The sequence below is a fragment of the Bradyrhizobium elkanii WSM2783 genome (genome assembly GCF_000472865.1).
In the GTDB taxonomy this organism is placed as follows: Bacteria; Pseudomonadota; Alphaproteobacteria; order Rhizobiales; family Xanthobacteraceae; genus Bradyrhizobium; species Bradyrhizobium elkanii_A.
Genome location: NZ_AXAP01000038.1, coordinates 1 through 55,575, shown reverse-complemented (window position 1 = coordinate 55,575; position 55,575 = coordinate 1). Strand labels below are relative to the sequence as shown.

54 protein-coding genes and 2 pseudogenes are annotated in these 55,575 nt (G+C 63.4%); 24 read left to right on the top strand and 32 right to left on the bottom strand.

Annotated elements, in window-relative coordinates:
• Positions 1 to 15: 15 nt before the first annotated feature.
• The 12 genes from YY7_RS0128430 to YY7_RS58585 all read right to left on the bottom strand — a co-directional run bounded on the left by YY7_RS0128430 (position 16) and on the right by YY7_RS58585 (position 10,156).
• On the bottom strand, positions 16 to 669 hold the full coding sequence (locus YY7_RS0128430; protein WP_028166181.1) for a pyroglutamyl-peptidase I: 654 nt from the start codon (positions 667 to 669) through the stop codon (positions 16 to 18).
• Positions 666 to 1,652 (bottom strand): methylmalonyl Co-A mutase-associated GTPase MeaB, encoded by a 987-nt coding sequence (gene meaB, locus YY7_RS0128425; RefSeq protein WP_028166180.1) that lies wholly within the window; start codon positions 1,650 to 1,652, stop codon positions 666 to 668. Before meaB ends, YY7_RS0128430 begins: the two co-directional genes overlap by 4 nt.
• Entirely contained in the window at positions 1,649 to 2,410 is a 762-nt protein-coding gene (locus YY7_RS0128420) for an RsiV family protein (RefSeq protein ID WP_028166179.1), read from the bottom strand. Before YY7_RS0128420 ends, meaB begins: the two co-directional genes overlap by 4 nt.
• Before the next feature lie 74 nt (positions 2,411 to 2,484).
• Positions 2,485 to 4,641: a methylmalonyl-CoA mutase gene (gene scpA / locus YY7_RS0128415; protein ID WP_028166178.1), complete on the bottom strand. Its 2,157-nt coding sequence runs from the start codon at positions 4,639 to 4,641 to the stop codon at positions 2,485 to 2,487.
• The gene (locus YY7_RS0128410; RefSeq protein WP_028166177.1) at positions 4,641 to 5,078 is read right to left on the bottom strand and encodes a hypothetical protein; all 438 of its coding nucleotides are present in this window, start codon (positions 5,076 to 5,078) and stop codon (positions 4,641 to 4,643) included. The genes scpA and YY7_RS0128410 overlap by 1 nt, the downstream gene beginning before the upstream one ends.
• Positions 5,071 to 5,535, bottom strand: coding sequence for a GFA family protein (locus YY7_RS0128405; protein WP_028166176.1), 465 nt, complete (start codon positions 5,533 to 5,535; stop codon positions 5,071 to 5,073). Before YY7_RS0128405 ends, YY7_RS0128410 begins: the two co-directional genes overlap by 8 nt.
• Positions 5,536 to 5,537: 2 nt before the next feature.
• The gene (locus YY7_RS0128400; protein ID WP_028166175.1) at positions 5,538 to 7,403 is read right to left on the bottom strand and encodes a methylmalonyl-CoA mutase subunit beta; all 1,866 of its coding nucleotides are present in this window, start codon (positions 7,401 to 7,403) and stop codon (positions 5,538 to 5,540) included.
• A gap of 179 nt (positions 7,404 to 7,582) precedes the next feature.
• On the bottom strand, positions 7,583 to 8,071 hold the full coding sequence (gene folK / locus YY7_RS0128395; RefSeq protein ID WP_028166174.1) for a 2-amino-4-hydroxy-6-hydroxymethyldihydropteridine diphosphokinase: 489 nt from the start codon (positions 8,069 to 8,071) through the stop codon (positions 7,583 to 7,585).
• Positions 8,064 to 8,444: a dihydroneopterin aldolase gene (gene folB, locus YY7_RS0128390; protein ID WP_028166173.1), complete on the bottom strand. Its 381-nt coding sequence runs from the start codon at positions 8,442 to 8,444 to the stop codon at positions 8,064 to 8,066. Before folB ends, folK begins: the two co-directional genes overlap by 8 nt.
• Complete coding sequence (gene folP, locus YY7_RS0128385) at positions 8,441 to 9,289, bottom strand: dihydropteroate synthase (RefSeq protein ID WP_028166172.1); 849 nt, start codon at positions 9,287 to 9,289, stop codon at positions 8,441 to 8,443. The genes folB and folP overlap by 4 nt, the downstream gene beginning before the upstream one ends.
• Before the next feature lie 56 nt (positions 9,290 to 9,345).
• Positions 9,346 to 9,753 carry a DUF4332 domain-containing protein gene (locus YY7_RS0128380; protein WP_028166171.1) on the bottom strand — a complete coding sequence of 136 codons (408 nt, stop codon included), beginning with the start codon at positions 9,751 to 9,753 and terminating at the stop codon, positions 9,346 to 9,348.
• A 37-nt stretch (positions 9,754 to 9,790) separates the two neighbouring features.
• Positions 9,791 to 10,156 carry a DUF2267 domain-containing protein gene (locus tag YY7_RS58585; RefSeq protein ID WP_080663888.1) on the bottom strand — a complete coding sequence of 122 codons (366 nt, stop codon included), beginning with the start codon at positions 10,154 to 10,156 and terminating at the stop codon, positions 9,791 to 9,793.
• Between the two features lie 345 nt (positions 10,157 to 10,501).
• Between YY7_RS58585 and YY7_RS0128370 the strand changes: the two genes are divergently transcribed.
• The 3 genes from YY7_RS0128370 (at position 10,502) to YY7_RS0128360 (ending at position 15,045) form a co-directional block, all read left to right on the top strand.
• Positions 10,502 to 12,124 (top strand): helicase HerA-like domain-containing protein, encoded by a 1,623-nt coding sequence (locus YY7_RS0128370; RefSeq protein ID WP_028166169.1) that lies wholly within the window; start codon positions 10,502 to 10,504, stop codon positions 12,122 to 12,124.
• 180 nt (positions 12,125 to 12,304) lie between these two features.
• Positions 12,305 to 13,630, top strand: a complete 1,326-nt coding sequence (locus YY7_RS0128365; protein ID WP_028166168.1) for a glycosyltransferase family 87 protein — start codon at positions 12,305 to 12,307, stop codon at positions 13,628 to 13,630.
• Between the two features lie 11 nt (positions 13,631 to 13,641).
• A complete protein-coding gene (locus YY7_RS0128360) occupies positions 13,642 to 15,045 on the top strand; it encodes a M20/M25/M40 family metallo-hydrolase (RefSeq protein ID WP_028166167.1) in 1,404 nt (467 codons plus the stop codon).
• 194 nt (positions 15,046 to 15,239) lie between these two features.
• Here YY7_RS0128360 and YY7_RS0128355 read toward each other — a convergent pair whose 3' ends face one another.
• Together YY7_RS0128355 and YY7_RS0128350 are read right to left on the bottom strand one after the other, a co-directional pair.
• Positions 15,240 to 16,019 (bottom strand): class II aldolase/adducin family protein, encoded by a 780-nt coding sequence (locus YY7_RS0128355; protein ID WP_028166166.1) that lies wholly within the window; start codon positions 16,017 to 16,019, stop codon positions 15,240 to 15,242.
• A 105-nt stretch (positions 16,020 to 16,124) separates the two neighbouring features.
• Entirely contained in the window at positions 16,125 to 17,774 is a 1,650-nt protein-coding gene (locus YY7_RS0128350) for a glycosyltransferase family 39 protein (protein WP_028166165.1), read from the bottom strand.
• Between the two features lie 334 nt (positions 17,775 to 18,108).
• Between YY7_RS0128350 and YY7_RS0128345 the strand changes: the two genes are divergently transcribed.
• Positions 18,109 to 19,032: a hypothetical protein gene (locus YY7_RS0128345; protein ID WP_028166164.1), complete on the top strand. Its 924-nt coding sequence runs from the start codon at positions 18,109 to 18,111 to the stop codon at positions 19,030 to 19,032.
• Between the two features lie 182 nt (positions 19,033 to 19,214).
• Positions 19,215 to 19,628: a MucR family transcriptional regulator gene (locus YY7_RS0128340; RefSeq protein ID WP_028166163.1), complete on the top strand. Its 414-nt coding sequence runs from the start codon at positions 19,215 to 19,217 to the stop codon at positions 19,626 to 19,628.
• 41 nt (positions 19,629 to 19,669) lie between these two features.
• Here YY7_RS0128340 and YY7_RS0128335 read toward each other — a convergent pair whose 3' ends face one another.
• Both YY7_RS0128335 and YY7_RS0128330 read right to left on the bottom strand, forming a co-directional pair.
• Positions 19,670 to 20,101, bottom strand: a complete 432-nt coding sequence (locus YY7_RS0128335) for a SufE family protein (protein WP_028166162.1) — start codon at positions 20,099 to 20,101, stop codon at positions 19,670 to 19,672.
• A gap of 91 nt (positions 20,102 to 20,192) precedes the next feature.
• The gene (locus tag YY7_RS0128330; RefSeq protein WP_028166161.1) at positions 20,193 to 20,579 is read right to left on the bottom strand and encodes a DUF5330 domain-containing protein; all 387 of its coding nucleotides are present in this window, start codon (positions 20,577 to 20,579) and stop codon (positions 20,193 to 20,195) included.
• A gap of 416 nt (positions 20,580 to 20,995) precedes the next feature.
• Here YY7_RS0128330 and YY7_RS0128325 point away from each other — a divergent pair, with 416 nt between their 5' ends.
• Both YY7_RS0128325 and YY7_RS0128320 read left to right on the top strand, forming a co-directional pair.
• Positions 20,996 to 22,813, top strand: coding sequence for a sensor histidine kinase (locus YY7_RS0128325; protein ID WP_028166160.1), 1,818 nt, complete (start codon positions 20,996 to 20,998; stop codon positions 22,811 to 22,813).
• Positions 22,806 to 23,564, top strand: coding sequence for a peptidoglycan-binding domain-containing protein (locus tag YY7_RS0128320; protein ID WP_028166159.1), 759 nt, complete (start codon positions 22,806 to 22,808; stop codon positions 23,562 to 23,564). Before YY7_RS0128325 ends, YY7_RS0128320 begins: the two co-directional genes overlap by 8 nt.
• Before the next feature lie 74 nt (positions 23,565 to 23,638).
• On the opposite strand, the gene YY7_RS0128315 is transcribed toward YY7_RS0128320, so the two are convergent.
• From YY7_RS0128315 to YY7_RS64495, 4 genes and pseudogenes are all read right to left on the bottom strand, one after another.
• Positions 23,639 to 24,946 carry an HlyD family type I secretion periplasmic adaptor subunit gene (locus YY7_RS0128315; RefSeq protein ID WP_028166158.1) on the bottom strand — a complete coding sequence of 436 codons (1,308 nt, stop codon included), beginning with the start codon at positions 24,944 to 24,946 and terminating at the stop codon, positions 23,639 to 23,641.
• Complete coding sequence (locus tag YY7_RS0128310) at positions 24,943 to 26,697, bottom strand: type I secretion system permease/ATPase (RefSeq protein WP_051396978.1); 1,755 nt, start codon at positions 26,695 to 26,697, stop codon at positions 24,943 to 24,945. Before YY7_RS0128310 ends, YY7_RS0128315 begins: the two co-directional genes overlap by 4 nt.
• 149 nt (positions 26,698 to 26,846) lie before the next feature.
• Positions 26,847 to 28,442, bottom strand: coding sequence for a hypothetical protein (locus YY7_RS62105; protein ID WP_196237350.1), 1,596 nt, complete (start codon positions 28,440 to 28,442; stop codon positions 26,847 to 26,849).
• 69 nt (positions 28,443 to 28,511) lie between these two features.
• A pseudogene (locus YY7_RS64495) lies at positions 28,512 to 28,754 on the bottom strand (calcium-binding protein); the annotation flags it as partial.
• Between the two features lie 317 nt (positions 28,755 to 29,071).
• Between YY7_RS64495 and YY7_RS0128295 the strand changes: the two are divergent.
• Positions 29,072 to 29,416, top strand: a complete 345-nt coding sequence (locus tag YY7_RS0128295; protein WP_028166156.1) for a DUF1491 family protein — start codon at positions 29,072 to 29,074, stop codon at positions 29,414 to 29,416.
• 123 nt (positions 29,417 to 29,539) lie between these two features.
• Here the strand turns inward: YY7_RS0128295 and YY7_RS0128290 are convergent, their stop codons facing one another.
• Positions 29,540 to 30,472 carry a DUF2336 domain-containing protein gene (locus YY7_RS0128290; RefSeq protein WP_080663887.1) on the bottom strand — a complete coding sequence of 311 codons (933 nt, stop codon included), beginning with the start codon at positions 30,470 to 30,472 and terminating at the stop codon, positions 29,540 to 29,542.
• Between the two features lie 306 nt (positions 30,473 to 30,778).
• Here YY7_RS0128290 and YY7_RS63540 point away from each other — a divergent pair, with 306 nt between their 5' ends.
• Both YY7_RS63540 and YY7_RS0128285 read left to right on the top strand, forming a co-directional pair.
• On the top strand, positions 30,779 to 30,979 hold the full coding sequence (locus YY7_RS63540; protein ID WP_080663886.1) for a hypothetical protein: 201 nt from the start codon (positions 30,779 to 30,781) through the stop codon (positions 30,977 to 30,979).
• A gap of 16 nt (positions 30,980 to 30,995) precedes the next feature.
• The gene (locus tag YY7_RS0128285; RefSeq protein ID WP_051396983.1) at positions 30,996 to 31,775 is read left to right on the top strand and encodes a hypothetical protein; all 780 of its coding nucleotides are present in this window, start codon (positions 30,996 to 30,998) and stop codon (positions 31,773 to 31,775) included.
• A gap of 126 nt (positions 31,776 to 31,901) precedes the next feature.
• Here the strand turns inward: YY7_RS0128285 and YY7_RS0128280 are convergent, their stop codons facing one another.
• The 3 genes from YY7_RS0128280 to YY7_RS0128270 are packed head-to-tail and all read right to left on the bottom strand — an operon-like array spanning position 31,902 to position 35,408.
• Positions 31,902 to 32,522 carry a DUF1254 domain-containing protein gene (locus YY7_RS0128280; protein ID WP_028166153.1) on the bottom strand — a complete coding sequence of 207 codons (621 nt, stop codon included), beginning with the start codon at positions 32,520 to 32,522 and terminating at the stop codon, positions 31,902 to 31,904.
• On the bottom strand, positions 32,519 to 33,097 hold the full coding sequence (locus YY7_RS0128275; RefSeq protein ID WP_028166152.1) for a DUF1214 domain-containing protein: 579 nt from the start codon (positions 33,095 to 33,097) through the stop codon (positions 32,519 to 32,521). Before YY7_RS0128275 ends, YY7_RS0128280 begins: the two co-directional genes overlap by 4 nt.
• Positions 33,098 to 33,137: 40 nt before the next feature.
• Entirely contained in the window at positions 33,138 to 35,408 is a 2,271-nt protein-coding gene (locus tag YY7_RS0128270; RefSeq protein ID WP_028166151.1) for a transglycosylase domain-containing protein, read from the bottom strand.
• Between the two features lie 295 nt (positions 35,409 to 35,703).
• Between YY7_RS0128270 and YY7_RS0128265 the strand changes: the two genes are divergently transcribed.
• From YY7_RS0128265 to YY7_RS64805, 3 genes are all read left to right on the top strand, one after another.
• Positions 35,704 to 36,219, top strand: coding sequence for a YcgN family cysteine cluster protein (locus YY7_RS0128265; RefSeq protein ID WP_028166150.1), 516 nt, complete (start codon positions 35,704 to 35,706; stop codon positions 36,217 to 36,219).
• Positions 36,220 to 36,378: 159 nt separating this feature from the next.
• A complete protein-coding gene (locus YY7_RS0128260; protein ID WP_028166149.1) occupies positions 36,379 to 37,959 on the top strand; it encodes an MDR family MFS transporter in 1,581 nt (526 codons plus the stop codon).
• An 805-nt stretch (positions 37,960 to 38,764) separates the two neighbouring features.
• Positions 38,765 to 39,385, top strand: coding sequence for a hypothetical protein (locus YY7_RS64805; protein ID WP_349642688.1), 621 nt, complete (start codon positions 38,765 to 38,767; stop codon positions 39,383 to 39,385).
• Positions 39,386 to 40,137: 752 nt separating this feature from the next.
• Here YY7_RS64805 and YY7_RS62100 read toward each other — a convergent pair.
• Positions 40,138 to 40,311: a hypothetical protein gene (locus tag YY7_RS62100; protein WP_196237349.1), complete on the bottom strand. Its 174-nt coding sequence runs from the start codon at positions 40,309 to 40,311 to the stop codon at positions 40,138 to 40,140.
• Between YY7_RS62100 and YY7_RS53125 the strand changes: the two genes are divergently transcribed.
• Genes YY7_RS53125 through YY7_RS0128230 form a run of 3 tightly spaced genes read left to right on the top strand, consistent with a single transcriptional unit; the run spans position 40,298 to position 43,499 of the window.
• The gene (locus YY7_RS53125) at positions 40,298 to 42,379 is read left to right on the top strand and encodes an FUSC family protein (RefSeq protein ID WP_080663885.1); all 2,082 of its coding nucleotides are present in this window, start codon (positions 40,298 to 40,300) and stop codon (positions 42,377 to 42,379) included. The two genes, YY7_RS62100 and YY7_RS53125, sit on opposite strands and share 14 nt — an antisense overlap.
• Positions 42,376 to 42,573 carry a DUF1656 domain-containing protein gene (locus tag YY7_RS0128235; protein WP_028166147.1) on the top strand — a complete coding sequence of 66 codons (198 nt, stop codon included), beginning with the start codon at positions 42,376 to 42,378 and terminating at the stop codon, positions 42,571 to 42,573. Before YY7_RS53125 ends, YY7_RS0128235 begins: the two co-directional genes overlap by 4 nt.
• Positions 42,574 to 42,593: 20 nt before the next feature.
• Positions 42,594 to 43,499 carry an efflux RND transporter periplasmic adaptor subunit gene (locus tag YY7_RS0128230; RefSeq protein ID WP_028166146.1) on the top strand — a complete coding sequence of 302 codons (906 nt, stop codon included), beginning with the start codon at positions 42,594 to 42,596 and terminating at the stop codon, positions 43,497 to 43,499.
• An 8-nt stretch (positions 43,500 to 43,507) separates the two neighbouring features.
• On the opposite strand, the gene YY7_RS0128225 is transcribed toward YY7_RS0128230, so the two are convergent.
• Complete coding sequence (locus YY7_RS0128225) at positions 43,508 to 44,425, bottom strand: PaaI family thioesterase (RefSeq protein WP_028166145.1); 918 nt, start codon at positions 44,423 to 44,425, stop codon at positions 43,508 to 43,510.
• Positions 44,426 to 44,662: 237 nt separating this feature from the next.
• A pseudogene (locus YY7_RS0128220) lies at positions 44,663 to 46,306 on the bottom strand (thiamine pyrophosphate-requiring protein); the annotation flags it as partial.
• 138 nt (positions 46,307 to 46,444) lie between these two features.
• Here YY7_RS0128220 and YY7_RS62095 point away from each other — a divergent pair.
• Positions 46,445 to 46,702: a hypothetical protein gene (locus YY7_RS62095; RefSeq protein ID WP_196237348.1), complete on the top strand. Its 258-nt coding sequence runs from the start codon at positions 46,445 to 46,447 to the stop codon at positions 46,700 to 46,702.
• On the top strand, positions 46,657 to 48,240 hold the full coding sequence (locus tag YY7_RS0128215; RefSeq protein WP_028166143.1) for a porin: 1,584 nt from the start codon (positions 46,657 to 46,659) through the stop codon (positions 48,238 to 48,240). The genes YY7_RS62095 and YY7_RS0128215 overlap by 46 nt, the downstream gene beginning before the upstream one ends.
• A 135-nt stretch (positions 48,241 to 48,375) precedes the next feature.
• On the opposite strand, the gene YY7_RS0128210 is transcribed toward YY7_RS0128215, so the two are convergent.
• Entirely contained in the window at positions 48,376 to 48,546 is a 171-nt protein-coding gene (locus YY7_RS0128210; protein ID WP_155255358.1) for a hypothetical protein, read from the bottom strand.
• 215 nt (positions 48,547 to 48,761) lie between these two features.
• Here YY7_RS0128210 and YY7_RS58575 point away from each other — a divergent pair, with 215 nt between their 5' ends.
• Entirely contained in the window at positions 48,762 to 48,929 is a 168-nt protein-coding gene (locus tag YY7_RS58575; protein ID WP_080663884.1) for a Flp family type IVb pilin, read from the top strand.
• A 24-nt stretch (positions 48,930 to 48,953) separates the two neighbouring features.
• On the opposite strand, the gene YY7_RS0128200 is transcribed toward YY7_RS58575, so the two are convergent.
• Positions 48,954 to 49,181 carry a hypothetical protein gene (locus tag YY7_RS0128200; RefSeq protein ID WP_028166141.1) on the bottom strand — a complete coding sequence of 76 codons (228 nt, stop codon included), beginning with the start codon at positions 49,179 to 49,181 and terminating at the stop codon, positions 48,954 to 48,956.
• A gap of 58 nt (positions 49,182 to 49,239) precedes the next feature.
• A complete protein-coding gene (locus YY7_RS0128195) occupies positions 49,240 to 50,199 on the bottom strand; it encodes a Ku protein (protein ID WP_028166140.1) in 960 nt (319 codons plus the stop codon).
• A gap of 283 nt (positions 50,200 to 50,482) precedes the next feature.
• Here YY7_RS0128195 and YY7_RS62090 point away from each other — a divergent pair, with 283 nt between their 5' ends.
• From YY7_RS62090 to YY7_RS0128170, 5 genes are all read left to right on the top strand, one after another.
• Entirely contained in the window at positions 50,483 to 50,638 is a 156-nt protein-coding gene (locus YY7_RS62090) for a hypothetical protein (RefSeq protein ID WP_165435535.1), read from the top strand.
• 197 nt (positions 50,639 to 50,835) lie between these two features.
• Positions 50,836 to 50,991 (top strand): hypothetical protein, encoded by a 156-nt coding sequence (locus YY7_RS62085; protein ID WP_165435534.1) that lies wholly within the window; start codon positions 50,836 to 50,838, stop codon positions 50,989 to 50,991.
• Positions 50,992 to 51,093: 102 nt separating this feature from the next.
• Positions 51,094 to 51,510 (top strand): hypothetical protein, encoded by a 417-nt coding sequence (locus tag YY7_RS0128180; RefSeq protein ID WP_028166139.1) that lies wholly within the window; start codon positions 51,094 to 51,096, stop codon positions 51,508 to 51,510.
• Between the two features lie 131 nt (positions 51,511 to 51,641).
• Positions 51,642 to 52,658, top strand: a complete 1,017-nt coding sequence (locus YY7_RS0128175) for an NAD-dependent epimerase (RefSeq protein WP_028166138.1) — start codon at positions 51,642 to 51,644, stop codon at positions 52,656 to 52,658.
• 211 nt (positions 52,659 to 52,869) lie between these two features.
• On the top strand, positions 52,870 to 53,079 hold the full coding sequence (locus YY7_RS0128170) for a hypothetical protein (RefSeq protein ID WP_028166137.1): 210 nt from the start codon (positions 52,870 to 52,872) through the stop codon (positions 53,077 to 53,079).
• A gap of 189 nt (positions 53,080 to 53,268) precedes the next feature.
• On the opposite strand, the gene YY7_RS0128165 is transcribed toward YY7_RS0128170, so the two are convergent.
• Both YY7_RS0128165 and YY7_RS0128160 read right to left on the bottom strand, forming a co-directional pair.
• Complete coding sequence (locus YY7_RS0128165) at positions 53,269 to 54,588, bottom strand: UDP-glucose dehydrogenase family protein (RefSeq protein WP_028166136.1); 1,320 nt, start codon at positions 54,586 to 54,588, stop codon at positions 53,269 to 53,271.
• A gap of 208 nt (positions 54,589 to 54,796) precedes the next feature.
• A partial coding sequence (locus YY7_RS0128160) for a dTDP-glucose 4,6-dehydratase (protein ID WP_028166135.1) occupies positions 54,797 to 55,575 on the bottom strand: 779 nt, incomplete at its 5' end.

The following is a 55,575-nucleotide window of genomic DNA, read 5'->3' as shown; positions in this document are numbered from 1 at the left end:
TTCGCTTTGCCCACCCTACGCAGCTATCGGCGGCCGCCGCGCCAGCTTCACCATTTCCGTCAGCAGCGCCTCGCCGGCATCGACAAGATCTTCCAGCGTGATGCGCTCGGTTCCCTTGCGCAGCGATGTGCCGTGGCGCGGGATCAGCGGCACATGCACGAATGCGGCGAGCCGCAGGCCGTCGGTCTTCTCCACGGCTTCGATCGCACGCCAGCTTAAGTAGTTGCAGAGATAGCTGCCGGCGTCGCGAGAGGCGCGGGCGTCGATGCCGGTCGCGAGCGCGGCGCGCAGCAGTCTTGCGGTGTGCGGTCCGAACATTGTCGCGTCGGCGCCGCCAACGATCGAGCTCTTGCGCGCACGGCGGCGGCCGGCATCGGCGACCAGCGTGGTGACGGCATTGCGGGCGCGGGTCTCGATCCGTAAGTGCGCGGTGCGGCTGGCAAGCCCGAACATCAGAAGCGCCCGCGGGCGGACTTGTGCGATCTGTTCCGGCAATTCGCGATCGACGGTGTCGTAGGTGACGTGGAAGATGTGGCTCGTCAGCCTGACATCATCGAAGGCGGGACGGCGTAGCTCCGTCAGCCGCTTCACCAGCGGCATGGTCGGATTGAACGGCGCCCCGGGAAACGGACCGAAGCCGGTGATAAGGACGGGGAGCTTTTCGCTCATCGCAACAGTTCCGCGATCTGCTCGGCCGCCACGGCCGGCGAGATGCGGCCGTCAGCAACCTCGGCCTCCGTCTTCTTCACCTTGGCGCGGATCGCGGGGTCGGAGCGCAGGCGCGCCATGATCCGCTGCTCCAGCATCGACCACATCCATTTCACCTGCTGCTCGCGCCGTCGCGCCGCGAACTCGCTGGAGGCGTTCATCGCGGTGCGATGCTCGACGATCTTCTGCCAGAGCTTGTCGATGCCCGCGCCGGTCAAGGCCGAATAGGTTTCGACCGGCGGGTGCCAGTGTTGCGAACGCGGTGCCAAGATATGCAGCGCGCTGCGATAGTCGGCTGCCGCGACATTGGCGCGCTTGAGATTGTCGCCGTCGGCCTTGTTGATCGCGATCATGTCGGCGAGCTCGACCAGGCCCTTCTTGATGCCCTGCAATTCGTCGCCGGCGCCGGGCAGCATCAGCGCAAGGAAGAAATCGGTCATGTCGGAGACCGCCGTCTCGGACTGGCCAATGCCGACGGTCTCCACCAGCACCACATCAAAACCGGCGGCTTCGCAGAGCAGCATCGCCTCGCGCGTCTTTGCCGCAACGCCGCCGAGCGTGCCGGAGGAAGGCGAGGGACGGATATAGGCCTGCTCGGACGCCGAGAGCCGTGCCATCCGCGTCTTGTCGCCAAGGATCGAGCCGCCGGTGCGCGCCGACGACGGATCGACCGCCAGCACCGCGACCTTGTGCCCGTGCTCGATCAGGTACATGCCGAGCGCATCGATCGTGGTCGACTTGCCGACCCCGGGCGAGCCGGTGATGCCGACACGGAAAGCCTTGCCGGTGTCTGCGAGCAGCGCCTGCACCAGATCGCGCGCCGCCGCCTGGTGGTCGGCGCGGCGGCTTTCGATCAGCGTGATCGCACGCGCCAGCGCCGCGCGGTTGCCGGCGCGCAGGTCATGGGCGAAGGCGTTGATGTCGAGCGCTTTGGTGCCGCTCATTGCTGATCGTCTTCATTCGCTTTGGGCCGCGATCCGCTAAAAACCTTTGCACCGTCCGGCGACAGATATGGCTTCAGCGTCTCCCACGGCACGAAGGCGACGTATTGGCCCTCGGCGTAGGGGCCGACGGCATAGGGCGGATAGTGGAAGGTCAGGCCGGAACTCTTGCCCGTCTCGGTCGAAGGCGCCATCGTCACCGCGCCGATCTTGAGCAGCGTCGGCTTCAGTTCTTTGTACCACTCGGCGGTCGCGGTCTCGTCGGCGCCGCGCTTCTTCTTCTCGGCGTTCAACGAGGCGATGACTGCCTCCAGCATCGCCTTCATGGTCGGTCCGTCGTCGGCGGTCTCCTTGAAGAAGGGGTGGATGCTGATGCGCTTCTTGTCGGCGGAATCCCACAGGATCGTGTTGACGTCCGAATTCGGATGCGCGCCTTGGGTATTGATGTAGTCGTTGCGAAGGACGCTGACGTAGCGGCCACTGACCACCGAGCGCACATTGTACTTGCGCTCGAAGGTCCAACCACCACGATCGAACAGTCGGGGATCCTGCTTCCGCGCCGATGCGGCCTCGGCCGCGCTCTTGTCGACCCACTTCCTGCCTTCGGCAAGGCAGTCCGCTGCCAGCGCGGGATCGGCCTTGATCTTGTCGTCCAGATAGACGGTGGCTTCGACACTTCTGTTCTTGACCAAAGCGTCTGGCTTGGGGTCGGCAGCGAGGGCCGGAGCGCTCGCGCAGGCGAGCGCGCCGATCAGGCCTATCCGGCGAACAAGCGTGACGAGTGCAGCAGCGCGCACGGGATTTCCTTCAGGGCAATGTGAGTTGAGGGGGCGGGCTACTCCGCCGCCTCGCTATGGCCGAGCCGGGCGTTGAGCTTGTGGATCAGCTCTTCGGCGGCGTCGGAGATCACGGTGCCCGGCGGGAAGATCGCTTCCGCGCCCGCCTGGTACAGCGCCTCGTAATCTTGTGGTGGCACCACGCCGCCGATGATGATCATGATGTCCTCGCGGCCGTATTTCTTCAGCGCGGCCTTCAGTTCCGGCACCGCCGTCAGATGCGCAGCGGCGAGCGAGGAGACGCCGAGGATGTGCACGTCGTTTTCCACTGCCTGCCGCGCCGCTTCGTCAGCGGTGGCAAACAGCGGCCCGATATCGACGTCGAAGCCGATATCGGCAAAGGCCGATGCGATCACCTTCTGGCCGCGATCGTGGCCGTCCTGGCCGATCTTCGCCACCAGGATGCGGGGCCGGCGGCCTTCGGCCTCCTCGAAGGCGTCGATCAGCGCCTGCACCTTCTCGACCCGGTTGGACATGGCGGCAGCCTCCCGCTTGTAGACGCCGGTGATGGACTTGATCTCGGCGCGATGGCGGCCGAACACCTTTTCCATGGCGTCCGAAATCTCGCCGACGGTCGCTTTCGCGCGCGCGGCGTCGATGGCGAGCGCCAGCAGATTGCCGTTGCCTTCGGAGGCCGAACGGCTCAGTGCCGCCAGCGCCTGCTCGACGTCCTTCTGATTGCGCTCCTGCCGCAGCCGCTTCAGCTTGTCGATCTGCAGCCGCCGTACGTTGGTATTGTCGACCTTCAAGACGTCGATCGGCGCCTCGTTCTCCGGCTTGTACTTGTTGACGCCGATCACCGCCTGCTTACCGGCGTCGATCCGCGCCTGCGTTTTCGCTGACGCTTCCTCGATGCGCAGCTTCGGCACGCCGGCTTCGATCGCCTTGGCCATGCCGCCGAGCTCTTCGACTTCCTGGATATGACCCCAGGCTTTTGCGGCGAGATCGCGGGTCAGCCGCTCGACATAGTAGGAGCCGCCCCAGGGATCGATGATCCGGTTGGTGCCGCTTTCCTGCTGCAGGAAGAGCTGGGTGTTGCGCGCAATGCGGGCGGAGAAGTCGGTCGGCAGCGCCAGCGCTTCATCGAGCGCATTGGTGTGCAGCGACTGGGTGTGTCCCTGCGTCGCCGCCATCGCCTCGATGGTCGTGCGCATCACGTTGTTGAAGACATCCTGCGCGGTCAGCGACCAGCCCGAGGTCTGGCAGTGCGTACGCAGCGAGAGCGAGCGCGGGTCCTTCGGGTTGAACGGCTTGAGCAGCTTGGCCCACAGCAGGCGCGCGGCGCGCATCTTGGCGACTTCCATGAAGAAGTTCATGCCGATCGCCCAGAAGAACGACAGCCGCGGCGCGAAGCGGTCGACATCGAGACCGGCGGCAAGGCCGGCGCGCAGATATTCGACGCCGTCGGCGAGCGTGTAGGCAAGCTCGAGATCCTGCGTCGCCCCGGCCTCCTGCATGTGATAGCCGGAGATCGAGATCGAGTTGAACTTCGGCATCCGCTGCGAGGTGAAAGCGAAGATGTCGGAGATGATCCGCATCGAGGGCGACGGCGGATAGATGTAGGTGTTGCGCACCATGAACTCTTTCAGAATATCGTTCTGAATGGTGCCTGACAGTTTCTCCGGCGGCACGCCCTGTTCCTCGGCGGCTACCACGAACAGCGCGAGGATCGGCAGCACCGCGCCGTTCATGGTCATCGACACGCTCATCTGGTCGAGCGGAATGCCTGCGAACAGCGTGCGCATGTCGTAGATCGAGTCGATCGCAACGCCGGCCATGCCGACGTCGCCGGAGACGCGCGGATGATCGGAGTCGTAGCCGCGGTGGGTGGCGAGATCGAACGCGACCGAAAGGCCCTTTTGTCCGGCGGCGAGGTTGCGGCGATAGAACGCGTTGGAGTCCTCGGCCGTGGAGAAGCCGGCATATTGCCTGATGGTCCAGGGCTGGTTGACATACATGGTCGGGTAGGGGCCGCGCAGATACGGTGCGACGCCCGGCCAGGTCTCGAGGAAGTCGATGCCGGCGAGATCTGCCTCGCTGTAGGCCGGCTTCACCGGGATGCCCTCGGGCGTCAGCCATGGTTCGACCGAGCCGGTGGGCGGTGCGCCGGCGGTAGGCGCAAACGCGACATCAGCGAAGTTCGGAATACGGCTCATCAATGGCGTTCCTTCAATTTCGTTATTTGTGCCTCACAGTCCAGGAGACGCTGACGAGCTTCGGGCGCTCCTGGAGTGGCAAGTTGCGGCGGAAACGTTCCGACGAACCCTAAGAGGTCTCCGACCCGCATAGAGGTACCGAACACGCTGAACTTCAAAGGCAAAATGTACGCCGCCAGAGCCAGCAACACTACCGAGAAAACAACAAACGAAAGGGAGATCTGACCTGCCAGCACTCCCGCGACGACCAAAGCCCCAATTCCGCCGGCGATCCCAACGAGGACGAAGCGAACCCAGAGCGGCGGTTGTGGAAAGGCGAAGACTGGACGCTCGACGACCGGACGCTCGTGGTAGGCGATCATGGATCGCAGTCGATCACGCTCCGCTTCGAGTTCGGCAAGTTCATCTCGGTAAGCCACCGACGTCACCTCAATCATGGTCCGGATGCTGGTGGCTGACGATGGTCGCCATCTTCTCCGGTCCGTAATTCTGTTGCGTGGTCTGGCTGGGAAGGTTCGCGATGCCGACCACCCAGCCGAGCCGGGATTCGGTGCCGTACTGCCGGGTCGGCACCACCATGTCGGGCCGGTCGAAGGCGCCGGTCATGATCTCGATCCGCGGCCCGTCGATGAGGTGGAAGCTCAAGGGCGTGCCGCAGGCGGGGCAGAAGTCGCGCTCGGCAATTGAAGAGGAACGGAACGACGCCGGCTTGCCGCGGGTCCAGGCAAAATCGGTCCGCTCGATGTCGGCGAAGGAGGCGAATGGCGCGCCGGAGGCCTTCTGGCACATCCGGCAATGGCAGATGCTGATCCGCGTCGGTGCCGCCGTCACCGCAAAACGGATGGCACCGCATTGGCAGCCGCCGGTCAGAACGGGTTTTTGGCTCGACGTCATGCTCACTCCATCCGCCGATAGGCTTCCTGCAGCGTCGCCGGCGCGTCGCAGCCGGCAAAGATGAAATCGGTTACGTCGGACGCGCGCAGCGCGGCTTCCAGCTCCCCCGGCCGTCCAGCCAGATAGATATGCCTTGCGCCGGCGGCTTGAAGGGCCTTGGCAGCCGCAGCGGCCTGTTCCGCGTAGACCTTGTCCGAGGAACACAGACAGGCGATCGCGGTCCCCGACGCCTTGAAGGTGGCCGCGAGCGCCGCGGGATCGGAAAATCCCTCGCTGTCGAGCGCCTCGATGCCGCCCGTCTCGAAAAAGCTCTTCGCAAAGGTAGCGCGCGCGGTGAAGTCGGCGGGCGTGCCGAGATTGGCGAGGAAGATTTTTGGACGGGCCCCGCTCGACTTCAACTTTGCGTCGGATTTGTCGCGCAGAGCCTCGAAGGGGTCAGCGAGCCGCATCGGTGACAGCGCGTCGAACTTGAACTTGGCCTCACCATAAGCTGGTAGCACAACCGGCTTTGCTTCCAGCACCATTGCATCGGCCTCGTGCAGGTTCGGAAACTCGCTGGCACCGGTCAGCACGTCGCGACGCTTGGCGATGTTGGCCTCGCGCGCCGCACGCGTCGCGGCGACCTTGCGCTGGATCAGGTTCTGCTGAAGCGCGGCAAAGATGCCGCCGGCTCTTTCGATCTCCTGGAACAACAACCAGGTCGCTTCGCAAAGCTCCTTCGTCAGCGTCTCGATGCCGCCGGAGCCCGCTGCCGGATCGGATACTTTTGCGAGATTGGACTCTTCCAAAAGAATGAGCTGCGTGTTGCGCGCAACGCGACGGGCAAAGTCGTCGGGCAGGCCGAGCGCCAGCGTGTGCGGCAGCACGGTGACGGCGTTGGCACCGCCAAGCCCCGCGGCGAACGTGGCCATGGTGGCGCGCAGCATGTTCACATAGGCATCGCGCTTCGTGAGCATCCGCCAGGCGCTGTCGGCGGCGATGAACAATGGCCGTGGCGTCAGTCCGCAGGCTTGCTCGATCCGAGCCCACAGGAGCCGCAGCGCGCGGAATTTCGCCAGCGTCAGGAACTGGTCGGCATCGGCGCTGAGCCGCGCATAGACCATGCCTTGGGCATCCTCGAGCGCGACACCGGCTTGTTCGAGGGCGCGCAGATAGGCGACCCCGCTTGCCAGCACGAAGGCGAGTTCCTGCACCTCCGATCCGCCGGCATCATGGATCACGCGCCCGTCGGCGGCGGCGAAAGGCCCCTTGAAGCCGAGCGCCACCAGGCCTTTGACGGCACCGGTCACCGCCGGCACGATCTCGCCCCAGTCATAGGGGCTAAAGCCCCACACCGCGCAGGCCGCCAGCGGATCGAGCCCGAAACGGATGTCGCAGTTGGCGGGATCGAATCCCCTGCGCTTCACATATTCCGCGACGTGGATCGCTGCCATCCGCGATTGCGGGCCAATCTGAAGATCAAGGGCGATGCCGGCGTCGAGGTAGATGCCGTCAAGCACCTTGTCGACGGCTTCCGCTGTCGGCTCGAGTCCGAAGCCATGGGCGCCGCTGCCGCCGGCGAAGACCAGCGCGAGGCCGGTGGCGCCATTCTCGAGATCATGCAGCGCCTGCGCATTGGCGCGGCGCGGGTCGGGATCATCGATCCGCTGCATGATCTGCCAGGGCGCAGCCTGGCCGCGGCCGGCGATCGGGCTGGCATTGGTGGCGCGGCGATAGATCGGCTCGATTTTGATCCCGTCATAGGTCTTGCCGACCAGCTTCTCGAACGGCGCGCCCTTCAGGACGCCGTCCACCAGCTTGCGCCAGTCCTCGTAAGTCGCCGGCGCGAAATCGGCCGCCAATCGCAGATCGTCAGTCGTGGTCGTCATCCGCCCTATCGTTCCTCAAGTCGTCCTCACCGTTTGGCCGGAAATTGCCACGCCGAAGCCGCCAAGCCAAACGCTGTTTTCAATACCGCAATCCCGTAGCCCCGGTGAAGCGCGGCGCAACCCGGGACCGCCCATAGATGCAGACGCACACCCGGGTTGCGTGTTCCACCCAACCGGGACTACGGCTCCGGGAGCCGTACAATACCGTCGGTCGAAACCGCCGCCAGCGCATCTTTGATCGTCCGTCCCGCAATGACACGGTCGGGCGCGATCTCCGCCAGCGGCACCAGCACGAAGGCGCGCTCGAACAGACGAGGGTGCGGCAGCGTCAACTCCGGCCGGTCTATCCTGACATCGTCATAGGCGATCAGGTCGAGATCGAGCGTGCGCGGGCCGAAGCGGCGTTCGGGAGAGCGGTCGCGGCCGAACTTGGTCTCGACCTTCTGCAGACAGAATAATAGCGCGTGGGGATCGAGGCTGGTTTCAATCTCGATGCAGGCATTGACGAAGTCTGGCTGTTGCTCGTCGCCCCAGGGGCGCGTGGCATAATCCGCCGAGCGGGCCACCAGCGCGGCCTGCGTCATGCCGCAGATTTGGGGAATAGCCTTGTTGAACGTCGTGCGGACGTCGCCGAGATTGCCGCCCAATGCGATCAGCGCGCTAGCCATGCGCGGCTGATTGCCGCGTGCGCGTCAGCACCACGCCGACATCCTCGAAGATCGCGGCGATCGGCGCGTGCGGCTTGTGCACGGTGACCTTGACCGCGCTGATGCGAGGGAACGTCGACAGCACCGCCTCCGCCACCGCGCCCGCGGCCCGCTCCAGGAGCTTGTAATTGGTGTCCCTGAATGCCTCGGTCGCGGTCGCCACCACATTGGAATAGGACACGGTGTCGGCAAGCTTGTCGGTGCGCGAGGATTCGGAGAGGTCCACGGAGAGTTCGAGATCGATGACGAAGCGTTGCCCGACTTCGCTCTCGTGCTCCATCACGCCGTGACGGGCATGGATGACGATGCCGGTGATGAAGATCGTATCGGTCATTGCTGCCCCCTGATCGCTGCCGCAACCCGTAACGCCTGCACCGTTTCCGCAACGTCGTGGGCGCGGATGATCTGCGCGCCGCCTTGCGCGGCGATGAGATGCGCCGCGATCGAGCCCCCGATGCGCCGGTCGGGCTCCGACGGCGTCACGGTGCTGATGAAGCGCTTGCGCGAGGCGCCGACGAGAAGCGGCAGGCCGAACGCGGAAAGCTCTGCAAGCCGCGCCAGCACCATCATGCTCTGCTGCGGCGTCTTGCCGAAGCCGATGCCGGGATCGAGCACGATCTGGTCCGTCGAAATGCCAGTCTTGGCGGCGATGTCGAGCGAACGGGCGAAGAAGGCCGAAACATCCTTCATGATGTCGATCGAGGGATCGGCGTTGTCGCGGTTATGCATGATGATGACGGGCACATGCCGCGCCGCGACCAGGGGCGCCATGCCGGCATCGCGCTGCAGGCCCCAGACATCGTTGGCGATGAGCGCGCCGTGATCGAGCGCCCAGGCCACGACGTCCGATTTCATGCTGTCGATCGATACGGGCACGCCGAGCGCGACGACATCCGCCAGTACGGGTTTAAGCCGCCGCAACTCGTCTTCGGCCGAGACCGGCTGGGAACCATAGGGGCGGGTGGATTCGGCGCCGATGTCGATGATATCAGCGCCATCGGCGACCATCTTGCGCGCCTGCGCCAGCGCCTGTTCGGGCGCGGCAAACCGGCCGCCGTCGGAAAAGGAATCCGGAGTGATGTTGAGCACGCCCATCACGGCCGGGTAGGGCCGGGATAGCAACGCCGGCAGCACCGCAGTCCCGCCGGAATGGGCGTCCCTTTGCGTCGCAGCAATCATGCCGGTCGATTTGCGCGTCCCGCACCGGCGAGTCAAGCCGGGAATAGCGAACAGGTTTAGTAAGTGATCTTGGGCGGCAATTTGCGCGCGCGCTCGATCAGGAGCTCGACCGATTTCTCCGAAGGCAGGACGCGGACGAGCTTACGCTTGGTGTTCACGTCCTTCATGTTCTGCGCCAGCCGCGCCGGATTGCGCAGCGCAAGTTCGCGAACGGTGGTGACGCCGGCGGCGCGGACCAACCCGACCTTTGCCTTGCCCATCCCGGGAATGCGCATGTAGTCGGAGACGTTGGCCCATTCGAGCAATTGTTGTTCGCTGATGCCGGTCTTGGCCGCGAGCATCTTGCGTCCCTTGACGGTGCGAGCGGCCTCAAGCAGCGCGTCCGTGGTGCGAATGCCCTGAGCCTTCAATTTCGAGGCGCAATAGGCGCTCAGACCGTCGATCTCGGAAAGTGGGTATGTCATGATGTCTGGTATTGAATGACTCAACCTGAGGCTGCGTTCAAGCAAATTGGCTGAGTCCTGGCGTCCCCGCGACGATCTCGCCCATCTGATCCGCTCCGAGTTTGTCGCGCCCGAACCGGAAAAGTTCACGCGCAATCTTCTGAACCTCATTCATGCTGAGGCCGAGCGCCATCAGCCTGGTGCCGACAGCCATCAATCCACCGCCCATCAATCGCACGAGACCTGCACTGCTGTCCGCGGCCGCGATCGCCGCTTCCGCGCCCGGAATCTGGTCGATCAGCGCTTCAACCTGGCTGGATGGCCCCTCCCGACGGAGGAAACCCAGAACGATGCCGACGGTCTTTTCGGCGACAGCGCTATCGATGCCGGCCTCGGCGGCCAGCCGTCCAACCAGTTCGTCCATCTTGCCCCGCCCTCAGCCGGCTTGCCGCCGGACCTTGCTTGGGAATTGATCTTGAGCGCCTGTGCCATGAATTACAAGCGACGAGCGCAGATGATCCCACTTTTCGTCCTCATCACAGGCGAAGTGTTGCAGTAATGCAAGAGTACATATGCTAATCGCGCTGTTCTATCGCGTTGCGTCATCGGTTTTTTACGGCTCGCAAGCGAAAGAGAAGATGAGAATGTCGCGTCCGGGTGGCAAAAAAAGCGCTGGCGGCGCTTGACAGTTTTAATCGACGGGCAAGATGCAATATGATGGTTGCGTTCGGGGAAGATACCTTCCCGATACGCGCGAAGAGGCGATGCGATGGCGATTTCCGACAACAAGATTGCCGATACGGACGAAAAGATTTTTATCGGTAAGGGCGAACAAGCGGCGTGGTTGACGCTGGCGCTCGCCAATCGCCACGGACTTGTTACCGGTGCAACGGGAACTGGCAAGACCGTCACACTGCAGGTGATGGCGGAAGGATTTGCGCGCGCCGGCGTTCCGGTCTTTGCCGCCGACATCAAGGGAGATCTGTCCGGGATCGCTGAAGTCGGCGAGGCCAAGGACTTCATCGTCAAACGCGCCAGCGAGATGGGGCTGAAATTCCAGCCGGACCAGTTCTCGACGGTGTTCTGGGACGTGTTCGGCGAGCAGGGGCATCCGGTGCGCGCGACCGTCACCGAGATGGGACCACTGTTGCTGTCACGAATGCTCGATCTGAACGACGTCCAGGAAGGCGTTCTCAACGTCGCGTTCCGCGTCGCCGACGAGAACGGACTTGCACTGATCGACATGAAGGATCTGCGCGCGCTTCTTGATGCGATCGTGCCATCTGGCGGCAAGAAGGCCGCCGATGATGAGGAAGATCCGCTGGAGCCGCTCCGCAAAGCGGCGCAGAGCTTCGGCAATGTCAGCAAGGCGACCGTCGGGACCATCCAGCGCCAGCTCCTGGTGCTGGAAAATCAGGGCGGCGCGAAATTCTTCGGCGAGCCGGCGTTGACGCTGAAGGATTTCATGAAGACCGACAGCGATGGCCGCGGCATCGTCAATATCCTCGCTGCCGACAAGTTGATGCAGAGCCCGCGGCTCTATGCAACCTTCCTGTTGTGGATGCTTTCAGAATTGTTCGAAGAACTGCCGGAGGCCGGCGACCTGCCGAAGCCGAAGCTGGTGTTCTTCTTCGACGAGGCGCATCTCTTGTTCAACGATGCGCCGAAAGCGCTGCTGGACAAGATCGAGCAGGTGGTGCGGCTGATCCGCTCGAAAGGCGTCGGCGTCTACTTCGTCACCCAGAATCCGATCGATGTGCCGGACAAGGTGCTCGCGCAATTGGGCAACCGCGTGCAGCACGCCTTGCGCGCCTTCACGCCGCGCGACCAGAAGGCGGTCGCCGCCGCCGCGCAGACGTTCCGGCCCAATCCGAAGCTCGATACCGCCCGCGTGATCATGGAACTCGGCAAGGGCGAGGCGCTGGTGTCCTTCCTCGAAGGAAGCGGTACGCCGTCGATGGTCGAGCGCGTGATGATCCGGCCGCCGTCAGCGCGGATCGGGCCGGTTACGCCGGAAGAGCGCAAGAAGATCATCGACGCAAGCCCATTCAAGGGCAAATACGATACCGCGATCGATTCCGAATCCGCTTACGAGATACTCCAAAAGCGGATCGAGGGCACGGCGGCGCCGGCGGACGGTTCGGAAGCCGGTGGAGGCGGTGGCATTCTCGGGCAGATCGGCGATATTGCCGCCACGATCTTTGGCACCAATGTCAGGCGCGGCAGGCTGTCGACCGGCCAGGTCATCGCGCGCAACGTCACCCGTTCGGTCACCAACAAGGTGATCGGCGGCATCGTGGCCGACGTCGGCAAATCGGTCGGCGGTCAGGTCGGCGGCTCGATCGGACGTGCACTGGTGCGCGGCGCACTCGGCGGGCTGTTGCGGCGGTAGGGTCTGGCTGCGACACCAGATTGTGACGAGGGACGGATTGCTTTGTCGCTCCGCTCCTCGCAATGACGAACGGGGACTGCTCTCCGCTCCAACCACCGTGATTGCAATCGAAGCGAAGCAATCCCTGCGTTATCACGAAATGAAAAGGATCAACGGCTTGCTGATGTCTGGAACGAGCTTGTGCTGAGATATCCGTCACTTCGGGCACCGCTCGACATCCTGTTCTTCCTCGGCTGCATCGCGCTGACCGCCGATGTGCTCGTTCCCGAGATTTTCGGACACGGCAAGACCAAGGATTATCCGTTGTGGTACTGGGCCGGGCAGCAGGTGCTGCAGGGAAAGGATCTCTATCCCGCCGATCCCCATACCTATTTTGATTTCATCTACCCGCCGCTGCCGGCGGTGCTGCTCGCAGCGCCCAGCTATTTCGGCAAGGTTGCGCTCTATCTCGCGCTCTCCCTGCTCAACATCATCGCCTGGTGGATGACGGCGCAGTTGTCGCACGCGATGGCGGGCTCGGGCCGCAAGCCGGGTTGGCTGTTGGAGGCGTTGCCCGGCCTCGTTACGCTCACATTTGTCTTCGATATGTTCGATCTCGGCCAGCCGAACCTGATCCTGCTGGCGATGATGCTGTATGGATTCTGGCTGTTGCGGCAGAAGCGGCCGTGGTTCGCGGGAAGCATGTTTGCGCTGGCGACCGCCATCAAGGTGTTTCCGGTAGCGGTATTGCCCTATCTGATCTGGCGCAGGCACTGGACGGCGGTTGCGAGTACGCTGGTGTTTCTTATCGTGTTCCTGTTCCTGCTGCCGGCGCCGTTCCGCGGCTTCCAGCACAACGTCACGGAATTGAAGACCTGGTATCAGGGCATGGTCGGCTCGAGCTCGGAAAAAGGCTTTGGTCAGCGCGACGAGCAGAACTGGTCCTGGGTCAACCAGTCGATCATCGCGATGACGCATCGGCTGACGCGTCCGGTGAACTACAACCAGGACGATCCATTCAAGGCGAAGCCAGCGCGGTACATGAACATCGTCGATCTCGACTTCAAGACCGCGAACCTGATCGTGCTTGCGGTCTCGCTCGCGCTTGGTCTCGGCTATATCGCGGTAATGCCGCCCGCATCGCGCCGGACCGAGAAATCCGATGCGGAGGAGATCGGCATCCTGTTCTGCCTGATGACGGTGGCCTCGCCGCTGGCGCGGCAATACTACTTCCTGTGGCTGTTCTTCCCGATGACGGTCCTGATGCATCGCTCCGCCTATGATCCGCGGCCGGCGGTCAGGACCGGGACATGGATCCTGCTCGGCGTTGCAGGCTGCCTGCTTCTGTTGTCGCTGCCGCTGTTTCCGATCGATGTGCAGGCCTATGGTAACAATCTCGTGGCGACCATCGTGCTCGCGGGGGGACTGGTCTGGCATATGCGGCATTCGCCTGCGGCCGATGCCGCCGACGCTTTGCCTGCGGCGGCAGGCGCGCTAAAACTCGGTGACAACAGCGCCCACAGCTAGGAAATTCAGCGATGTCCAATCCAAAGCTTCAGGCGGTCCTCGACCGCATCGACGCCGATTTCGACAACAGCCTGGAGCGGCTGTTCTCGCTCCTGCGGATCAAATCGATCTCGGCCGATCCGGCCTTCGCGGCTGACTGCAAGGCGGCGGCAGAGCACCTCGCCAAGGACATCGCCACGCTCGGCTTTGCGGCTGAGGTCAGGCCGACCGCGGGCCATCCCGCCATCGTCGCCAAGGCCAATGGCGGCACGGATGGCCGGCCGCACGTTCTGTTCTACGGCCATTACGACGTGCAGCCGGTCGATCCACTTGATCTGTGGCACCGTCCGCCGTTCGAGCCCGTGGTCACCGATCATGCCGATGGCCGCAAGATCATCGTTGCGCGCGGCGCGGAGGACGACAAGGGCCAGTTGATGACCTTCATCGAAGCCTGCCGCGCCTGGAAGCAGGTCGCGGGTTCGCTGCCGGTCGGCATCACCATCCTGATCGAGGGCGAGGAGGAGGTCGGCTCGAAGAACTTCGTGCCGTTCCTGGAAGCCAACAAGTCGGAGTTCAAGGCCGATTTCGCGCTGGTCTGCGATACCGGCATGTGGGATCCGAACACGCCGGCGATCACCACGTCGTTGCGCGGCCTCGTCTATGACGAGGTCAAGATCAAGGCCGCCAACCGCGACTTGCATTCCGGCGTGTTCGGCGGCGGGGCACAGAATCCGATCCGCGTGCTGACCCGCATTCTCGGCGGCTTGTTCGACGACAATGGTCGCATCACCATTCCCGGCTTTTACGACGGGGTGAAGGACCTGCCGGCGGATGTCCTGGAGCAGTGGAAGAAGCTCAACCTGACGCCCGAGACTTTCCTGAAGCCGATTGGGCTCTCCGTGCCGGCCGGCGAGAAGGATCGTCTTCTGATTGAGCAGATTTCCTCGCGCCCGACCTGCGATATCAATGGCATCGTGGGCGGCTATATCGGCGAAGGCTCGAAGACGGTGATCCCGTCGCTCGCCTCGGCCAAGGTTTCGTTCCGCCTGGTCGAAGGGCAGGATCCTGCCAAGATCCGAAAGGCGTTCCGCGATTACGTGACGGCGCGGATCCCGGCCGATTGTTCGGTTGAGTTCGGCGACCATTCCAGCGCGCCCGCTATTGCACTCGACTGGAACATGAAGCCGCTCGCCGCCGCCAAGCGCGCATTGACGGAAGAATGGGGCAAGGAAGCGGTTCTCATGGGTTCCGGCGCATCGATCCCGATCGTCGCCGATTTCAAGCGCACGCTCGGCCTCGATTCGCTTCTGGTCGGCTTCGGGCTCGACGACGACAACATCCATTCGCCGAACGAGAAGTACGACCTCAAGAGCTTCCACAAAGGCATCCGCTCCTGGGCAAGGATTCTGGCCGCGCTCGCGGAGCTGCCGAGATAGGCGCCTCGCACGTCATGCGCGGGCTTGACCCGCGCATCCATCGAAACGGACTGTTACGGGAGGTTGATGGATTACCGGGTCGAGCCCGGCAATGACAGACCCAGAAAGCTGAAACGCCGCCCGGGATTGGGCGGCGTTTTTATTCGATAGTGGAGAGGTTGTTGCATGCAACCTTACACCAAAATCCCGAAAATTCAATTGCGGAAGCTCGGGTCGATGCGGTCGAGCTTGCGCAAGAGCGGCGGCCAGACCAGCGTTGTGGAGCGCAGTTCGGCGCGGTCGGGATTGGAGAGCAGCGCGGTGTTCTTGTCGATCACGGACTGCTCGACCGGGTAGACGGTCGGGCCCAGCATGCGGGTGCGCACCTGCATGGTGCAGGCCCGCTCCAGATGGTACATGCGCTCGAAGGCGGAGGCGACGGAGCGGCCGACCGTCAGCGTGCCGTGATTGCGCAACAGCATATGGTTCTTGCTGCCGAGATCGCGCTGCAGCCGCGGGCGCTCGTCATGATCGAGCGCGATGCCCTCATAGTCGTGGTAGGCAAGATCGTGGGTGACGAGCTGGGCGGTCTGGTTCAGCGGCAGCAGCCCTTCCGGATCGCTCGAGACGGCGGTGCCGTCAGGCGTGTGCAGATGAAGCACGCAGCCGGCGTCCTCGCGCACCTCGTGGATGGCGGAATGGATGGTGAAGCCGGCGGGGTTGATGTTGTAGTCGGTCTTCGACAGCAGATTGCCGCCCAGATCGACCTTGACCAGGCTGGAGGCCGTGATCTCCTCGAACATCAGGCCATACGGATTGATCAGGAAATGATGCTCCGGCCCCGGCACGCGCGCGGAGATGTGAGTGTCGACCAGATCGTCCCAGCCATACAGCGCCACGAGGCGGTAGCAGGCGGCGAGGTTGACGCGCTGTTGCCACTCGGCATCCGTCATATCCGAGGACACTTCCTTCAGGCGAGCTTCCGCTGGCGACATGACCGGCTTCTCCCATGTGTTGATTTGTCAACGGGAAGCGTAGCCTTGCCGCCGGCCGGCAGCAAGGCAGGTTCGGCGTGACTGATATGCCCTTGTGCGCGGGCCCTACGGCGCAGGAATCGCGAGCAGGCTCGAAATGCTTCGGCCGCGGATATCGTAGACGCGGGCGAATACGACGTCATCGCGCTTGATCTCGACCAGCACGGGCGCGGTCAGGCCCTTGCAGTAGAACTCGCCGAGGGTCATGGCGAAATCGGCGGATTGGCTGTCCCAGCCGATGGTGAAGTCCGGGCCGAGCGCAACCTGCGCCGGGCGCTGCGGGCCGCAGACGGCGACCTTCCATTTGCCGTTAACCGGCGGAATTTCCTGTCGCTCGATCAGTTGCTCGCGCAGGCCATCGGAGGCCTGCTTCAGGGCTAGCCCCCAGTAGTCCAGCATGAACAGGTCGTCGGCACCGCGGACCGTGCCGGCGATATGGTTGAAGTGGGTATATTGATACGGATGGAGCCGGATCATCTCGCTGAGCGGCAGCAGCAGGCCGAAGGTGAAGACGGCGAGCGCCACCGGCTGCCAGCTCCGACGCTTTTCGCCGAGCCAGTCCATGGTGCGGGCGAAGGCAAAGCCCGCCAGCACCGCCATCGGCGGGATCACGAAGATGAAATGGCGGATGCCGTTGTAGAGCGCCGGCCGCTTCACCATCGCGATGACCAGGGGCAGCGTTGCCGCCATTGTCAGCATCAAGAGGATGGTCTTGCGCCGCGCGGTGACGTCGGCGCGCGACAGCGACATCAGGCTCATGACAACAGCTGCGACCAGGAAGCCCAGCAGCACCTCGGGAAGCTGCAGCGCGAACAGCGTCGGCAGATAGGACCACGGCATATCCGGCACCGAGACCAGCGCGCCGTCGAACATCTCCTTCCAGGGTTTCTCGAAGAAGTGCGAGAAATAGGTCACGGCCTCGAGCGGGTGGCCCGGTTCCATGATCGACCACGGCCAGATCAGGCCCATCACCAGATAGCCGAAGATCAACCCGGGCAGCAGCACGTAGACCACATGGACGAAGCGATGCGCCGCCTCGCGCGGGCCTTGCTTGCGGACTTCTTCAAGCAACAGCGGCACGAAACCCACCGCGGCGTAGATCAATGCCAGACCGCCGAGAACCCGGCAGCCGAGCGAAAGCCCGGCGCCAAACCCGACGATCAGGATGGTACGCGGCGAGGGCGCCGGATACTCCTCGGCAAGGCGCACAAGGCCCATCAGCAGGATCATCATCGCCACCGCGAATGGCGCGTCCTTCGGGTTCATGAACATGTGGCCGTAGAAGGTCGGGCACAGCGCGAGCAACAGCAGCGCGGCAAGGCCGGCAAGGGGACCGCCCACGCGGCGGCCGAGCCGCCAGGTGACCGCGAGCCCGATCACGCCGACGACGGCGCCGAGCAGCCGGCGGGTTTCGAACAGTTCGAGCGGGATGACCTTGTGCAGCAGCGCCGCCGCCATGTCGAAACCGCCGCCATACATGTACAGATTGGCGAATGACAGCGCGCCGGTGTCCTTGAAGCCGGAACCATACATGCGCAGCAGGAGGTCGGCGTATTCGGCGTGGGTGTAATCGTCCCAGCCCAGCCCATAATCACGGAACGTGAGGCCCGCGATCAGCGCGACCGCGCTCAGCACGATGATCGCAAGATCATCGCAAGTCTTTTCCACCGAGCGCCGCGTGGGCGTTTCGATGGCAGAAGTCGTAATGGATGACATGGCTATTGGTGACCCGGCGTCCCTCGGCCCTGGTGGCGCTTTAGGGCCTCATTCCCCGGCATCCATATAGCGCAGTTCCACTAACGAGTAATTGGGAATTGTGGCGTAATTTACTGATGCGTCGCAGCAATTTGGCATCAATTCGTAGCCGGTAAATCTACGGGGGGCGCGTTGCCGGCCGGCTGTCCTGAGAGGCGAACGGAGCGGTAATCCTGTTCAAGATCCGGATAGGAACCGTCTCCGGAATTGTTGGTTGGCGATGCACATAATATGACGGTATCGTGGAATAGGGGGCCGGCGCGTAGATTCAGCGCGGTTTTCGGGGGTGAGTTTGATGATGGTCGGGATGTTGGTCGCGGGTTTTGGCCTGCTTTTGGCGGGCCTGCTGGCGATCGGCTATGGCATTCAATACAAGGAATTCAGCGTCGGCAGCACGCTGATTCTCTCCGGTGTGTTCGGGTTCTGCACCGGCCTGATCATGTTCGGCCTCTGGCTCAATGTCCGGGAGCTGCGGAATCTCGCCCGGCGCCTGGGCACCGGGGTGCCTGAAGAGGCGCTCCGCGAAGAGCCGCACCACGAATTCCCGCTGCCACCCGTTGCGCCGCGTGCTGCGGCTGCGCCCGAGGGGGGCTTCCCGTTCAGGCGCGGTCAACTAGCGGCAGACGGTTCTGGGGACGGTGAGCCGGAGGGACCCGCGGCGGCCGGTGCCACCCCGCCGCCCTGGTATCACGAGGCTGCCGCGCGCGATCGTGCCCGCAACGAGTTGCCGCCAGGTGCGGAACCGTCGGAGGTTGGCCCGGCAGGTCCCAAGCGGCGCAACCTGATGTTCTCCTCCACGCGCAAGGAGCGTGAACGGGCCCAGCCACGCACAGGCGAGCCTTTGACGCCCGACATGCTCTCGCCGGAGCCGCGTTCGAATCCACTGGCGCCGGCCGCCGAATCGGGCGAGTCGCAGCAGGTGAACTTCGATGACAACTGGCCGAGACCGGAGCGGCAGCGACCGTCCGACCTTCCGCCGCGCCGCGCGCCCCGCATGCCCTCGACCCCAGGCGAGAGCTCCAGCGCGCCGTTGGCCGACCGTCGTCCGCCGCAGCCGCAGGAGCAGCCGCCGGTGACGGTGCTGAAATCGGGCGTCGTCGACGGCATGGCCTATTCGCTCTATTCCGACGGTTCGATCGAGGCGCAGATGCCGGAAGGCATGATGCGCTTCGCCTCCATCGACGAGCTGCGGTCGCATCTCGAGCAGCGTTCGTCATAGATCGGGAAATACTTGCAATCGCGCGTCTTGAAAAATAAAGCCGCGTCGTTCTTGCTAGATTCCCGGTAATCCGCTCATATTTGGCAAGTAATGCGGGGCTCCGCTGATGTATTGGCGTAGCTCGATATTGTCTGCGGTCCTGCCCCTTTGCCAACGTCCAAGCCTCAAGAGAAGGTTGCGCGATGACCGATGCCACCGGCAAAAGCCCTGTCGAACTGACCGCCAACATCGTATCGGCCTATCTCAGCAACAATCCGACCCAGGCCTCGGAGATTCCCAACCTGATCAGCCAGGTGCATGCCGCGCTGATGCGGGTTGCCAGCGGACGGACCGAGGCGCCGCTCGAGCCGGCCAAGCCTGCGGTGTCCGTGAAGAAATCGGTTACATCAGAATATTTGGTCTGCCTGGAAGACGGCAAGCGATTCAAGTCGCTGAAGCGTCACCTGCGCACGCAGTACAACATGACGCCGGAACAATACCGGGAGAAATGGGGACTGCCGGCCGACTATCCGATGGTCGCGCCGAACTATGCGGTGGCGCGCTCACAACTTGCCAAGAAGATGGGTCTCGGTCAGCAGCAGCGGAAGCGGAAGTAACGTTCCGATTTGCGTGAAGAAAGCCCGTCAAAAATGAAGGGCTAGGAAGCGGTAGTCGCGAGCGTCTCACGTGCGTCCGAGCGGATACGCTCGATCATCGAGCGAAATCCGTTGGAGCGCTGCGGCGTCAGGTGATCGCGGAACCCGAACTCATCGAAGATCGCGGCCGCATCCGTCGCCAGGATTTCCTTGGGCGTGCGGTCCGAATACAGCGTGAGCAGGATCGCGATCAGGCCGCGCACGATATGCGCATCGCTGTCACCGAGATAATGCAGCCGCGGCTCGCCGTTGGCGGCGTGATCGATCTTCCTGGAGAGCCAGACCTGGCTCGCGCAACCCTGCACCTTGTTGGCCGCCGAATGCTCTTCTTCCGGCATCGGCGCAAGGGTGCGGCCGAGTTCGATGACGTACCGGTACCGGTCGTCCCACTCGTCGAGCAGCGAGAAATTCTCCCTGATTTCGTCGATCGTCATCGTCACCCGCGTCCCATCACTCCGATCGTTATATAGGGTCGCGGGCGGCCGAATGCGATGAAAATGCAGCCGGTTCCGGCTTATTTTGCGGTCACGGCGCGGGCGGCGGCCGCCATTCGATGGCCTGGTCGTCGGCCGTCAGGGTGTCACGGGACGCAACCAGGGCGACCTCGGCATCCTCAGGCGAGCCGATCGAGCCGGTGTGGTCCGGCGACTTCTTGTCGATGATGATCTGATAGATTTTCCTTGCACCGTCGGTGGCGCGCTGACCGATCACGGTCGCAGCCTGGCCGCCGACCTCGCAAGCCGCAGGCTGGCGCTTGCAGAACTGGCCCATGTCGCTGACAGCAGCGGTCGCCGCCTGCACGGCTTCGGCGGCGCCGATCTGCGGCAGCTTTTCCGATTCAGGTGTTTTGTCCCTTGGCAGCAGCACGAGCACGAGCCCGAGCCAGAATGCCATGCGCAGCAGGAAAAACATCTCGCGACCCCGTCATCTTCGTTTGCGGTTGATCCGCAATTCGCACGTGACTAGCAGCGGTCAATAAAGCGCAAGTGTTTGCCTTGAAGTTAAATCGTCGAAAATTCGCGGAAAATGCGTGCCGAAATGCGCGGGCGCGTTGATTCGCTGTAAATTTTCGATTGATGCCGGCGAGCAGCACGAGCCCGGTCTATCCACCATTTCGAAACCATAAGGTTATCGATCGCGGAAACCTTGCGTTCACCATCCGCGCCAAATGCGCCCGCTGTGATGTGCAAAAGCCGTGCGAATGCACGGAGTCTGGCGGCCGGGCGCTGTGCCTTAGCGTTCGCTTAAGTTCACTCTGACACGGTGAGTCCAAGATGAAGGGGGCGTTCCGACTCGTCTTTGACGCAGGATCGGAAAGCGCGAAAGCCGTGAGTGTTTTGAGTATTATCCGCGATTGTCTCGATGCCCTGCTGCATCCGTCGGCGAGATATGATGCGTTGACGCGGGCGCGGCATCGCGCCTTCATGGCGCCGCGTCTGCTCGGTAGCCTGGCGGCGTTCGCTGCGTTTCCGGTCTATCTCGCGCTGCGCGGCGCGCCGACCGCGATCGAGGTTGCCGCTTTCGCGTGGCTGATCGCCCCGATCCTGTTGTCCTGGTTCCTGTCGCGCACCGGCCGTTATGAAGGCGCGCATGTGCTGTCGTCGCTGGCGCTTGCCGGCTTCGTCATGATTGTGGCGGCGGCCACCGGCGGGATCGCATCCTTTGCCGCGGTCTGGCTCATCGTCGTTCCGATCGAGGCGGCGCTGTCGGCCTCGCGCCGTGTGGTGGCATTCGCTTTTGCGCTTGCGATGTCATGTGCGGCAGCCTTGATCGTGCTCGGCCATTTCCACCTGCTGCCGCCGTCAAATCTGAGCGCGCCATTGCAGGGCGCCTTGATCGGGTTCGGCGTCGTTTCGGCGACGCTCTATGCCGCGGGTCTTGCTTTCGGCGCGGAGTCGCTCGCGCGCACCAGCGTGGCGCTGCTCTATCGCGAGGAAGAACGCTACCGTCTCCTGGCGCACAACATGAGCGACGTGCTGTCGCGCCACAGCCGTAACGGCGCGGTGCAATTCATCTCGCCGGCGGCGGAAGCGATGCTCGGCCTGGCGGCGCCGCGGCTGATGGGGCACGGCCTGTTCGATCGCGTCCATGTCGCCGATCGTCCGGCCTATCTCACTGCGTTGTCGGATGCAGCACGGGGCGGCGAGGGACGCAGCGTCGAATTCCGCCTGCGGCGGGAGGCGCCGCGCGGTTTGATGCAGTCGGCGGATTTCATCTGGGTCGAGATGCGCTGCCGGCCACTCGATCAGGCCGCAGGCGAGGGCGAAGTCGTCGCCGTGATTCGCGACGTCACCGATCGCAAGATGCAGCAGGAGGCGCTGGAGCAGGCGCGCAACGCTGCCGAGCAGGCGGACGCGTCGAAGACGCGGTTCCTCGCCACCATGAGCCACGAATTGCGCACGCCGCTGAATGCCATCATCGGCTTCTCCGACATGATCGCCCAGGAAGACGTGCTGATGCTCGATGCGGCGCGCCGCAAGGAGTATGCGCAGCTCATCCGTGATTCCGGCCAGCATTTGTTGTCGGTGGTGAACGGCATCCTCGACATGTCCAAGATGGAAACGGGCACCTTCGAGATTGCGCCCGAGCCTTTCGCGCCGCGCCCGGCGCTGCTCAACTGCTGCAACCTGCTGGCGCTGAAGGCGCGGGAGAACGGCGTCGATCTGATCACCCGCGCGCCGGAGGATCTGCCCATGATGAACGGCGATCCGCGTGCCTTCAAGCAGATCACGCTCAATCTCGTATCCAACGCCATCAAGTTCACCGAGCGCGGCGGCAGCGTCACGGTGTCGGCTGCGGTCGAGGGATCGCGGCTGATGCTCCGCATCACCGATACCGGCGTCGGCATCGATGCTGACGATCTCAAACGGATCGGCAATCCCTTCTTCCAGGCCGGCAAGACCTATCAGCGCCGCCATGAGGGTACGGGACTTGGGCTGTCGATCGTGAAGGGCCTGGTCGGCTTGCACCAGGGCGAGATGAGTGTAGAGAGCAAGCTTGGCGAAGGCACCACCGTGACGGTGACGCTGCCGCTCTCGTTTGCGCCGCCGCCAGTGCAGGAGCCTTCCGGCAAGATCGCGACGCTGAAGCCCGCGTTGCGATCGGGATTACAAGAACAAGCCCAGCAGGTGAAGAAGAGTGCCTAGAAAAGTCGCCGACGATGACGAGATGCCGCGCCGCCGCCGTCGTGGCGCGCAGGCGGTTGCGATCGAAGCCGAGGAAGAGCGCGGCCTCGTGATGCGCGTGCTGCTGCACAGTCCGAAGGACACGGTCGCCGCCGTGCTCGCGGCCGGCGCCGTCATTGCCATCGTCACCAATGCGCTGTTCCTGCAGGCCGGCCGTCATCCATCGCCGATGTTCGGTTCGGTCGTGACGCTGCCGCCGCCGGCTCCCGCCGTCACCAGCCCGCTGCCGCGTTCGCGACCTGTCGAGGCGGCTGCGCGTCCGGTTGAATCTCAGCCGGTGGAAGCAAAACCCGCCGAGCCTGCGAAGCCTGCCGAACCAAGGGCGGAACCGCGGACCTCCGACTCCAAGGCTTCTGTTTCCAAGACTTCCGATTCCAAGACTCCCGATCCCAAGACTTCCGACCCGATGACCAATCTCGTGCTGAAGTCGACTTCAGCCCCGCCGGCTCCGGCAAATGTCATCCGGCCGCCTGCGCCGATCCCCTCGCGCGGCGAGACCACCCAGAGTGCGACATCGAAGCGTATCGCAGCGGTGCAGCGGGCGCTCACCGAATATGGCTACGGCCAGCTCAAGCCGACCGGCACCATCGGTTCCGACACCCAGACCGCAATCGCCAAATTCGAGCGCGACCGCAAGCTGCCGGTGACCGGCCAGATGTCGGACCGGGTCGTGCGCGAACTCTCGGCAATGATCGGACACCCGGTCGAGTAGGCCTGCGCAACGGCTCGATGCCTCGCGGATCGCCCCCGGACCCGCTACTCCGCTGAACCGATCAGCAAGATTGTTCAGCGCTCGCGGAAAGCCCGGACGATCTGGTCGGACAGCGGCTTGATGAAATAGGACAGCACGCTGCGATCATGGGTCTTGGCAAAGATTTCGGTCGGCATTCCCGGCAGAAGTCTCGCGTCTCCCAATCGCGCCAGCTCCTCGGGCGTGATCGCCACCCGTGCGGTGTAGAAACTCTGGCCGGTGCGCTGGTCCGATGTCACGTCTGCCGAGATGCGGCTGATCGTGCCCTGGATTTCCGGCGTGGTGCGCTGGTTGAAAGCGGAGAACCGCAGGTTCGCCGCCTCTCCGACATGGAGCTGATCGATGTCTCCAGGCGAGATCTTGGCGTCCACGGTCAGAAGATCGGCCTCCGGCACGATCAGCATGACCGGCTCGGCCGGGCTGACCACGCCGCCGACCGTGTGGACACTGAGCTGGTGCACGATCCCGTTCTGAGGGGCGCGGATGTCGACCCGCTTGAGCTGATCCTCCGCTGCGACCTTGCGTTCGATGAATTCTCCGATCTTGCCGTCGATCTCGCGCAGCTCCTTGGCGACCTCGCTGCTGAGGTCCTGATCGATCTGGATGATCTGCAATTCGATTTCGGTGACTTTGCCGCGCACCTGCGCCGTCGCGGCCATCGACTGCGCCAGTTCGCCCTTGAGGCGCGCGGCTTCGCGCTCGAGAACCGTCAGCCGGCTCATCTGGATCAGGTTCTTCTCCCAGAGAGTCCGTACACCCGTGAGCTCGCGTTGGATCAGTTCGATCTCCTCCGCCTTGGCCTCCTGCAGGGCGGCGTAGCCACGGATTTCATCTTCGAGCTGCGCGATGCGCTGGCGGAGCTGCGACTTCTGCCCCAGGCGCGCGGTGGCTCTGAGCTCGAACAATCGGCGTTCGCTGTCCAGGGCCGTGATGAACTCCGGCGAGGGGCGATCGAGCAGCTCGGACGGGACCACGACGTGCTCGGCGCCATCGCGCTCGCTGCTGAGGCGGGCCTTGCGGGCGCGCATCTCATCCAAGCCTTTGGCGTAGATGGCAAGGCCGGCCCGCAGCGCGGTCTCATCGAGTCGCACCAGGGTATCTCCGGCGCGAACATGATCGCCTTCGCGGACCAGCAATTCTCCAACGATGCCGCCGGTCAGATGTTGGACTTTCTTCACATTGGAATCGACGACAACCGATCCGGATGCAGTAACTGCGCCTGACAATTCCGTGGTGGCGGCCCAGCCGCCGATGCCGCCGGTCAGTACGAGCGCGATAACCATTCCGCCGATCAGATGGTGGCGCAGGCTGCGGTCTTCGCTGCGAAATGTGCTCTCGGTCATGTCGATGCCGCGGTTTGAGGAACGACCTTGAATGGCCCTGCGGGGGGTGGTTCTCGTCGGGTCAGCATCGACAACACTTCGTCCTTGGGGCCAAAGGTTTGCTGCCTGCCGTTGGCCATCGTCATTACGAAGTCGACGGCGGCGAGCGCGCTCGATCGGTGCGCGACGATCACGACGATGCCGCCCCGAGCCCGAACCGCGAGGATCGCGCGGGTCAACGCCTCTTCGCCTTCGGCGTCCAGGTTCGAGTTGGGTTCATCCAGCACGACCAGGAAGGGATCCGCATACAGCGCGCGGGCGAGTGCAACGCGCTGCCTTTGGCCGGCGGAGAGGCGCGCGCCCTGTTCGCCGATCTGGGTGTTGTATCCCTCCGGCAAGCCGACGATGAGCTGATGGACGCCGGCTGCGTGTGCGGCCGCGAGCACCATTTCCATCGGCGGGTTCGGGACAAATCTCGCGATGTTCTCGGCGACGGTGCCTTCGAACAGCTCGACGTCCTGCGGCAGATATCCGATGTGATTTCCGAGCGTCTCGGAGGACCATTGCTCCAGCGCCGCGCCGTCCAGTCGGACGACACCGCGCAATGGCGGCCATGCGCCGACCAGCGCCCGGACCAACGAGGATTTTCCCGATCCGCTGGCGCCAATGATCCCGAGCGCGCTGCCCGCCTTGAGGACGAAATTGACGTCGGTGGCCAGCAGCTTTTCGAATTCCGGAGCGGTGACGGACAGTTTTTCCGCAAGCAGCGTGCGGCTCGGCGCGGGCAGGGGCACCTGCGCCGCGGGCGCGGGGATGGCTGCCAGCAGTTTTTCGAGACGCCGCCAACTCTGACGCGCCGCAACGAAACTCCTCCAGTTGGCGATCGCGAGGTCGACGGGCGCGAGCGCGCGGCCGGTCAGGATCGAGCTGGCAATGATGATCCCGCCGGATGCCTCCTGGTGAATGACGAGATAGGCGCCGACCGCGAGGACGGCTGATTGCAGCATTATGCGCAGCATGCGTCCGACGACGCCGAAACCGCCCGAGATGTCGCCGGCGATTTTCTGCTGCCGGCGATAGGCATCGCCGAGCTCGCGCCAGCGCGCGAGCAAACGCGCGGACATCCCCATCGCAACCAGGACTTCCGCGTTACGTCGGCTCGCCTCGGCGAGTCGGTTGCGCGCGGCGGCATGGTTCGACGCTCTTTGCACCGAGCGACGGGACAGGCGATCGGTGAGCAGCGTCAGGATCACCAGCACGAGCGCGCCGCCGAGCACGGTGCCGCCGATCAGCGGGTGGAACGCAAAGCAGATCACGAGATAGATCGGCAGCCATGGCAAATCGAACAGCGCCGGCAGGCCAGCCCCCGATAGCACCGACCTGATGGTGTCGAGGTCCCGGACCGGCTGCAGCCCGTCGCCGCCGCCGCGCGTGCGGAGCGGCAGACGTATCACGAGATCATAGACGCGGTCGCTGACACGCCAGTCGATCTGGTTTCCGATCCGAAGCAGCATGCGTCCACGCGTCAGCTCCAGGATACCCTGGAAGACGAACAGCATGGCTGCAATGACGCTGAGACCGACAAGCGTGGGCACGCTGCGGCTCGGCAGCACGCGATCATAGACTTCCAGCATGAACAGCGAACCGGTCAGGCTCAGCAGGTTGATTAGTCCGCTGAACATCGCGATTGCGATCAGCGCGGCGCGGCAGGATGCTAGCGCTATACGCAATTCCGATTCCGCGGCAGGACGGTTTGCTTGCGCGATTGGCATCACGGGGAATTGCTCCGCAGATTGCAGGTGAGGGGCGCGGTTTGAAAGCATGGATGCGGAGGCGGGGAAGAACCCGCGCCTCCGCAAGTCCAAGGGCAAGTCCACGGCTTGGTGACGGACGGGGAATGGCCCGTCCGTCATGATCGCCATCAGACCAGATACTGGTGGATCAGTTGTAGCTGACCACCCTCGACCTGTTCGCCGCCGACGTTGAAGTGGGCCTGGGTATCGATCAGGTAGACGTTCTCACCGGCGTAGCCGAGGATGTGCGAGACGTCGATGACGCCGGACGATTCCTCGTCCTGGCTCAGGAAGTTCGCGCCGCCCGAAGTGAAGCGGCTCGGATCGTGCTCGGCGAGCTGCGTCAGCTTGTCGGTTGCCGGATCGTACTGCCAGACCTTGCCGAGATGCGCATTGTTGCCGACGTCCTCGCAGAGAACGATCTTGCCGTTCGCGTCGACCGTGAGGTTGTCGAACATCTGCTGCCCTTCGGTGCCGTTGAGCAGCAGCTTGATGGTGCCGCCCGCGGCCGGGTTGCTGGCATCGTTGAAATCCAACGCCCACAGCCGGCTCGGAGCATTGAAGGCGTCCGTCGTCACGAAGTAGAAGCGGTTCGGGTTGAGCGTGTCCCAGGCGCCGTCTTCCGGACGAAGGAAGCTGGTGACGCCGGCGGCCTCGCTTGCCGCATCGATCTGAGCGCCGGTCATGCCGCTGACGTCGCCGAGATCGATCATCGAGAAGGTCGACTTCTCGTCCGTCCCGAGCGGGGAGGCGGTGTTCGGCTCGTTGTTGTTCAACCCGCCTTCCAACTCGCTGACGTGAATGCCGAAGAAATGGCCGCCGGTCAGGCCGGCCTTCTCGACGGCGTTACCGGTTGCCTTCTTGTCGCCGGCATAGAAATAGACCTGACCGTTCTGGCCATCGTCCAACGCCGCGACCACGGTCTTGTCGCCGGTATGCGCATTGGCAACCACGTTCTCGAAGGACATGTTGCCGAGCCAGGCGAGCTCATAGCTATTGCCGTCCTGCGCGCCGCCTACGATATGGGCGAATGCCCGCCCTTCGACACCGGACTCTTCACCGTTGAGATAGAGCCTGCCGTTGAAGCCGAGACCGCTTTGCGCATTGTAGAACGCGCTCTGATCGGCAAGGTCGGCGGAGCAGAATCGGTTGAACGATACCGGGCTGTTGCCGGCGTTGTGGTCGACATAGCTGTTGGTCGTCGTGTCGTAGAGCCAGACGTCGTGGATGAGGTCCTTGCCCGACACCGCCTGCAGCGTGGTCTTGTCGAACACCCATTCCGAGATGAACGCGCCTGTAGCGCCATGGGCGCGCGCGACGCCCAGGTTTCCGCCGAGCTCGTGGTTCATCAGCACGGTGAAGGTCCCGTCGCCATTGTCGAATGCGCCAAGCCCGTCGGGAATGCCGGCCATCTTGTAGCCGCCCACGCTGTCACCCGCCGTCAGCAATGACTGGGTGTAGACATGGGAGTCGCTGCTGAGGAGGTAGGGCGTCTGCGAGCTTGACGGACACTTGACTTCATCTGCGATGATGAACTGTTCGGCATGAAGGCTCGAGATACGCGTATTCTCGATGACGAGCTTGTCGCCGTTGCCGAAGCTGATCTGAACGTCGTGACCGACCTGTCGGGCGGAGTCGATCAGCGCCTGAAAAGAGGCGACATGGAAGTCGCGGATATCGATGCGATCGCCGCGATCGAGGTGCTCGATCGTGTCGACGCCCATGCCCTTGCGGAACAGAAACTTGTCATTGCCGTCGCCGCCACTGAGTTCGTCTTTGCCGGCGCCACCAAACAGCAGATCCCGTCCGGGGCCGCCGAACAGGCGGTCATTACCTTCGCCGCCGATCAGGGCATCGTTACCCTTTCCACCGAACAGCGTGTCGTTGCCTTTGCCTCCGTCGATCAGATCATCGCCCCGAAGGCCGAAGATGATGTCATTGCGGTCCGACCCGAAAAGATCGTCGTCGCTTTTCGTTCCGAACAGCTTCTTGCCGCCGTGGTGATGCGCGTGATGGTATTGATGACGTCCTGACATTGCTTTCCCCTGGAAAATGGATCGTAGCCCGGTCCGTTAACCAATCGGCCGTGACGGTCGCGCGACATCGGGATGAAGTTGCAATCGCTAGAGGCGGAAACTCGCCCATCTGCGGCAAATGATGTCGATTTTCTCGGGAAATTCGGCTTGTTTTAGTTGCGTGACAAAGAGTCGCGGAGTGCTGGTGCCTTGTGGAAAAGGTGGCAATTCGGTCACCTCTTGGGAGGCCACCGGCTCGCCCGGTTCGTTTGAGCGTCTCGCACAAAACGAGCGGAGAGGCACTGGCGCTGACCTCGCGGCCGGCTTATCGTTGTGCAATGCGATTGAAATCAAGCATCTGGGTGTCCGCATATCTGCGGCGCTGCCAGACGGAAGGCGTGTTCGGTGCGGTGCGCCGGCGCGGCGCGGAGGAGGCGGGGGCGGTGTTCGTCAAGGTGGCGCTGCTCGACGGCAACGCCATGCTTTACACGCCCGCGCCGCAGACAGCCTATGAAGACAGCCGGCCGTTCGACCGCATCTTCGTGCCGATGACGAAGGAGCCGGTACCGGAATCATCGGTGGAGCAACGGCTTGCCAAGGAAATCCGGTTCGATCCCGATGTCTGGGTCGTCGAGACCGAGGACAAGGCCGGACGGCACTTTCTGGACCTGGCGAAGGGTTAGAGGTTTTCGAGCGAAGCATGCCCTCGGACTTGATCCGAGGGTGGAGACCGGTTCGCGTGAAGAAAACGCGTCAAAACAAGAATCTGGAGCTTCGGTTCTGATTCAATCAGAACCGAAAATGCTCTAGCGTCCGGAGCTCTGCGAGCGGATCGCGGGCGCATCGCCCGGCTGACCCGCCGGGCGCCTATCGGCAGATGTGGAGCGTGCGCGATGGCGTTCGTCATCGTAGAGCGAGGGGCGATATTTGGCGCGCGCGACCGCCATGGTTGAGCCGCGCCATGCAGCGAGCATGATGAGCGCCGTGCGCTCGCTCAGCCGATCGTACATTCGCGACAAGCGGAATACGTAGTGCACCGATGAACCCAACGCCGGATTGAGGAACATCAGCACCCGCTGGAACGCCGGGCTCGGCATGTTCAGCGCTCTCGCCGCGCAGGCCAGCGGCTCGCCGCCGGGATCATTCACCACCTGCTCGGCGATGCGCGACGGCAGGATCAGGGCTTCGCCGACCTCGCGCGCGAAATTCTCGATGTCTTCGGCGAAGGCCGCCATTTCCAGGATTTCGATGGCGCGCGCGGCGCGCGCTGCAGGAATCCGGGCTGATGCCTTCAGCGGCGTCTGCACGATGTTCTGCAGGATCTGGACCCGTTCGCTGGCCGTCGCGGCGAAGAACATGTCGGTGATCTCTGCGGCATCGTTGGGCCGCATTGCGAGGCTCGCTGCCATCCGAAGCTGCGCTTCGGTCGGGGGTTGGACCGGCAATGGTGGAGACGGCGGCCCAGCGATTTCAGCGGCGACCGGCAACTGCTGGTCCGGGTCGGTGCGCCGCAGGCTAAGCTTGCCGAGAAGCTCCTCCGGCGTCGCCGGATAGACCGAGAGCCGCGCCCGCACCGCCGCGCGCGTCGCATCGTCCACCTGGTCGATCAGGCGCGAGGCAAGTTCGACGAACTGCCGCTCTTCATCAGCCGAATGAGCTTTGGCCTGCACATAGAGGTCGGTGAGCACGCGCAGCAGCGTCGGACGGATGTCGACGCCCTCGCGACGAGAGAGGGTCATCAGCCCGTCGAGGCCTGGAATGACTGGAGCTGCGCTCATGGGAAGGCGTACGCGACTTTCGAGAATGCGCAAAACGTTCTGACGCCAGCCTATGTCGGCGGCTTTAAGAGCCGGTTAAGGAAAACGAGCCGTGAAGGCATCCGTTAAAATGTGAACTATCTGACGGAAGCGATCTGGCGAATAAGGCACACTCGCCACATCGGTAATCGACCGGCGGCTCCGATTAAGAGGTCGTTAACCACGTGCGGTTCTTAATCCGGACGTCGCCTGGCAATCATCGCCGCGCGGCAGGCAGAGAGAACAGAAATGGGCACCATCATTGAGTTTCCGGCGGATGCGGCTTCGCGGCGGCTGGGCGCAGTCATGGGTGGCGCTGCAAGCGATGGCATGGGGACTGTTCTGATCCTTCCCGTTATCCGGATTGAGCGCGTAACCGAGCAGAGCGACGGTGGACGCGGGCCGGCAGAAGGTGCAGCGCCTCGTCGCCGTCGTCGTCGGCGCACCTGACGATTGGACGTTTGAGATGCGGAAGGGGGATCTTCCGAGCCGGAGCACGGGACGCCGTCGCGCACGCCCGGTAGTGGCGCTGCTGCTGATCGGCACGGCGCTCGGCGGCTGCAGCGGCGGTGATTTCGGACGCACCCGCGCCGACTTCCGCAACGACGACATGCACCGCTGGCTCGGCGCGGAAGCGACCGGCAGCATCGGCATGAGGCCCTCGCAGTTCCAGCTTACCGAGAACGAGCGCCAGCTCCGCGATCTCGCCTATCCCCTGATCGAGCCGCCACATTCGCGGCCGGCCTGGAAGAGCGTGTTCGGCGATTATCAGCCGCTGCCATCGCCATGGCGACAGAAGGTGGTGTTCGACCGCACCGCTTACGGGCGGGCGCTGATCGATGAGCCCCACCGCGCGCACACTTCCCGCTACATGCAGCTGATCGACGACGTGCGCGACGACATCACACGCTTCGAGCCGTTCTTTGCCACCGCCTGGCGCGTCATCGAGCTCGACCGCAAGCGCAATGCCAGCCTCGGCATGGTGTCGGACCTGTCGCCGCGTGAGCGGGCTGACGCGATCGCGCGGATGGAGGAGAACACGCTGATTGTGCAGTGGGTCCAGCAATGCCTGGAGCGGCGGATCTCGTCCTATCGCTGGGCGCTGGAGCGGTTGGTGATCCAGGCGCCCGATAACGTCGCGGCTGATGCCGACCGCCTGATCGGCGAGCTCGCCGTGCTGACCGCCAATCCGCCAGTCGCCGCACAGCCGCCGGTGATCGGGCACGCCACCGTCGTGAAGGGCTAACGACCGCGCCACCGCACACAGACCTCATCCTGGGGAGCGGGCGTAAGCCCGCGTCTCGAAGGATGGGCCACGGGCCTCATGGTTCGAGACGGCGCTGCGCGCCTCCTCACCATGAGGGCTGGCAGTCTAGCGCTTGCCGGAAGGCCGTGCCGCGGGCGCAGGGGCGGGGAGCGGGATTTCGGCCTGCTTCGGTGCCGGCGGCCAGGCCTGCACCTTGCAGCTTGCGGCCGCGAGCGAGGCCTGGGCCTGCGGCATCAGGCCGGGCTCGGCCGCCAGCGCCTTCAGGAGGATCAGGCCGGTCGTGGTCGGGGAATCGATGATCAGCCGGTCGGCGGCGGTGACGTCCTCATCCTCCGGCAGCTCGTTGTGCTGCGCCTCGGTCATCAAATCGAGCTCGATCACCTTCTTGCCGGCGGAGCGGTCGTTGATGGCGTAATAGGCGAGCTCGTTGCGAGTGTAGAACGACACCGAGGTATAGGCCTGGCTCACCGGCACCGTCAGCTTGATCGGCCCGGTCGAGAGATCGTAGCGGCAGATCGCCATCGCGAATGCCGGGTCCATGAACGGCATCAGCGAATTGCCGGGATCCGCTGATGGCAGTGGTGTGACCGCGTTGAGCTGCGTGATCGGCGTCAACCGCGAATAGGCGTCCTGCGAGGCGATCCGCGGCAGGGCCAGCACGCTGACGAGGTGCACCACGCCGCCCAGCAGCACGCCTGCGATGATCGTGAAGGCGAGGCGGATCATGGGCAGCCCACCGTCGAAATCGTCGGCATCGGCGCGTCGCGCTGGGTCCGCGTCGCCACCCCGACCGGCGTATCGTAGAGCCGCAGCATCAGCGCGTAACGCTCGATGCCGCCCGTCGGCAGCCAGTTGCCGGCGCGCGAGCGCGAGGCGATGCGGATCTCGAAGGTGCCATCGGATGCGCGGATGATCTCCTGGCTGGTGAAGCCGTAGCGCTGCAGCGAATTCGCCACCAGACGGCCCTTGTTGTCGAACAGCGTCAGCGTCCAGAACCGCGCCGGCGGGGTGACGCCGCTGACGACGACGTCGCAGCGTCCGTCGAGCGGTTTCTTGTTGTCGTCGGTGGTGGCGGTGAAGCCGATGCCGTCGCCGGTGCCAACAGGCAATTCGCCCGAGCGGGCGATGATCGCGCGGTTGTAGGGGTCGATGTCGGATGTGCCGTTCCGCGGCCGCGCCGTCCATGCGCCGATCTTCAGCGTGCCGATATTCGTGCCGCGCGTCGCGGCGACGTAAGTCGAGCCGAGCCCGATCCCGGCGGCAACGATCAGCGCGAGCAAGGTGATGAGGATCAGCCGCACGGCCTTACAGCTCCGAAGCGATCACTGGCCGGATCATGCTCTAGTTCTTGCGCGGCGTCGGTGGCGCCGCCTGGTCGCCGGCCGCCGTGATGTAATTCTCGGGGAAGGCCAGTGCGCTGGACGACGGCTTATCCGGTTGCGCCGGCGCGTTGGACGACGTCTTGCCCAACGTCCTGGCCGCATCGTCGAGCATTTTCTCGACCCGCACCAGGATATCGGCGCCGCGCTTGGTCAGCACTGGCGGCGGACCGGGCTTGGTCTCGAGTATCTTGGGCGCGGCATTCGCCTGCGCCGCCGGCTCCTTCGGCAGTTTCTGGCCCATGCCGATGCCGGGAATTTCCCGGACCTCGACGCCCTGATGCGCGGCGACCATGATGTCGTGCCAAGTCTGTGCCGGCAGCGAGCCGCCGGTCATACGATTGGTTGGCGAGTAGTCGTCATTGCCGTACCAGACCGCGCAGGTGAAGTTGCCGGTGTAGCCGACGAACCAGGCGTCACGATAAGCGTTGGTGGTGCCGGTCTTGCCGGCGGTCGGAATACCATCGAGCGCGGCGCGGCGGGCGGTGCCTTCGCTCACCACGTGGCTCATCATCCCCGCCATGTCGGCGGCAACGGAGGCCGGGATCGCCTGCCGCGGCTGCGGACCGTCGCGGTCCCAGCGCCAGACGAGGTCGCCGGCGCCGGTGCGGACTTCCAGCACCGAATGTGGTGTGACGGACCGGCCCCTGTTCGGGAACGTCGCGTAAGCGACCGCATGCTCGACCACGGTGACCTCGTCGGAGCCGATCGGCAGCGACGGCGTATCCGGCAGCGGCGCCTTGAGGCCGAAACGACGGGCCACTTCGACGATCTTGGCGCGGCCGGCCTTCGGGCCTTCCTTGCCGCCGAGCGCGATCGAGAGTTTCACCGGCACGACGTTGATCGAGCGCGTGATCGCCTGCGTCAGCGTCACCGAGCCGGAATAGGAGTGGCCATAGTTCTGCGGGCACCAATTGCCGATGCATACTGGGCCGTCGACGATCTTCGAGTTCGGCGTGAACCCGTTCAGGAGCGCCGTGGTGTAGACATAAGGCTTGAATGACGAGCCGGGCTGCCGGTAGGCGTCGGTGGCGCGGTTGAACTGGCTGGCGCCATAGTCGCGGCCGCCGACCATCGCGCGCACGCCGCCGTCGAGATCGGCGACCACGGTCGCCGCCTGGGTCGCGTGATAGTCGCGGCCGAACTGACGAAGCTGGTTCTCGATCGCCTCCTCGGCGGCGCGCTGTACGTTCATGTCGATGGCGGTACGGACCACGAACACGCGCTCGGTGTAGGATTTCGGGAAGGTGTCCACGAGCCTGCGCATCTCGTCGAATGCCCAGTCGAGATAGTAGTTCGGCGAATTCTCGTCGCGCCGGTCGACCGCCACAGCGGGATTGCGGCGGGCGCCGAACACCTGGCCCTCGGTCATGAAGCCGGCATCGACGAGGTTATCGAGCACGACGTTGGCGCGGGCGCGCGCCGCCGGCAGGTTGATATGCGGTGCGTATTTGGTCGGCGCCTTGAACAGGCCGGCGAGCATCGCGGCTTCCGCCAGATTGACGTCGCGCGCCGACTTGTTGAAGTAGAAATGCGCCGCGCCGTCGACGCCGAAGGTGCCGCCGCCCATATAGGCGCGGTCGAGATAGAGCTTCAGGATCTCGTTCTTGCTGAGGCGGTGCTCGAGCCAGATCGCCAGGAATGCTTCCTTGATCTTGCGCTCGATGGTGCGCTCGTTGTTCAGGAACAGGTTCTTGGCAAGCTGCTGCGTGATCGAGGAGCCGCCCTGGCGCACGCCGCCGGCCTGCGCGTTGGTGACAAGCGCGCGGGCGGTGCCGGCGATGTCGATGCCGAAATGGTCGTAAAAGCGGCGGTCCTCGGTGGCGAGGGTGGCCTTGATCAGAACGTCCGGAAAGTCTTCCAGCGGGATCGAGTCGTTATGCTTGATGCCGCGGCTGCCGATCGGATTGCCGTAACGGTCGAGGAAGCTCACCGCGAGATCGGACTTCTTCAGCCAGTCGTCATCGGCGGTTTCGCGGAACGCCGGGATCGCCAGCGCCAGCAGCACGACCATGCCGCCGAGCCCCATGGTGGCGGCTTCCGACAGCGGCTCGATGAGCACCCAGCGCTTCCAGCGGCCGACATAGAAGCGGTCCATGAAGGTGGAATAGCGCTCATAAAGCTCACGCAGTCCCCTGGCGGAGGAGAACAGCGTGGAGTCGATGCGCGCATCCAGGTCCAGAAAGAAGTTCCGGAGCTTGGTCGTCCACTGCGGCGGTAGGATCTGGCGCACCGGGGCCCTTGCTCGTTTAGAAACCGCTCACGTGCCCATCCATTTGGGCACCGGTCGAGCGTCTTGATTCCATGTTGCGGCAAACCCAAGGCGCTGTTCGCGTCACCTGGGAGACTCGGTTGTTGTTTCTATCTGAGCGGAGGCTATAAACCAATGGTGTTGCTTGCGATTTTAATGTCAGGCTGAACCTGTTTGTGAACTCGTTGGCTGGCCCGTAGATGGGCCCGCTTGCGCGCCTGCCACTGCCGCCCCTAGATGGGGTGCGAGCCGAGTTAAACCAAATTCTTCGATGTCCATGACCGCACCACCCAAGCGCGCCTCGAACCAGGAGGGATTTTTCTGGAAAACCAAGACGTTGGAGCAAATGTCCAATGTCGAATGGGAAAGCCTGTGCGACGGCTGCGGGCGCTGCTGCCTGGAGAAGCTCGAGGACGAGGACACCGGGAAGATCTACTTCACCCACGTCTCCTGCAAACTCCTGGATGCGGGGCGCTGCGCCTGCAAGGACTATCCGAACAGGTCCGACAAGGTTCCGGACTGCGTCCGGCTGACGCCCGAGAATGTCCGTAGCCTCAATTGGCTGCCGCCGAGCTGCGGCTACAAACTGGTCGCGGAGGGGCGCGATCTCTATTGGTGGCATCCGCTGATTTCCGGCGACCCGAACACCGTGCACGAGGCCGGCGTCTCCGTGCGCGGCCGGGTGCAGGGAACCGAGGACGAGATCCCAGACGCCGAGCTCGAGGACCACATCGTGCGGTGGCCGGCGCTGTTGCCGAAGCGGGCGCGGCTGAAAAACCGGCCGAAATCGTAGCGTCTCATCCAAGGCGCAACTCACGTCATTGGGATGACGCGGCCTCGGAATGCGCCCATGCGCTGAGCCGCCTGCCTCAGCAGACATTTGCTGCCTAGATTGAAATTCATAGAACGATTCCATTGCGGCGTTGCGCTGCAGCGAGAAATTGCGCCCGAGATGAACAAGTTCGAACGGCAGAGCCGTGAACCTGCCGGCCGACAGACATTGCCTGCAGACGTAGCCGAAGAGCTGTCCCGCCTGCCGACCGAGGTGATCGACCTCGCCGACGCGCCACCCTTGGCGCCGCCGGCTCCGCTTGCCCCGGACGAAGTCCGCACCATCGTGATCAGCCTGATGCTGACGATGTTCCTGGCGGCGCTCGACCAGACCATCGTCGCGACGGCGCTGCCGACCATCGGCCGCCAGTTCGGCGACGTCTCCAACCTGTCCTGGGTAATCACGGCCTACCTCTTGGCGTCGACCGCGGTGGCGCCGGTATTCGGCACGCTGAGTGACATCTATGGCCGCCGCGCCATGATCATCACCTCGCTCAGCCTGTTCGTCGTCGGTTCGATCCTGTGTGCGGTCGCACCCAACATGCCGATATTGATCCTGGCGCGCGGGCTGCAGGGACTCGGCGGCGGCGGCATCATGCCGGTCGTGCAGACCGTGATCTCCGACGTGGTCAGCCCGCGCGAGCGCGGCCAGTACCAGGCCTATTTCAGCAGCGTCTGGATGGCCGGCGGCATCGCGGGGCCGGTGATCGGCGGCGTGTTCGCCGAGCATCTGCACTGGTCGATGATCTTCTGGATCAACCTGCCGCTGTCGTTTGCTGCACTGGCGCTGCTGTTGCCGAAGATGGGCAAGATCCCGGTGTTCCACCGCAGGCGCAAGGTCGACTGGCTTGGCGGCATCCTGTTGATGGCCTCCGCGGTCGTGTTCATGCTGGTGTTGACCTGGGGCGGCAACCATTTTGCCTGGCTGTCGCCGGTGATCATGGCGATGATCGGCGCGTCGTTTGCGCTCGCCGCCACCTTCGTGTGGCACGCGGGCAGGGCGGACGAGCCGTTCCTGCCGCTGTCGCTCCTGAGCGGAACAGTCGTTCCTTTCGCGATCGTCGCGGGCAGTTGCGCGCTTGGCGCGATCGTCGGGCTGACGGTGCACCTGCCGCTCTACTATGAGGTGGTCTATCACCTCAGCGCCAGCGAGGCCGGGCTGGCGCTGATCCCGCTTGCCGCGGTCTCGACCTGCGGCGCGGCGATTGCCGGCCGGACCATGGCGCGTGCCAAGCATTACAAGCGCGTCGCGATCGTCGGCACCTCGGTCGCCGCCCTCTGCGGCGTGGCGATGTCGATGACCACGCTGCCGCTGTGGGGGCTGCTCACGCTGATGTCGGTGTTCGCGCTCGGCCTCGGCACGACGTTTCCGGTCAGCGTGGTCTCGCTGCAGAATGCGGTGGCGCGCTCGCAGGTCGGCACCGTGACCGGTGCGATGAATTTCTTCCGCGCGCTGATGGCCTCGTTCGCGGTGGCGGCGTTCGCCGCGATCCTGCTGATGGCGCTCGGAGCCGACATCTCGCTTGCCGGCGAACATCATGGCGAGGTGAGTTCGATCCCGGTCGCCGACATGACCAACGCCTTCCGCTTCGTCTTCGGCGCCGCCGCCGTGCTGCTCGCAACGGCTGCGCTGTGCATCACCATCATGGAAGAGCGGCCGCTCGCAGGCCCGACCACGCGCCAGGTGGAAGTGGCGGAGTAGGCGGATCGGGCCTTACGTCGCGGCCCGCCCGTGCTTTCGTGGACGACGTATTCCGTCCTGAAAGCCCAAGGACGCACCGTGCGCGCGTCCTTGCTACGAATGTCTATGGGATTACAAAACCTGCCGCTTACGGTCTTGGCTGTATGAAAACGCCAAGGCGCTTGATGGCGATAGAAGAAGTAGTTCGTCCGGGACCTTCTTGGCCCCCAAACTCGCAAGCAGCGGGAATAAAAACGGATGCCAGACGGTAATAAGGACTGTCTGGCATTCAGGGGCTGAACTCAAGCCCTTAAGTTCCACTTCAGTTCACTCCGCAATCGTTGCTCAACGCAAACAAAGGAGTGTCCAAATGTCTCGTCTTTCAGTTTTCGCAGCGGCAACTTTTCTGTCGGTGTTAGCGACAACCCCGATGGCCTTCGCCACGGAGCATCGCCACGTCCGCACAGCGCCGCAGCACATCAGCCTTCCAGCGCGGGCCTACGCAGGGCCTCAGCCATTGATGCACTACCATGACACTCCAAGCTACAACGACCCCTCGAAGAATGGATGCTGCGGCTGACCTGCAATGCAAGTAGAGCATCTCTGAAGACGTGCTCGGTGCTCGACGTAAGTGCGCAGGCAGTGACGGCCTACGCCTTGCGGAAGTGGGCGCGCGCCATACGCTTCAGTTAGCAGGTCCGCAATCGGTCGTCAGGGTCCTTTGGAGGGTGCCGAAGCCGCGGGGTCCGCGCGACCGCGCCCTGCGAGCGTATTTGCAGTTTTTCAAATCGCTCTAAATTTATGTACCGTTCTAGAGACTCCGGCCATGCCGCGCTCCGATGAACCTGCCGACGTGATCCGAATGGAAAATGCAGGCCGGCTTCCGAGATCGACCTACATCTCTCCGAACCGGCGCGTCTGGTTCGAGAGCGATATCATCGGGTGGCAGAACGAAATCATGGCCGGCGCCGGGGCCGCCGCAACCATCTCCGCCGCTCGAAATCCTGAGGGTGCCGCCGCAGCACGTCGGGGCGCGCTCCGATTGAATTATCGGGACGTCCTGCAAACGAGTAAGGCCGCAGTTGGCGGCTGGTTGCGCAATGTTGCTGAACATCCATTCAAAAAAGTTCCGACACAGTTCCCGAAACTCCACGGCCAGCCGTTCGTTTTCTTGTCAGTTGTAACTAACGAGAGGAGACGAACCATGAGAAAGCTTTCTTACGTTCTCGCCGCGTTAGCAACCATCGCTGTTGCGGCCCCTACAGTCGCAAGCGCTCAGGGTTTCAGTGTTCGGATCGGCAGCGACCGAGACTACTATCGCGACCATGATTATTACGGACCCCGTGCTGGGTTCTATGGGTATGACCGTGGCTGGCATCGCGGATGGTATCATCGCTATGGCGACCGTGACGTAATCATCAGGCGTCACCACTACTGGGACGACTAACGGAAAATGGCCCCTAGCCGGGGCCATTTTTTTTCGTCTGTTGATAGGTGCGATAATGAAACCGAAGCAGCAGTCCGATATATTTAGGGATAACGTGCAGAACTGCGCCGAGATGGCGGAGCGGGCGAAAGATAAAGCGGCGTATAAGCGCTTTAAACGCATGGACTGGCGTTAGCCAAGGAGCAAGAATGGTTGGATGGCGAGATACAACCAAACAGGTCCGTGCTAACCGAAGTCGTTGACGGAAAAACCTGACGGGAGAGCTGTCTCCCTGTTGCGTTAACGCACCAGCGGGCAGAAGGCGCGTTTCAGCGTGTTTCAAAAGAAAAGCCCGGCCAGCGGATGTACTGACCGGGCGCTGCTAAAATGGGCGGTCACCGCCCATTTCCGCTGATCAAGCCGCGAGCCGCAGCTCGTCGTGATCAACGGCCTTCATTGCAGGCTCGCCAATGATGCGCCGCAGCTCGGCCGCGATGCCATCTGCGGCGGTTTATCAGCCCGCGCCTCGGCAAGATGGGCGCGAGCACGGTCACCACCAAGCGCGATATCGCCACACTCTCGGATGATATCGTCGCTGGCCGTATCCCGGCAGCAAGGCGTCGGTCGCCAATGCCCGCCACATGCGCCGCGCGGCCTCGGGCCTGTTCAATTGGCCGCTGAGGCGGGCCGCGAATATGTGACCGCGAGCCACGTTGAAATCTCTAGGCAATTTGACATGGACGCGCATTGGCCTTTGGGGGCTCGCGGCGGGGTCAGATGCATTGCCAAACTGATTGGAGCGGTCGGGCATGCGAGCACCCGGGCGCTGAATGCGTCACGATCACCGCGAACAGCGGGAACTTGGCCGCCTGATCTGCTTTGAGAATGCGAGGTCGCACGGCCGTGTCGAAGGCCGCCTCACGGGTGGGGAGCATGATCGCGATCATCCGCGGATTTTCCTGGCGGGACTGGCTGTTCTCGCTCAAGTCCTTCGCCGCTGCCGTGCTGGCGCTGTACATCGCATTTCAATTGGACTTGTCGCAACCGAGCTGGAGCGTCACCACGGTCTACGTTGTATCCCAGCCGCTCGCGGGAATGGTGCTCGCCAAATCGCTCTACAGGGTGCTCGGGACGGTGATCGGTGCGGTCGTATCGCTGGTCCTGGTCGCGCTCTTCTCCAATGCGCCAGAGCTATTTTGCCTTGCGCTCGCGCTCTGGATCGGTGCGGGCACAGCCGTTTCCATTTATCTGCGCGACGCACCGCAGGCCTATGTCGGCATGCTCTCCGGCTATTCGGCCGCCATCATCGGCCTGCCGGCAGCGCTCGCTCCGGAGACCGCCTTTGACTTTGCCGTGGCGCGTTGCCTGGAAATCATCCTCGGAATCGCCTGCGCGACGCTGGTCCACCACCTCGTGTTTCCGCAACGAGCAGGCGCCGCACTGGTTGATGCGCTGTCATCGACGCTGTCGACGATGGCGCGCTGGGCGGGAGACAGGCTGTCGGCTGAACCGGTCGAGGCCGAAATTCAGATGGACCGGCGCCGCATGGTCGCTGCCGTCGTAGGTCTGGAGCAATTACGCGTGTTCGCCAATCTGGATACGCCGGCGGTCAGGGCGATGGACAGTCTGGTCCGCCTGTTCGAAGCGAAGCTGCTATCGCTGCTGGCGCATCTCGTCTCGGTTCATGACCGGATGTTGCTGCTGCGGCAACGCGACCCGCAGCGAGTCGAGCGGCTGCGCCCGCTTCTGCAGGCGACGACGGCGCATATCGCCGCCTGGACCGGATCGGCGACGCCGGATGAATCGCGGCGGGAAGCAAGTCATGGGGCGAGAATCCAGGCCGAGATCGACGCCGCACAGCCGTCGCGGCAGGAGCTTGAAAGCACACCGAACGCCTTCCTGGTGCGCAGCATCTTGCTGCGGTTGCAGGACATCATCGATATCTGGCGCGATGCGGTCTGGATCCGGACTCATATCGGCTTGGGAGTGCTGCCCCCGGAGCGCGAAGCCGCGCCGTCCTTTCAGCCCTATCGCGAGCCAGCGCTCGCGTTGACCGGCGGCGTTGTCGCTGCGTTGACGATCGTCTTGTCCAGTCTGTTCTGGATCTATTCGGCATGGCCCAATGGTGCGACCGCCGTCACCTTCGCCGGCATCATGTGCGCGATCATGGGTGCGCGTGACAACCCGGCCGCGGGCGCGGCGATGTTTTTTCGGATGACGGTTGTCGGCGCCGTCATCGCCGCGGCCTACCTGTTTTTGCTGTTGCCGACGCTCAATACGTTTGCCGCGCTGGTGGTCGCGCTTGCGCCGTTCTACCTTGTCTGTGGGTTGCTGCTCACGATACCTCAGGCCGTGCCGATGGTGATGCCCGTGATCTTCGGCGCGGGCGGCCTGATCGGCATTTCCAACCAGATGACCTATGACTTCGAGGCGTTCGCCAACAACGCGCTAGGCTATTTGGTCGGCATCGGCTTCGGCGCGGTCTCGCTGGCGTTGTTCCGTCCGTTCGGTCGAGAAGTGGCGGCCACCCGTCTGATCCACGGCTTGTTGCGCGATCTGGCCCGCGTTGCCACAGCTGCAACGCCGCAGACGCGTGCTGCGTATGAGAGCCGGACGTTCGATCGCATCAATGCGCTGTTGGCGCAGCTCAACCCTGAATCGCCGCGCTATGGCCAATCGGTGCAGAGCGGCTTTGCCGCGCTTCGCCTCGGGCTGAACATCCTTGTTCTGCGACGGGAACTGCCGCGCGTGCCGGGCGATGTGGCGCGCTCGATCGAGGGCGCGTTGAGCGACCTGTCCGCCGCGTTTCGGGCAACCCTGTCCGGACATGCCTCGGCGTCTCCCGCACCGCTGCTCGAACAGGCGCGTCATCGTGCGCTCTCGGCCGAGGGCGACCTGTTGGTCGTTGCTGATGCGCTCTATGGGATCCAGACCACCATCGAGCAGCATGAGCGCTTCTTCCTTGGCGATCGGCGCCTTGCATCGCGGTCAGTAGGCGAGGCGGCAACCGCATGATCAAGGAGATCAACCTGGGTGGCGTCTATCTCTCTCCGTTCCTTGCCTATATGGGAGTGGCCGCGGTCATCTGGGTGCTGATGCGGCTCGTATTTGACCGGATTGGCCTCTATCGTGTCGTCTGGCATCCGGCGCTGTTCAATACGGCGCTCTACCTCATTCTGCTCACCTTGGTCGTCGGCGTGAGCATGTGAGCCATTGGTGAGCTGTTGGCATGCCGAGTCTCGGGCGTTTCGCACAACATGCGGTTACGATCGCGGCCGTCGCGGCGGCGATCGTTGCAGGATGGTGGTTGTGGCGGCTGTACGAGGACACGCCGTGGACGCGTGATGGTCGGGTGCGGGCGAACGTCGTCAACGTCGCTCCCGATGTCGCGGGTGCCGTCATCGACCTGCGCGTCAAGGACAACCAGCAGGTCAAGATCGGAGACATTCTTTTCGTCGTCGACCCGGCGCGCTATCAGCTCGCGCTCGAGGAGGCGGAGGCCACAGCCGCGGGAGCCAAGGCGACGCTTGACGAGCGGCAGGAGGAACAAGATCGCCGCGAGAAGCTCAGTGCCGCCGCGATCTCCGTCGAAGCGCTCAATCAGGCTCGAAGCGCCACGCTGGAGGCCCGCGCCGCTTACGATCAGGCGGTGGCGCAGGTCGGCGTCGCCAAGCTCAACCTCGCACGAACCAACGTGCGGTCGCCCGTTAACGGCCATGTCACCAATCTGCTTCTCAACCGCGGCGACTATGTCACGGCCGGAAAACCGGTCCTTGCCGTCGTGGACCAGGATTCCTTCTACATCGCGGGCTATTTCGAAGAAACGAAGCTGCGCTTCATCAACCTGGGAGACGCCGTTTCGATCCGATTGCTCGGGTACGACGCGCCACTGAAGGGTCATGTCGAAAGCGTCGCCCGTGCCATCACGGATCGGGAAAACGTCATCGGCACGGATCTGATCGCCAACGTCAACCCGACCTTCAGTTGGGTCCGCCTGGCCCAGCGGATTCCCGTTCGCATCGCGATCGATTACGTGCCGGAAGGCATCACGTTGAGTGCCGGAATGACCGCGACGCTGCAGGTCACGGCGCCGGGCCCTCAACCCGATGCCGAGGTTTCGGTTTCGAGCAAATAGTTGGGGGGCTATTCCTCATCCAGGCCAGGTGATCGCCGCAGCATGAAATGACCAAACGCCGAGGCGATCGGCTTGGTCGGGTCATCCTGCCAGGCCTGCGCCTCGAAAGCGACGACGCGCCGGCCCTGCTTGACGATGGAAACCTTGGCGTGGCTGTCGAGTGCGCGGCCGGAGCGGAGATAGTTGATGGTCAGGCCAATCGGCTTCGGCGGTGCCGAAACTCCGAGCTCGCGCGCCACGCCCACGACCGCGGCGGTCTCGAGGAATGCGCCGGTCATGCCGCCATGAATGGCGGGCAAGAGTGGATTGCCGATGATCTTCGGCGAGAAAGGCATCGCCAGCGTGCCATCCTCACTGAGGCGGATGCCGAGACAGCGCGCGAACGGGCTGTTTGCGAAGGGGCCGGTGGGATCGTCAGGTGCTTCGAGCACGGGCAGCTCGCCATCATGGCGCGCCTTGTCGAACAGCATGTTGGTGCGGTTGGCGCCGACCATGAAGCAGGCGGTCGCGGTGGCGACCGGATCGTCTTCGGCATCCTGGTAGGCGGTCGCGCGCACAAAGGCGATGGAGCGGGTGACGCGATAGCAGATCGAATGTGCATTGATATCGAGCCCAGGTGTCGCGGGCTTCTGGTAATCGATGCGCAGGTCGAGCGTGGCGATCGCGCGCGTGCCGTCCAGCGCGAGCTGCACGGCCATGCCGCAGGTCTCGTCGAGCATGGCCGTGACCACGCCGCCATGCAGAACACCCGTCTGCGTGTCGCCGACGAAGACCGGCCGATAGGACAGGCGTGACCAGGCTTCACCGGGCGCGGCGCGATCGAGCTGCAGGCCGCTGATCTGTCCATAAGTGGAGCGGCGCCGTTTGATGGCTTCGGCCAGCTCGGCGAACGGTAGTGGCGTGTTGAACGTCGATGTCTCGGACATGCCGACGTCTTAAACCACCGCGGCGAAGGGGGCAAAAATTTTCGCGGTCGGCTTGCGATCAGGTGTCCTCGGCGGGTGTTGCCGCGCCCTCTCCCCTTGTGGGAGAGGGAGCTCCGCTGCCGGCAACGAACTCGCTTGGGTGAGGGGTTCTCTCCGCGAGCACCCGTGCCCGTGGAGACAACCCTTCATCCGTCGCGCATTGCATGCGCGCCACCTTCTCCCACAAGGGGAGAAGGGTCAGGTTCCCGGCCTCGACACCTCGGTCTCCTTGCTGGTGATGAATTCGAGCAGAACCGGCACGCCTTCCTTGGTCTTCTGGATGCCGCGCTTGATCGCCGGCACGATGTCCTCAGGCCTGGTCACGCGCTCGCCATAGCCGCCGAAGGCGCGCGCCATGGCGGCATAGTCGCCGGAAATGTCGGTCGAGCGGTATTTCTCGGTCGAGATCGGCATCACCTTCAATTCGATCGCCATCGAGAAATTGTTGAGCAGGATCGACATGATCGGGATGCGCTCGCGCACCGCGGTCTCGAAATCCATGCCGGTGAAGCCGATGGCCGCATCGCCCCAGACGTTGATACAGAGCTTGTCCGGCATCGCCAGCTTTGCGCCCATCGCGAGCCCGAGCCCATAGCCGAGCTGCGTGGTCTTGCCCCAGCCGAGATAGGAGAGGGGCTCGACCGACTTCCAGAATGGCGAGAGCTGGTCGCGCGGGCTGCCGGCATCATGGGTGATGATGGTGTTGCTGACATCGACGGTGTGCTGCAGGTCCCACAGCACGCGGTAGGGATTGAGCGGCGCCTCATTATGGGTGAGCTTCGGCATCCACTTCGCGAGCCACTCGTTGTTGATGGCGGCGATCTCGGCGGCGACCGCGCTGGCATCGCGATCCGACGTGACGGTCTTGCCGATGTCGTCGAGCAGCGCATCGAGCACCAGCGCCGCATCGCCGACCAGGCCGACCTTGGCCTCGACATCCTTGTTCAGGTGATTGGGGTCGAGCGTCGAATGGATGATGGTCTTGCCCTTCGGCATCGCGATGCCGAAGTTTGTTTCCGTGAACGAGCAGCCGATGCCGAAGATCACGTCGGCATCAGCGAGGAATTTCGGCACCGCGCGCGGCACCGCCAGCCCGCCCGAGCCGAGCGAGAGCGGATGCGTCTCCGGAAATGACGATTTGCCGCCGAGGCTCGTCGTGACGGGAATGGCGAGCCGTTCGGCAAGGCGCTTCAGTTGCGGCCACGCGCGGGCGTAATGCACGCCCTGTCCGGCATAGATCACGGGACGCTTGGCGTTGATCAGGAGCTCGGCGGCCTCCTTCACGTGCACGGGATCGGCGCCGTAGCGGGTGCGCAGCACCGGCGTGTAGTTCAAGGGCTCCGGCACCTCCTCGTTCCACATATCGGCGGGGATTTCGACGATGACCGGACCGCCGCGACCGTTCTTCAATCTGGTGAAGGCGCGGCGGAAGATGTTGCAGACCTCGGAGGCGAGAATGATCGGCTCTGACGATTTCGTGAACGCCTTCATCGCCTGGCTGGAATTGAAGTTCGGCTCGACGTTCGCCAGCCGGCGCGGATAGCCCATCGGCAGCACCAGCACCGGCACGGACTCGCCGAAGCATTGCGCCACGCCGCCCATCGCATTCTCCGAGCCGGGGCCGTGCTGCATGCAGAACGCGCCGATGCTGCGGCCGGACGTGACGCGGGAGATCGCGTCCGCCATGTGCACACCGATGCGCTCCTGCCGCACCATGATAGGGCGGATGTCGGCGTTGGCGGCGTGCTCAATCAGATGATTGACGGGATAGCCGCAGAGAATCTCGATTCCCTCGCGCTTCATGATTTCCGCAATCGCCGTGCCGAGCTTCATGGCCGTGTCTCTCCCTTGGGTCGCGGCCGGTTCATCCGACCGCTTTGCAACAGAGGATCAGGATTCCGTGGGCCCGTAAAGCATGCGTCGCGCGCACCTCGGGGCTGCAGTTATGCGTTTGGCGATGCGGAGGGGCGCGATGCACGAATGGCACCTGCGAAAATACACGCGGTCGATGACGCGGCGTTCGACAACAACCCATCATTCGATGAGCTTCGAAGCGTAATCGTGGCGGAAACGTCACAGCGCGGCGCCGACAGCATCGACCTCACCGCGTTGTTATTCGCGCCGGAAGTTTTTGCATTAGGTAACGCCTCAAACATGCGTGTGCATGTTGAGGGACCAGGAGATTTGATCAGATGTTACGGGCGCGAACACTCATTCTCGGCACAGCCGCCGGCCTGATGGCCATAAGCGGCGCACAAGCAGCCGATCTTCCAGTCAAGGCGAAGGCCGTTGAATATGTGAAGGTCTGCTCGCTATACGGCGCCGGCTTCTGGTACGTCCCGGGCACTGACACCTGCATGAAGATCGGCGGCTATCTGCGCGTCGACACGACATTCAATGGCGGTCCGCAGGGCCAGCCGGCCTGGAACGGCGATCTCGGTCAGGGCAACCGCTATCGCGATGACTTCGCGACCCGCGCGCGCATGGCGCTGACGTTCGACACGCGCACCTCCACCGAATACGGCACGGTCCGCACCTTCATGCAGGCCGACTTCCAGTTCTCCACGCTCGGCGGCAGCACCAACAATCCGAACTCGGTCAACGGCTCGCTGCCGGTTGCCGGCGCGCAGCTCCTCGACACGCCCGGCGGCGGCTATGTCGCGGTCGAGTATATCTTCATTCAGTTTGCCGGTTTCACCTTCGGTAAGTCTGCTTCCGCCTACGCGACGCCATGGCAGGGCTTCCCGGGCAACAACTCGTCCTTCCTGATGGGCGGCCAGAACACCGACACCGGCGTCAACAACATCCAGTACACCGCGCAGTTCGGCAACGGCGTGTCGGCCAGTATCGGGCTTGACGATCCGGTGGTCTGGGATCGCACGGCGGTCTACAATCTGGCGCTGCCGCTGAACGCTACGCTGAATTCCGGCAACGCCTATGCGGGTGTCCGTTCGCCCGACGTCGTCGGCAACGTCCGTGTCGACCAGGCCTGGGGTCTGTTCCAGGTTTCGGCTGCGGCGCATGAAGTGAGCGCGTCCTACAACACCCTCAACACGGCTGGCGCTCCGGCGGGCGGCGTCGGTCTTCCGGGCGCGGCGCCGACCGCGGCATCCGAGCTTTCCGGGCATCCCGACGACTCCTGGGGCTTCGCGACGATGGTCGGCGTGAACATCAAGAACGTCCCGACCGGCCCTGGCGACGACATCAAGTTCGACGCGAGCTACGCCAAGGGCGCGACCAAATATGTGATCGCGACGTCGTCGGCCTCGCCGAGCTTTGCGATGTTCGGTGGCAGTGGCGCTTTCGGCGCGTATCAGAGCATCGGCTTCGGCGCGACGACCGACGGTGTCTACCTGCCGGTGGCGGCCGGCGGCGACGGATCGCTGCACCTGACTGAGTCCTTCGGTTTCCGCGGTGCGTTGAACCACAACTGGGATCCGTACTGGTCGACCAGCTTCTACGGCAGCTATTCGGCGGTGCGGTATGACGGCACAGCGAAAGCGTTCATTTGCGCCAACTTCACGACGCCGGCGAAGGCGGTCAGCGCGAATTACGTCTGCAACCCCGACTTCAACGTCTCGCAGCTCGGCGCGGTCACCCGCTGGACTCCAGTCAAGAACCTGACGTTCTCGGCCGAATTCCAGTGGTTCCACCTCGACCAGAAATTCCAGGGTACGGCCGTCCTTGGAGCTTCCGCCCCCAAGCCGGCTGCGACTTACGAGTTCAAGGACCAGGATACGTTCTTCCTGCAGCTTCGCGCACAGCGCAACTTCTGATCGCCTTCACCTCGCGCTTTGCGGGGAAACGGCGACGAAGCAATCCGGCGTCTTGCTCCGGATTGCTTCGCGCCACGGGTCAGCCGTCGTAGCGGCCCGCTGATTTGCTTTGACGATCGATGCGGATGATGGAAATCATCTCGCTTCCATGCGTCGATTGAACACCGCCGCCACCAGCCTTTGAAGATATCGGCCCACCTGGCGATCGTTCCCGCTCCGCAGTTCGGCCACCATGCGCGGCTCGTCGGTCTCCTCGTAGAGAATGCCGATATAATTCCTGCGTGTTTCTCGCGTGTCTTGCGGCATGTGCTTCCTCCGCGGCAGTACCGACGCCGACTGTGCGAGGATGGCGCGCAAGGTCTGGTAAATTTTCCGTACCGTATGAATACCGGCGCAATCCGCGCATGGCCTTAATCAATCGTTCATCCTGTCCGTCAATGCGGCATCAACCAGTCGGCTTTTAGGTTGCGGCCAAGACGCAAGTCGGGAGAAACCCGCGCGAGGCGTCGGCGGGGATTTTGATGCGCCAGTTGATTTCAAGTTTTTTCAGCGACGAGCGCGGAGCAACCGCGATCGAATATTGCCTGGTAGCCTGCAGCATCAGCATCGTGATCGTCGCTGCGGTCACCAGTCTTGGCCAAGACGTCAGGGCGCTCTTTGTCCGGGTCCGCGACAACTTTCCGCAGTAAACAGAAATCACGTGCGCGCGGCGGTCAGCCGTCTTCGTTGAGCGCTCGCAGCATCGCAATCCGCGCAAACATCAGCCAACCGCCGCCGCTCTCGGCGGCATGAATCAGATTTTCGACGGCGGTTTGCCAGCACTCGCGCTGCTGTACCGGCTCAGGCAGCTTCATGATGTAGTCGGCGGCGTGCTGGAGCGTCACCAGCTTGCGGCCGCCGCGCAGGACGATCGGCTGCTCGAAAGGCGTCGACCACGGCATGTCAGCTTGCCGCCTGCCGCGTCGCTGTCATTGCATGAGACCGCCAGCTGCTTTTCGCCTATCCGGCCTTCTTGGCCCGGGTCGGCGCGCGCACGGGCTTTTCCGCCTTCTTCGGCTCTTCCTTGGTGGCGCGCTTGCCGGCACCGGTACCGCTTCCGGCGATCGGCAACAGCATTTCGCGCTGGCCCTCGACCCGCTTCTTCGGCTTCTTGCCTTTTGCCTTGGCGGGAGCGGGTGCCTGCTGCTCATTGGCAAGGCTGCGCTTGAGCGCGTCCATCAGATTGATGACATTGCCGGTCGATTTCGGCGCGGCCTTCGCCACCGGCAGGCCGTTGCGCTTCTGGTTGATCAGCTCGATCAGCGCGGTCTCATAGCGGTCGTCGAACTCCTCGGGATCGAAGTCGGCCGATTTCTGCTCGACGATGTGCTTGGCGAGATCGAGCATGTCCTTGGTGATCTTCACGTCCTGCACGTCGTCGAAATATTCCTTCTCGTCGCGGACCTCGTAGGGGTAGCGCAGCAGCGTTCCCATCAGGCCCTTGCCGAGCGGCTCGAGTGCGATGACATGCTCACGGTTGGTCAGCACCACACGGCCGATCGCGACCTTGTTCAGGCTGCGGATGGTCTCGCGGATCACCGCGAACGCGTCATGGCCGACCTTGCCGTCCGGGACGAGGTAATAGGGGCGGATCAGATAGCGGCTGTCGATGTCCGTCTTCGGCACGAACTCATCGATCTCGATGGTGCGGGTCGATTCCAGGGCGATGTCGTCGAGCTCGTCCTTGGTGATCTCGATGTAGGTGTCGGTGTCGACCTTGTAGCCCTTCATGATGTCTTCGGCGGCGACTTCCTCGCCGGTCTCGGCATCGACCTTGGCGTATTTGATGCGGTGCCCGGTCTTGCGATTGACCTGGTTGAAGGAGACCTTCTCGGTGTCTGACGTGGCCGGGTAGAGCGCGACCGGACAGGTCACGAGCGACAGCCGCAAAAAACCCTTCCAGTTGGCGCGGGGGGCCATGGGGATACTCCGAAGACGCAACAGACGGGAGGCAGAGGATACCACCGCGGAACCGGGTTTCAAACATGGCCAAACGGTGAACCCGTCAATGACGGTTAACCGCTGATGGCCCGCATGGTTCTTGCGGATTTTCTCGCGGCCTGATGCGACGCATTGGCCGGTCAGGGTCCCCAATATATCCGGAACATCGCTTCCCAACATGCGTTGCGTCCAGGAGGGGGCATCAGGCATTAGCCGGCAGTTACAGGCACTTAACTGCTAACTGAATGGAATGAGGTGGCGCATGGCAACGACACACCGAGATGGCCGGATTATTGAAACCCCGACCGAGGCGCGTCAGGCCGAACCAGGACCTTCTGTGGCCGCGCTGTTGTCGATTTCGACCGGGCTTGCGGTTCTGATCCTCGGCGTGATCTGGTTCGTATTCTTCCACACCTGAGAGATGGCCGGTGGTTCGGTCGATTGGCTGCTGATGCAGGTGCATCGGCCGAAGACCCCGGAAACCGAGCGACTGGTACTTCCACCGAGACGTATTGCCCACAAAGTCTCTGGAACGTGGCGCCCAGAGGAGCGTCACCAGTTTATCGAATTTGCACCGTAGAAGTCGGATTTGAAGGTTTCCACCGCAGATCCGGTATGCCCTCCCCACCAGAAAAAGTTTCGTTCCTGACGCGGGTGAAGGAGCGCAGTTTCTCCGGCGCGTTCCTGGCGGTGGCGCTGCTCGCCATGGTAGGCTGGGTCTACCTTTTGGGTTCGCTGTTCCTGAAATTGATGCTGTGGAGTTTCTCTTGATCGCGCGCCGCGGGGGTGACCGCCGCAACTTTACGGTTCCTTAACTAAGACGGGGCGACTTTGGCGCGTTGCTCCGCAGGGCCCCGGACCGGACGAACGCAGATGTTTCAGCTCTTCTTGCGATCCCGAGCGCAGAACTTCATCAAGGCCCGGCTCGGGATCGATGAAGGTTTTCGCGCGCGTTCGCCCGAGCGCGACGCCGAGACCGACCGGCTGCGGGTGGGATCCATCGTGGCCGCGATCGACAATGCGTTGCAGGCGGCGGAAAGCGAACAGAGCGGCCTGAGCCGCCGTGTCGACGATGTCCTGGCGCGCGCCGCCGTGACGCTCGGCAACGGCACCGACGAGTATCTGGAGCGCGAGCCGCTCGACAATTATCACCACGACTTGTTCGACGCCGAGATCGCCAACGGGCAGCGCCGGCTGCAGGAACTCGCGGCGGCGATCTCGCACTTCAAGTTTATGAAGGCCGCCGTGCTGAGCCGGTTTCCGGACTACAAGACGGCTGCGAACAATTAGGGCAGTCGCCCGACCTCCGGTCGCACCGATCAAGGATAATTGGCCGATCGGTTCCGCTGAAGCCTTCACCGCGACGCATTGTCGGGCGATGATCGTGCTGCTGGGTAGTATGACGCGAAGGATAGAAAGCGGTGTCTGCAGACGATTTGCTGGTTACGGGTTGCGCGGGGTTCATCGGCCTTCATCTGACACAACGATTGCTGGCGGCCGGCCAGCGCGTCATCGGCATTGATAATCTCAACGACTATTACGATCCGGCGCTCAAGCTCGCCCGCCTCGATCTCATCAAGGAGCATCCGAACTTCACCTTCCACCAGCTCGATCTCGCCGACCGCGCCGGGATGAAGGCGCTGTTCGAGCAGTATCGCTTTCCGGTGGTGGTCCATCTGGCGGCGCAGGCGGGCGTCAGATATTCGCTGCAGAATCCTCACGCCTATGCCGACTCCAACCTGGAGGGCTTCATCAACATCCTGGAAGGCTGTCGGCATAATGGCTGCCGGCATCTCCTGTTCGCGTCATCCTCCTCGGTCTACGGCGCCAACACCAAGCAACCGTTCTCCGTGCGCGACAATGTCGATCATCCGATCAGCCTCTATGCCGCGACCAAGAAGGCGAACGAACTGCTCGCCCATTCCTACAGCCACCTCTACCGCATCCCGATGACCGGGCTTCGCTTCTTCACGGTGTACGGCCCCTGGTATCGGCCCGACATGGCGCTCTATCTGTTCGCGCGCGCGATCAGCGAGGGCAAGCCGATCAACCTGTTCAATAACGGCAACATGCGGCGCGATTTCACCTATGTCGACGACGTCGTCGAGGCGATGATACGGCTGGTCGATCACGTGCCGCAGGGCGATCCGGACTGGTCCGGCGACGAGCCCAATCCGAGCTCGAGCACGGCGCCGTGGCGCATCTACAATATCGGCAACAACAAGCCGGAAGAATTGATGCACGTGGTGACGCTGCTGGAGAAGGGGCTTGGGTGCGAGGCCGAGAAGGTACTGCTGCCCATGCAGCCCGGCGACGTGCCCGCAACCTTTGCTGACGTCGATGACCTCGCGCGCGAGATCGGCTTTCGGCCGCAGACCCGGATCGAGGATGGCGTCGAGAAGTTCGTCGCCTGGTTCCGCGACTATCATCGCGTGTGACGGATAGCTTCGGTTTGTATTGCCGCCGTCATAACGGCGTACCGTCAGCCGTCGTAACATCGTCTCTGATCAATATCGAGGCAGCCGTCTGCACATGAAGTCAGGCGTCTGAACAATGTTTCAGCGCGTCAATCATGCTGTCGTCACAACCGGCACATGAAAATATTGTCAGAACGAGATATATTGTCGGCAAGCATGTTGGGTTGATGTCATGTTTCCCGCGTTGATTTTGCTTGTCACCTTCTCAGTCGGCTTTCTGCTGGGATATGCAGCGCGCGACTGGCGCTCGCGGAAACGTCGGGCGCATTATCTGCTGTACGCGCCCTATGGGATTCGCGGTTCCTCGGAGAAGTCTTCCGTCGCTGAAGCATCACCGCCAACGAAGGCGCATGATCGCGCCGGCGCGTTGATCCAGGATTGATGGCTCGTCCACGTGTTCACCTCTTCCGCTTGCGGGAGAGGGAGCACAGTTGCGTAGGGTGGGCAAAGGCGCGCTTGCGCCGTGCCCACCATCCACGGTCGGTGCAAGAAAGGTGGGCACGCTGTGCTTTGCCCACCCTACAGCCTCTCTCAAACAGCGGTGAGGATGGCCACCTGCTGCGATAACGCTCTATGTCGCCGATGGCGTCGGTCTGCCTACGCTTTCGTATTTGAAGCCGTGAGCAACGACATCGCCCGGCCGATAGACATTGCGGAGGTCGATGATGGCCGGATTGGCCATCTTCTGCTTCAAGGCGTCCAGATCGAGTGCGCGGAATTGCTCCCACTCGGTCACGATCACCAGCGCGTCGGCGCCCTCGGCGCAACTGTACGGGCCGTCGCAATAGGTGACGTCGGATAGTTCAGCGCGTGCCTGTTCGATGCCTTCCGGATCATAGGCCCTGATCTTCGCCCCGAGATCCTGCAACGCCGTGATCAGCGGGATCGATGGCGACTCCCGCATGTCGTCGGTGTTGGGCTTGAAGGTCAGGCCGAGCAGCGCGACGGTCTTGCCGCGCAGCGACCCGCCAAGCACCGAGACGACCTTGCGCGCCATCGCGCGCTTGCGGTTTTCATTCACCGCCAGCACCGCTTCGACGATGCGGATCGGCGCTTCATAATCCTGTGCCGTCTTGATCAGGGCGCGCGTGTCCTTTGGAAAGCACGATCCGCCGAAACCAGGGCCGGCGTGGAGGAACTTGGTGCCGATGCGATTATCAAGGCCGATGCCGCGCGCGACCTCCTGCACATCGGCCCCGACCTTCTCGGCAAGATCGGCGATTTCGTTGATGAAGGTGATCTTGGTCGCAAGAAAGGCGTTCGCGGCATATTTGATCAGCTCGGCGGTGCGGCGGCCGGTGAACATCAGCGGCGCCTGATTGAGGTAGAGCGGACGGTAGATCTCGGAGATGGCCTTTCTGGCCCGCTCGTCGTCCGTGCCGGCGACGATACGGTCGGGATGCTTGAAGTCCCTGATCGCCGCGCCCTCGCGCAGGAACTCGGGATTGGAGGCGACCACGACGTCGGCGTCGGGATTGGCTTCGTGAATGAGGCGCTCGACCTCGTCGCCGGTTCCGACCGGAACCGTCGATTTCGTGATGACCACGGTGAAGTCCTTGAGGCTCGCCGCGATCTCGCGGGCCGCCGCGTAGACATAGCTGAGGTCCGCGTGACCATCGCCCCGCCGCGACGGGGTTCCGACCGCTATGAAAACGGCGTCGGAATGAGCGACTGGATCGGCAAGGTCAGTCGTGAACGACAGCCGTCCGGACCGCGTGTTGGTTTCCACCAGCCGATCCAGATCCGGCTCGAAGATCGGGATTTCGCCTCGCTTCAGCGCCGCGATCTTTTCCGCGTTCTTGTCAACGCAGGTGACTTGATGCCCGAAGTCAGCAAAGCAAGCGCCAGAGACGAGGCCGACGTAACCCGTGCCCACCATCGTTATTCGCATATCGGATCCTGAAAGCTCTTCCTAAGTGGATCGCCCACGTTGAGGCGCGTGTGGATGTGTCACGCTGTGACCTGAACGGTCATAGCTGAACCATTTCCATGATGACCAAATGACGGTCAAAGGCAATCCCCAGCCCGTTTGCGGGGCTTAGAGCATGATCCGGAAAAGTGGAAACCGGTGTTCCGTTAATTGGATTATGATCTCGGGCCTATCCCAGCCCGATGCGGGCGCGTTCGTAGCCCCGATCGAGGATGGCCTGCCACCACAGACGATTGTCACAAAACCAACGCGTCGTTTTCGCAATGCCGCTCTCGAATGTTTCCAGTGCTTTCCATCCCAATTCGCGTTCCAGCTTGGAGGCGTCGATGGCGTAGCGGCGGTCGTGGCCGGGGCGGTCGGCGACGAAGGTGATCAGGTTTCGGCGCGGGCCCCGTGCGCTCATTGAGATCTCGTCGAGGAGGTCGCAGATGGTTTCGACCACATGCAGGTTGCTGCGCTCGTTGCGGCCGCCGACATTGTAGGTCTCGCCGACCGCGCCGCGCTCGAGCACCAGCGTCAGTGCCTTCGCATGGTCCTCGACATAGAGCCAGTCGCGGATGTTCTTTCCGTCGCCATAGACGGGCAGGGGCTCGCCGGCCAGGCCCTTGATGATCATGTGCGGAATCAGCTTTTCCGGGAAGTGATAGGGGCCNTAATTGTTCGAGCAGTTGGTGACCAGCGTCGGCAAATCGTAGGTCTCGCGCCAGGCGCGCACCAGATGGTCGGAGGAGGCTTTGCTCGCGGAGTAGGGCGAGTTTGGCGAATANGCCGTGGTTTCCGTGAAGAAGCCNTCGTCGCCGAGCGAGCCGAACACCTCGTCGGTCGAGATGTGGAGGAAGCGGAATTGCTCACGCTTCTCGGGCGAGAGCGTGCGCCAATGGCGCAGCGCTTCCTGCAGGATGGTGAAGGTGCCGACGATGTTGGTCTGGATGAATTCGCCGGGGCCAT

Excerpts from the sequence above, each read along its gene's own strand:
- YY7_RS0128430 (WP_028166181.1), bottom strand. The coding sequence starts at position 669 with ATGAGCGAAAAGCTCCCCGTCCTTATCACCGGCTTCGGTCCGTTTCCC.
- meaB (WP_028166180.1), bottom strand. The coding sequence starts at position 1,652 with ATGAGCGGCACCAAAGCGCTCGACATCAACGCCTTCGCCCATGACCTG.
- scpA (WP_028166178.1), bottom strand. The coding sequence starts at position 4,641 with ATGAGCCGTATTCCGAACTTCGCTGATGTCGCGTTTGCGCCTACCGCC.
- YY7_RS0128410 (WP_028166177.1), bottom strand. The coding sequence starts at position 5,078 with ATGATTGAGGTGACGTCGGTGGCTTACCGAGATGAACTTGCCGAACTC.
- YY7_RS0128405 (WP_028166176.1), bottom strand. The coding sequence starts at position 5,535 with ATGACGTCGAGCCAAAAACCCGTTCTGACCGGCGGCTGCCAATGCGGT.
- YY7_RS0128400 (WP_028166175.1), bottom strand. The coding sequence starts at position 7,403 with ATGACGACCACGACTGACGATCTGCGATTGGCGGCCGATTTCGCGCCG.
- folK (WP_028166174.1), bottom strand. The coding sequence starts at position 8,071 with ATGGCTAGCGCGCTGATCGCATTGGGCGGCAATCTCGGCGACGTCCGC.
- folB (WP_028166173.1), bottom strand. The coding sequence starts at position 8,444 with ATGACCGATACGATCTTCATCACCGGCATCGTCATCCATGCCCGTCAC.
- folP (WP_028166172.1), bottom strand. The coding sequence starts at position 9,289 with ATGATTGCTGCGACGCAAAGGGACGCCCATTCCGGCGGGACTGCGGTG.
- YY7_RS0128380 (WP_028166171.1), bottom strand. The coding sequence starts at position 9,753 with ATGACATACCCACTTTCCGAGATCGACGGTCTGAGCGCCTATTGCGCC.
- YY7_RS58585 (WP_080663888.1), bottom strand. The coding sequence starts at position 10,156 with ATGGACGAACTGGTTGGACGGCTGGCCGCCGAGGCCGGCATCGATAGC.
- YY7_RS0128370 (WP_028166169.1), top strand. The coding sequence starts at position 10,502 with ATGGCGATTTCCGACAACAAGATTGCCGATACGGACGAAAAGATTTTT.
- YY7_RS0128360 (WP_028166167.1), top strand. The coding sequence starts at position 13,642 with ATGTCCAATCCAAAGCTTCAGGCGGTCCTCGACCGCATCGACGCCGAT.
- YY7_RS0128355 (WP_028166166.1), bottom strand. The coding sequence starts at position 16,019 with ATGTCGCCAGCGGAAGCTCGCCTGAAGGAAGTGTCCTCGGATATGACG.
- YY7_RS0128350 (WP_028166165.1), bottom strand. The coding sequence starts at position 17,774 with ATGTCATCCATTACGACTTCTGCCATCGAAACGCCCACGCGGCGCTCG.
- YY7_RS0128345 (WP_028166164.1), top strand. The coding sequence starts at position 18,109 with ATGATGGTCGGGATGTTGGTCGCGGGTTTTGGCCTGCTTTTGGCGGGC.
- YY7_RS0128340 (WP_028166163.1), top strand. The coding sequence starts at position 19,215 with ATGACCGATGCCACCGGCAAAAGCCCTGTCGAACTGACCGCCAACATC.
- YY7_RS0128335 (WP_028166162.1), bottom strand. The coding sequence starts at position 20,101 with ATGACGATCGACGAAATCAGGGAGAATTTCTCGCTGCTCGACGAGTGG.
- YY7_RS0128330 (WP_028166161.1), bottom strand. The coding sequence starts at position 20,579 with ATGTTTTTCCTGCTGCGCATGGCATTCTGGCTCGGGCTCGTGCTCGTG.
- YY7_RS0128315 (WP_028166158.1), bottom strand. The coding sequence starts at position 24,946 with ATGACCGAGAGCACATTTCGCAGCGAAGACCGCAGCCTGCGCCACCAT.
- YY7_RS0128310 (WP_051396978.1), bottom strand. The coding sequence starts at position 26,697 with ATGCCAATCGCGCAAGCAAACCGTCCTGCCGCGGAATCGGAATTGCGT.
- YY7_RS62105 (WP_196237350.1), bottom strand. The coding sequence starts at position 28,442 with ATGGGCGTCGACACGATCGAGCACCTCGATCGCGGCGATCGCATCGAT.
- YY7_RS0128295 (WP_028166156.1), top strand. The coding sequence starts at position 29,072 with ATGCGATTGAAATCAAGCATCTGGGTGTCCGCATATCTGCGGCGCTGC.
- YY7_RS0128290 (WP_080663887.1), bottom strand. The coding sequence starts at position 30,472 with ATGACCCTCTCTCGTCGCGAGGGCGTCGACATCCGTCCGACGCTGCTG.
- YY7_RS63540 (WP_080663886.1), top strand. The coding sequence starts at position 30,779 with ATGGGCACCATCATTGAGTTTCCGGCGGATGCGGCTTCGCGGCGGCTG.
- YY7_RS0128285 (WP_051396983.1), top strand. The coding sequence starts at position 30,996 with ATGCGGAAGGGGGATCTTCCGAGCCGGAGCACGGGACGCCGTCGCGCA.
- YY7_RS0128280 (WP_028166153.1), bottom strand. The coding sequence starts at position 32,522 with ATGATCCGCCTCGCCTTCACGATCATCGCAGGCGTGCTGCTGGGCGGC.
- YY7_RS0128265 (WP_028166150.1), top strand. The coding sequence starts at position 35,704 with ATGACCGCACCACCCAAGCGCGCCTCGAACCAGGAGGGATTTTTCTGG.
- YY7_RS0128260 (WP_028166149.1), top strand. The coding sequence starts at position 36,379 with ATGAACAAGTTCGAACGGCAGAGCCGTGAACCTGCCGGCCGACAGACA.
- YY7_RS64805 (WP_349642688.1), top strand. The coding sequence starts at position 38,765 with ATGCCGCGCTCCGATGAACCTGCCGACGTGATCCGAATGGAAAATGCA.
- YY7_RS53125 (WP_080663885.1), top strand. The coding sequence starts at position 40,298 with ATGATCGCGATCATCCGCGGATTTTCCTGGCGGGACTGGCTGTTCTCG.
- YY7_RS62100 (WP_196237349.1), bottom strand. The coding sequence starts at position 40,311 with ATGATCGCGATCATGCTCCCCACCCGTGAGGCGGCCTTCGACACGGCC.
- YY7_RS0128235 (WP_028166147.1), top strand. The coding sequence starts at position 42,376 with ATGATCAAGGAGATCAACCTGGGTGGCGTCTATCTCTCTCCGTTCCTT.
- YY7_RS0128230 (WP_028166146.1), top strand. The coding sequence starts at position 42,594 with ATGCCGAGTCTCGGGCGTTTCGCACAACATGCGGTTACGATCGCGGCC.
- YY7_RS0128225 (WP_028166145.1), bottom strand. The coding sequence starts at position 44,425 with ATGTCCGAGACATCGACGTTCAACACGCCACTACCGTTCGCCGAGCTG.
- YY7_RS62095 (WP_196237348.1), top strand. The coding sequence starts at position 46,445 with ATGGCACCTGCGAAAATACACGCGGTCGATGACGCGGCGTTCGACAAC.
- YY7_RS0128215 (WP_028166143.1), top strand. The coding sequence starts at position 46,657 with ATGTTACGGGCGCGAACACTCATTCTCGGCACAGCCGCCGGCCTGATG.
- YY7_RS0128210 (WP_155255358.1), bottom strand. The coding sequence starts at position 48,546 with ATGCCGCAAGACACGCGAGAAACACGCAGGAATTATATCGGCATTCTC.
- YY7_RS58575 (WP_080663884.1), top strand. The coding sequence starts at position 48,762 with ATGCGCCAGTTGATTTCAAGTTTTTTCAGCGACGAGCGCGGAGCAACC.
- YY7_RS0128200 (WP_028166141.1), bottom strand. The coding sequence starts at position 49,181 with ATGCCGTGGTCGACGCCTTTCGAGCAGCCGATCGTCCTGCGCGGCGGC.
- YY7_RS0128195 (WP_028166140.1), bottom strand. The coding sequence starts at position 50,199 with ATGGCCCCCCGCGCCAACTGGAAGGGTTTTTTGCGGCTGTCGCTCGTG.
- YY7_RS62090 (WP_165435535.1), top strand. The coding sequence starts at position 50,483 with ATGGCAACGACACACCGAGATGGCCGGATTATTGAAACCCCGACCGAG.
- YY7_RS62085 (WP_165435534.1), top strand. The coding sequence starts at position 50,836 with ATGCCCTCCCCACCAGAAAAAGTTTCGTTCCTGACGCGGGTGAAGGAG.
- YY7_RS0128180 (WP_028166139.1), top strand. The coding sequence starts at position 51,094 with ATGTTTCAGCTCTTCTTGCGATCCCGAGCGCAGAACTTCATCAAGGCC.
- YY7_RS0128170 (WP_028166137.1), top strand. The coding sequence starts at position 52,870 with ATGTTTCCCGCGTTGATTTTGCTTGTCACCTTCTCAGTCGGCTTTCTG.
- YY7_RS0128165 (WP_028166136.1), bottom strand. The coding sequence starts at position 54,588 with ATGCGAATAACGATGGTGGGCACGGGTTACGTCGGCCTCGTCTCTGGC.